Origin of the sequence: Aliirhizobium wenxiniae (assembly GCF_019511445.1) — a bacterium.
Classification (GTDB): Bacteria; Pseudomonadota; Alphaproteobacteria; order Rhizobiales; family Rhizobiaceae; genus Neorhizobium; species Neorhizobium wenxiniae_A.
This window is the reverse complement of the sequence record NZ_JAEUAN010000016.1, coordinates 56,440-111,300: the sequence shown is the minus strand read 5'-3', so window position 1 is coordinate 111,300 and position 54,861 is coordinate 56,440. Positions and strand designations below refer to the sequence as shown.

Genomic DNA, 54,861 nt, shown 5'->3' with positions numbered 1-54,861 from the left:
GCGGCCCAGCAGCCGGCCCCGGTCGTCGCCAAGGTCGAACCCGCTGTTGCTGCACCGTCCAAGCCGGCCTCAGCAGAAAACGCATCGCTCAGCGAAGTTGAAAAGAAGGCGGACGTCGCTTCTGTTGCGCCGCAGTCTACCGGCATCGAGAAGTACCGCTGGCCGGTCAACGGTGCGGTCATTGCCGGCTACGGTGCCAACGTCAACGGCAGCCGCAATGATGGTATCGACATCTCGGTTCCGGAAGGCACGCCGATTAAGGCCGCTGAAAACGGCGTCGTCATCTATGCCGGCAACGGTCTGAAGCAGCTCGGCAACACCGTGCTGGTGCGCCATGACGACGGCAAGGTTACAGTTTACGGCCACGCAAGCGCGATCAACGTCACCCGCGGCCAGAAGGTCACTCGCGGTCAGACGCTTGCCTCTTCCGGCATGAGCGGCGACGCGCAGCGTCCGCAGGTTCACTTCGAAGTGCGCAAGGACGCAACGCCGGTCAACCCGAATACCTACCTTGAATAATTGTATTGCGTTTCAAGGGGACAACGAAAAAGCCCGGCATTGCCGGGCTTTTTTGCGTCTGATGATTATTCGATTTCAGTCGCGGTTCAGCGGCTTGCGCAATCGTCCGGCCAGATCCTGAATATATTGCCAGGCGACGCGGCCGGAACGGCCACCGCGCGTCGTTGCCCATTCAAGCGCCTCGGCATGCAAGGTCTCGTGTTCGAGGCCCAAGTCGAAATGGATAGCATAACCATCGATCATCGCCAGATAATCATCCTGGCTGCATTTGTGGAAGCCGAGCCACAGGCCGAATCGGTCGGAGAGCGAAACCTTTTCTTCCACCGCCTCGGAAGGATTGATGGCGGTCGACTGCTCGTTTTCCATCATGTTGCGGGGGAGCAGGTGGCGGCGGTTGGACGTGGCATAGAAAAGGACATTGTCCGGTCGACCTTCGATGCCGCCGTCGAGCGCAGCCTTGAGAGACTTGTAAGCGGTGTCGTCATGATCGAAAGACAGGTCGTCGCAGAAAAGAAGGACACGCTGTTTCGATAATTTGAGGATGTCCATCAGGGCGGGCAGTGAGGCAATGTCCTCGCGATTCACCTCGACGAGCTTGAGCGGATTACCGGTCACGGAGCGCACATCCTCATGGACAGCCTTGACCAGCGACGATTTGCCCATGCCGCGCGCACCCCACAAAAGCACATTGTTCGCCGGATAGCCTTCGGCGAAGCGAAGCGTGTTTTCGTGCAGGATGTCGCGGACGTGATCGACGCCGCGGATCAGCGTCAGCGCGATGCGGTTGGGCCGTGGCACCGGCTGGAGCTTCAGGTTTGATGGCACCCAGACGAAGCAATCCGCGCTATTCCAGTCGTTGACGGCAGGTGGCGGTCCCGCGAGGCGTTCGACCGCATCGGCAAGGCGCCGGATCTCGGCAAGGACCTGTGCGTTGATATCGTCGCTCATGGTGCTTTCCCTCTTTTTCGTCATTGTTTTGCGCCGGTAACACGCTCGTCATTGCATAGAAAGGCGTTGAGCCGTGGATTCGGTACGGCGAAGTGCCGCTTTCTGTTGCATTCCGGTCCATCGCAACTATATTCCGGCGGCTTAAACGGGGGCGGGGAGTCTCCGGTAGTTTTAGGAGTTCTCGATGTTCATTACCGAAGCATTCGCCCAGGCGAGTGGCGCAGCAGCCCCCTCGGGTACCGATTCCATCCTGCAGATGGTCATGCTGTTCGCACCCCTGATGGTGGTGTGGTATTTCTTCCTCATCCGTCCGCAGCGCGCCCAGGCCAAGAAGCGCAAGGAAACGCTCGACAGCATTCGTCGTGGCGACCAGGTCGTTCTCGGCGGCGGCATCACGGGCAAGGTGAGCAAGGTCATCGACGATAACGAACTTGAAGTCGAAATCGCCGAAGGCGTGAAGATCCGCGCTCAGCGCGCCTACATCGCTGAAGTCAAGGTCAAGGGCGAGCCGGTCAAGACCGAAGCTGCTCCGACCAAGTAAGCGAAGTATCGAACCGGTTTTCTTTAAAGACCGGTGATCTATTGCCCGGATGCATTCCGCCATGAGGCGGAACGGCGTCCGGGCACATTTGTTCTTGAGGAGGGCAAGCGCCATGGCACGAGGGATCGAAATCCGCGAAGCCCATTTTCCGGGCCGTGCGCCGATCGACGCCTATGGCAATGGCGGCTTTCGTTTTGCCGACATGTCGCATCGCGGCTCCATCCTCTGCCTGCCCTCGGGCATTCATGGCTGGAACATGCAGGATGGCGATCTTCTTACCGTTGCTTCTCTGGAACGCGTATTGTCGGACGCATCCGGTATCGAGTTTCTGCTGGTCGGGACTGGCGTTGAAATGAGGCCTATACCCGCTGAAGTGAAAGCCGCGCTGAGGGCCAATGGGATTTCTTCCGATCCGATGAGTACTGGTGCGGCGGTGCGCACCTTCAACATCATGCTTTCCGAATCCCGCGCCGTCGCGGCTGCTCTGATTGCGGTCTGACATGTCCGGCGCATCTCCCGACAACGCTGCGCTTTGCCTCGCCATGCTGCGCGATACCGATCGCGACCGCTATCTGGCATGCCTTCTTTCGCCGGAAGACAAGCGGGGCGCGCTTGCAACTCTTTATGCCTTCAATGCAGAGCTTGCCCGCATCCGCGATGTGGTGCGCGAGCCGTTACCGGGCGAGATCCGCCTGCAATGGTGGCGGGATCTCTTGGAAGGTGGTGCCGAAGGAGACGCTGGCGGCAACCCGCTGGCGGCCGGTCTGTTGGACACCGTCGAGCGTTACCGGTTGCCGCGTCAAACGCTGGTTGCCATGACCGAGGCACGTATCTTCGATCTCTACGACGATGCGTTGCCGGACAGAAATGCGCTCGAGGGTTATTCGGGCGAAACGGCATCTGCTTTGATCCAGTTGGCAAGCCTCGTTCTTGCGCCGGAATTGGCAAGCCAATCTACGGACGCTGCCGGGCATGCGGGCGTGGCGCAATCGATAGCCGGCTTGCTGATGCTGCTCCCGATCCATAACCATCGGCGGCAGATTTATGTGCCGCTCGATATTCTTTCGGCGACCGGCCTCGATCGTGACAGCTTTCTTGCTGGCGAAGACAAGGCGCGCATTTCGGCCGCGATCGACGCCTTCGCCGGTCTCGGGCTAGAACATCTGGAAAAGGCGCGCCGCGCCGGTTCCATCCCGGCCCCGCTCTTTCCCGCCTTCCTGCCTGCCTCGCTCTCGGAGCCGGTTTTGAAGTGCGCAAGAAAACTCGGCGCGGATGCGTTTGCCGGTGGGCTGCAACAGCCGCAATGGCGTCGCCAGATCCGGATGATGAAAGCTGTTCTACTCAGACGCTTGTGATGCGGCATAATATTCGCGCAAGCCTCGCAGGCTAGGGACTATGCAACCCGAAGACCTGCCCCCAAAAACCTTCTGTGCCGAGGAGACGTGGTTTGAGTGCCCTTATCATCTGGATCGCCATCGTCGCGCTGATTCTCGTTCTCGTTTATTACATAAGGGGCATCGCCCGCAGGAACGACGAGCAGGGGCGTTTCGATCTCGGCACCGCAATTCTCGAATTCGGTCGCGCATTTCCCGAAGAAGCAATTCGCAGTCTTCACGCCACGAAAGATGGCGACGTCTTCGTTCGCTTGCACAACGATAAGACAGGCTTCATGCGCAATCGGCGCAACCATTACGCCTGCCATCTCATCCAGCCGGGCCGTGTGAGGATTGTTCCTCTGCCGGATGCCAAGGGCTTTTCTGCGGAATTCCTCGACGCGCCGACCCTGAATGCTGAATTTGTATTCGTGAACGAGCGGGAAGCTGCCGAAGTTTCGCTCTGGTTGCTCGACAATTATGTCAGCGTTTCAGGCAGAGGCGGCGATGCCGGCGAAGATATTGCCGGTGAAAAGGCAAGCGGCCAGGAACTGGCCGCCGCCGATGGTGATGCGTCTACGCCAGACCGAGCCAATTAGCACAATCTTTCAGCGCTCGCGCTGAAAGGAGCTGGCGTTTCATGATCGTCTTGTCCTTGCCGCGGAAACGCTTCACGCCCTCAGGTTTGACGATCGAGCCGGGTTCAAGCTCCGGAAACAGACCGAAATTGATATTCATCGGCTGAAAGGACCGCTTGCCGGGTTCCTCGTCGTGAATGAGATGGCCGCCGGTAATGTGGCCGAGAAGAGAACCGAAGGCTGTCGTCGCAGGCGGCGGCGTAAGCGGCTCTCCCTTGCGCTCGGCGGCGGCAAACCGTCCGGCAAGCAGGCCGATGGCGGCGCTTTCGACATAACCTTCGCAACCGGTTATCTGGCCGGCAAAGCGCAGGCCCGGACGGCTCTTCAAGGTCAAGGACCGGTCGAGCAGGATCGGCGACTGGATATAGGTGTTGCGGTGCAGGCCGCCGAGCCGGGCGAATTCGGCATTCTGCAGGCCGGGAATCATGCGAAAAATCTCCGCCTGCGCACCGTATTTCAGCTTCGTCTGGAAGCCGACCATGTTGTAGAGCGTGCCGAGTGCATTGTCCTGACGAAGCTGTACGACGGCATAGGCCTTGACGGTCGGATTGTGAGAATTGGTGAGACCCATCGGTTTCATCGGGCCGTGGCGCAATGTTTCGCGGCCGCGCTCCGCCATCACTTCGATCGGCAGGCAGCCGTCGAAATAAGGGGTGCCTTCCCATTCCTTGAAGCCGACCGTATCGCCGGCAATCAGCGCGTCGACAAAAGCCTCGTATTGGTCCTTGTCGAGCGGGCAGTTGATATAATCCTTGCCCGTGCCGCCGGGGCCGACCTTGTCGTATCGCGACTGGTACCAGCAGGTATCCATGTCGATCGAATCGCGATGCACGATCGGCGCGATCGCGTCGAAGAAGGCGAGCTGGTCTTCACCGGTTTCTGCCTGGATCGAAGCTGCAAGCGAAGGCGAGGTGAGGGGGCCGGTGGCAACCACCGCAAGATCCCACTCCGCAGGTGGTATCCCCTGGACTTCCTCGCGCACGACGGTGATCAGCGGATGGCTAGAAATTGCAGCGGTCACCGCATCGGAAAAACCGTCGCGATCCACGGCGAGCGCGCCGCCTGCCGGAACCTGATGCTTGTCGGCAGATGCCATGATCAGCGAATTGGCAAGCCTCATCTCCGCATGGATGACGCCGACGGCATTTGCCGTAGCATCGTCGGAGCGGAAGGAGTTGGAGCACACCAGTTCGGCAAGACCGTCTGTTTTATGTGCATCGGTACCGCGCACGCCGCGCATTTCGTGCAGGATGACCGGAATTCCGGCCTCGGCGATCTGCCAGGCGGCTTCGGACCCTGCAAGCCCGCCGCCGATTACATGAATGGGAGAAAAGGATGTCTTTGTCATGGGGCGCGTCATTATCACGACGCGGCTTCGACAGGAATCAAAAAGGCGGCTCAATCGAATTCAATTTGAAGTTCGATAAATATCAGAATCAAAAAGGCACCTGAGAAGGTGCCTTTGATCATCCTTGGGCATTTCGGCCGCTAGGCTTTCTCATTCAGCGGTTGGAAGACCGCGATCCGTTGGGATTAACGGAAGGAACGAGAAGCAACGTTACGGATGTCGTAACGGGTCAGACCGATGTCGGAAAGAGCCTGGTTCGACAGATTGCCGAGCTCGTTCATCGTGCGGCGGTAGCTGATCCAGTTCTTGGCGATGCGGATCGGGTTCATGGTGGTTTCCTCAAGTCGTCTTTTTCCCGGCGCTCGTTATCGGCTCCGGCGATGTGCTTCTTATACGCCCGAATAATAAAGATGTGCAGTGCAAATTATGTGCAACTGCCATGCATTTGTGCGGTGAATTGTCGCTTATCTGGGCAATGCGCGAAAAATGAGCTGAGAAGCGGCGTTGAGGATAAGAATAGAGCACAAACGAAAAGCGCCTCCCGAGGGAGGCGCCTTCAATCGACTGGAGAGTCGAGATTTTATTAGAAGCCGACGGCGGTCCGGGCTACGCGACGGATGTCGGCGCGGCCGATGCCGAGGTCACCAAGTTCACGGTCGGTCATGCGGCCGAGTTCCGAAACGGTTTCGCGGTACTTGCGCCAGTCGCTGAATTTCTTTGCGATGCTCATTGTGGGGGTCCTTTGCCCTGTGGGCGTCATCTCCGCCCTCTTCATCTGCTAATCGTTTTAAATCCTGATCTGCACAAAAAACAGCGCCCGTTTCGTATGTCACCTATGCGTCCAGTGCATTTCAAGATGTCGGCGCGTGTCGCCGTATTGGGCAAGTTGTCGAGATGAAGCTGGAAACGAACAACGCCCACCGGGGGAGGAGGTCCGGTGGGCGTCATATGAATGACCGACGAATGGGAGGAGGAGTTTCGTCGGTCTGTACGGGTCTCGCTTGGGAGGAGGAGTGCGCGACCCGAATATCTTGCGGAAAGTCCGCTTTGTTCGTTGACTTGAACCTACAGAAAGTCAGGGAATTTGTGCACTGCAAACCTTGAATGGATGGCATGCTTCATTTGCATGGCTGTGTTTGACACCTGAAGGTGCTCTTCGAGCCTCGAGTGTTCGATGCATATAAAGAGAGAAATGGCTCGTTGATCTGCCGGTGGGCAGTCTTCTTTGGTGACTGTCATTTTTCCTTTGCGTGCTGGAAAACGGATGATATAGAGACGCGCGCTCTGGAAGGCCTCCGGCGACGAGGTATTTCGACGCGGTTTGGGGCGCGGGTATGGTGAAATTGGTAGACACGCCAGATTTAGGTTCTGGTGCCGAAAGGCGTGGGAGTTCAAGTCTCTCTACCCGCACCAAGCACCGCCAAGGTGTGGTCTTGAGCCAAAGAATGGGCGAACGACCGGCGCCTTTAATGCCGCGTCTGGTCTCTTTGAAGTTCCGGCGATGTGCTGACTGTTGAACGGCTGGAGATGCCGGATAGTTTGGCACCGCCGCCACGATATGAAGGTTTGAAAATGCAGGTTACCGAAACGCTCGCTGAAGGGCTGAAGCGCGAAATTAAAGTTGTCATCCCGAAGCAGGAGATGGAAGCACAGCTGAACGTGCGCCTCGCCGACGCGAAGGATAAGGTCCGCATCAACGGCTTCCGTCCGGGCAAGGTGCCGCTCGCGCACTTGAAGAAGACCTACGGCAAGTCGATCATGGCCGATCTCGTCAACGAGATCATCCGTGACCGTCCTTCGGCGATTCTCTCCGAGCGCGGCGAGAAGTCGGCCACCCAGCCGTCGATCTCGATGACCGAAGATCAGGATGAAGCAGAAAAGATCCTGTCTGCGCAGGCAGATCTCGAGTTCACGCTCACCTACGAAGTCATTCCGCCGATCGAGCTGAAGTCGACCGACAAGATCACGGTGACCCGTGAAGTCGTCGAAATCGCCGAAGAGGAAGTCAAAGAGCAGATCGTCAAGATCGCTGAAAGCGCTCGTACCTTCGAAACCAAGAAGGGCAAGGCCGCCAATGGCGACCGCGTCACCATGAACTACCTCGGCAAGGTCGACGGCGTAGCCTTCGATGGCGGCGCTGCCGAAGATGCCGAACTGGTTCTTGGTTCCGGCCAGTTCATTCCGGGCTTCGAAGACCAGCTCGTTGGCGTCAAGGCCGGCGACGAAAAGGTCATCACGGTCACCTTCCCGGAACAGTATCCGGCTGCAAACCTCGCAGGCAAGGAAGCCACCTTCGACATCACCGTCAAGGACGTTGCTGCTCCGGGCGAAGTTGAAATCAACGAGGAACTCGCTTCCAAGCTGGGCATCGAATCGGTCGATCGCCTGAAGGAAATCGTTCGCGGCCAGATCGAAAGCCAGTACGGCAACCTGACCCGTCAGAAGGTCAAGCGTCAGATCCTCGACCAGCTCGATGAAATGTACCAGTTCGACACCCCGCAGGGTCTCGTTGACGCCGAGTTCGACAACATCTGGCGCCAGATCAACACCGATCTCGCCCAGTCGGGCAAGACCTTCGAAGACGAAGACACGACCGAGGAAGAAGCGCGCGCCGAGTACCGCAAGCTTGCCGAGCGTCGCGTTCGTCTGGGCCTCGTTCTCTCCGAAATCGGTGAGAAGGCTGGCGTTGAAGTCACCGAAGAGGAAATGCAGCGCGCGCTTTACGCACAGCTGCAGCAGTTCCCGGGCCAGCAGAAGGAAATCCTCGATTTCTTCCGCAACACGCCTGGCGCTTCCAACTCGCTGCGCGCCCCGATCTTCGAAGAGAAGGTCATCGACAAGCTGCTTACCGAAGTGAAGGTCACCGACAAGACCGTCACCAAGGAAGAGCTGATGGCTGACGACGAAGCCGAAGGCGAAGAAAAGCCGGCCAAGAAGAAGGCTGCACCGAAGAAGGCCAAGGCCGAAGCTGAGGAAGGCGAAGAAGCCGCTCCAAAGAAGAAGGCTGCTCCGAAGAAGAAGGCCGCTGAAGACAGCGCCGAATAATATCTTCGGATAAGCGAATTGCGAGAGGCCGGGTCGGAAACGACTCGGCCTTTGGTGTTACGTGTCAGCTTGAAACGGCTCGGCCGCCCAGATTAATGTGACTTTATATTACATGGTCAGGGGGCTGGTTATGGAGTTGGTGCATAATGAACGGACGAAATATCTTGCAGCAGCGCTGGATCGGGCATCGACTGCGTGTCTGGCCGTTGGAGCGATTGCGCAGCTGACCTCGCCGATATCTCCACAGTTCGGCTTGGATGTCGCCATAGCTGTGTCTGCTTGGATTTTTGGTGCGCTCGTATTACATTTAGGTGGTCGTATCATTCTGGGAGGCTTGCGGTCGTGATGTCTTCTGCATTTTTCTTCTGGTATATTCTACCTCTGCTCATAGGTGCCCTCGGCCTTGCGGTCGCGTGCTATTCCCGTTACGTGGAAAAGAAGACACGGCCGAACCGGCATCCGGGTGAGTAGGTCGGTTTTTCGCCAAAACCCCGCGACATTCACACCATCTCGTGACATAAGGCAGGCCGAATTCTTCCAGGAACACCGGCAGCCATGATCCGTATCGAAAATATCAGCAAGTCGAACAGCAATCGCATTCTCTACATCGAGGCTTCGGCTGCGCTCAATCGCGGCGAGAAGATCGGCCTTGTCGGTCCCAACGGCGCCGGCAAGACAACGCTGTTTCGCATGATCACCGGCAGCGAAGTGCCCGACGAGGGCCAGGTCTCAGTCGAAAAGCACGTCACCATCGGCTATTTCAACCAGGATGTCGGTGAGATGTCGGGCGTTAGCGCCGTGACCGAAGTCATGGATGGTGCAGGGCCGGTCAGCACGGTCGCAGCCGAACTGCGCGAACTTGAAGCCGCTATGGTCGATCCCGATCGCATGGACGAGATGGACGCGATCATAGAGCGTTACGGTGAGGTCCAGGCGCGTTACGAGGAACTCGACGGCTATGGGCTCGAAAGCCGGGCCCGCGAGGTGCTCGCCGGTCTATCCTTCAGCCAGGAGATGATGGACGGCGATGTCGGCAAGCTTTCGGGCGGCTGGAAGATGCGCGTCGCTCTTGCCCGTATTCTTCTGATGCGGCCGGACGTGATGCTGCTCGACGAACCGTCCAACCATCTCGATCTCGAAAGCCTGATCTGGCTGGAGCAGTTCCTGAAAGGCTACGACGGCGCGCTGCTGATGACCTCGCACGACCGCGAGTTCATGAACCGCATCGTCAACAAGATCATCGAGATCGATGCCGGCTCGCTCAATACCTATGCCGGCGATTACGGCTTCTATGAAGGACAGCGGGCCCAGAACGAAAAGCAGCAACAGGCCCAGTTCGAGCGTCAGCAGGCGATGCTCGCCAAGGAAATCAAGTTCATCGAGCGCTTCAAGGCGCGCGCGTCGCATGCCGCCCAGGTTCAGAGCCGTGTGAAGAAGCTCGACAAGATCGAGCGCGTCGAGCCGCCGAAGCGCCGCCAGTCGGTCGCCTTCGAGTTCCAGGCGCCACCGCGCTCGGGTGAGGATGTGGCCAACCTCAAGGGCATCCACAAGGCTTACGGCACCAAGACGATCTACGACGGACTGGATTTCTCCATCCGCCGCAAGGAACGCTGGTGCATCATGGGCATCAATGGCGCCGGCAAGTCGACGCTCCTGAAGCTGATCGCCGGTTCGGCCGAACCCGATCAGGGATCGGTCGCGATCGGCGCCAGCGTCAAGATGGGCTATTTCGCCCAGCATGCCATGGACGTGCTTGATGGCGAGCAGACCGTGTTCGAATGGCTCGAATCGGAATTCCCAAGGGCCGGGCAGGGCGCATTGCGCACGCTCGCCGGCTGCTTCGGTTTCTCCGGCGATGATGTCGAGAAGAAATGCCGAGTTCTTTCGGGTGGAGAAAAGGCGCGGCTGGTCATGGCGGCCATGCTGTTCGATCCACCGAATTTCCTCGTTCTTGACGAGCCGACCAACCACCTCGATCTCGATACCAAGGAAATGCTGATCAAGGCGCTTTCGGAATATGAAGGCACGATGCTTTTCGTCAGCCACGACCGCCATTTCCTGTCCGAACTCTCCAACCGCGTGCTGGAAGTTTCTGCCGATGGCATCCATCGTTATGACGGTGGATATCGCGAATATGTCGAACGCACTGGTTATGAGGCTCCTGGTTTGGTCGCTTGAACTGGCCAATCAGTTGGTCATTTCAGCCAGCGCGCGGTGCAACGGAGCGTCCGAGATCTGTATCAGCCCGGTGAACGGCGAATCCATGTCGAGAACCAGATAGATCGATATGGCGATCAGTAGTGATGACGCGTTGAACATGATCAGCACCACCGCGTTTTTCGGCGCCCGGTAACCGAAACTGGCAAAGATCAGTGTCAGCCAGGCGACCAGCATGCCGATGACAGGCGCAGGTATGACACCGGCCTGCTGCTCAACGATCATCCAGCGCTTCTCCACGATGCTGCGATATTGTTGCCTGAGATCCTCCAGCAGCCTTGCTTGCGCAGGCTCGGCGGCCTGCAGGGCGTTCAGATCATTGCCAACCTGTGTCAGGCGTTGCTCAGCATCGTTGCGACGGTGTTGCAAGGCATCATCGGCTCGACTGGGATCTGCGATTGCATGTTCGACATAGGTGACGAGAGAACTGCGCACGCCGACGGTCTCATCCCCATAGAACTCGAGTGAGCGATCGAAGAGAATGAGTTGTGTGGCGTAGACATGGACATTGCTGTCGAGTGTTTCGAACGTGTTCTTCGATGAATTGATCATCAGGCCGAAAACGAGCGATGTCATCACCACGAAGATGTTGGCGACAAGCCTGACCACGGCATTCGTTTCATCGTCTCGATGAGATGCCCTGAGTCTCGGATAAAAATGCACGCAGGTGTAGGAGGCACCGCTCAGAAGTGCAAAAACGACAAGCGCTATCGGTAATTCGCTGGGCATAGGCGTTGTCCTCCAGGCGCCTGCGCATTCTTTTCAAGTCATAATTACGCAGCCTGTCCTGAACGCCAATCCTCGAAGTTCGGATTATAGTTCCCTCTTTCGCCTTGATCCCTCTCCCATGCTCTCTAGCTTGGCTTCAGGAGGCTTTGGCAAGGAACAAGGCGATGTCGAAATATGGATTTTCAGACCCTGCATTTTCGGGCCTTGGCCCGGTTGTCGATTTTGAGCGTCATTCTTTCATCCTGCACGATCCCGCCGGATACGTCGCGGGTCGTGGGAGAAAACTCCACCGTAACGGCTGCGCGCAAGGAACTGGTAGGTCTCGACGAAGATGATGTGCGCATGTGTGCCGGATTTCCGAGCGCCAGCAGTGCCACCGCCGATGGTGGTTCGATCTGGGCCTATCGGCGCGACATGCCGCGGGGAAGCTGGAACGTCGTCAATCCGTCCTTCACCCTTTTCGGCGCGATACCCGCGGTCAATACATCGACAAGCGGTTCATCGGGTGGCAATTGCAGCACGCAATTCCGGTTTGCCGAGAACAGGTTAAAGCAGGTGGAGTTCGCCGGCGACAACAATACGTCAACCGATCTCAACGGTCTCTGTGTCAGCATGATCGACAACTGCCTGATCTATGCCCGCACGAAGAAGGCGAACTAGCCTTGCCGCTTGCACCGGACGAAAAAAGCCGCGCAATGCGCGGCTTTTCAAGGAATTGCGGTATGCCTCAGCGGCAGACGCGGATCGATTCCATATGCCAGCCGCCATCATAGGCATTGCGAACCTGCTGATCCTCGAACCAGCAACGCGGAGGCGGTGGTGGTGGCTCGACGTAACGCGGACCACCGCTATTGGCCAAAGCGCCGCCGATCAGGCCGCCGACGATGCCGGCCGCAAGGCCGCCGGCAATGACTTTGCCGGTGTTGTCGTGATGGCGGCGATGATGACGATCGCGATCGCGGTCACGATCCCACCGAGGCGGTGGCGGCCCGCGATGGTCCCAGCGTGGTGGAGGCCCGTCGCGCCATTGCGCCATGGCCGTTCCGGCAGGAGCCATTGCCGCGCTGGTGAGGATGGCGAGCGACAATGCGGAAAGAATGATCTTCTTCATGGATGTATTTCCCTGCACACCGGTCATCTCCGGTGCTTCGAGCCCGGACCATGCGCTTTCCTACATTAACGGATCTTGAATGAACCAGCTGTGTCTTGCTGCTCGTTGAAAACCTTGATCGACGGACGGGTAAGCAGGGCCTGCCTTCCGAAGGTACGGGCCGCTGTTCGCATCAGGCCTTCTGCGCCGCCTGCATGTCGCCTGCCGCCTTGTCGTCCTTTTCGCAAGCGCGCTGATAAGCGTCGCGAAGGGCAAGGCGTCCGAAATATTGCTCGAAGGCGGGGCGTTTCTCGATAGACCCGAATTGCAACCCCCAACCGATCTGCGAACCGACATAGACATCCGCCGCGCTGAATTTTTCGCCGGCTATGTAGGAATTGCTGCGAAGGGCAAATTCCAGCGCATCCATCACGTCGGCAAAACTGCCGTAACCGATCATCCGTTCGCGGCCGGCCGGGACTTCAAAGCCGAGCGCCCTGTTGCTTACCGCTGCTTCTAGCGGCCCGGCGGCAAAGAACATCCACCGATAATAATCGGCACGGTCTGCGGGTGAGGGCGCCAGGCCCTTCTCGGGAAAGGCGTCGGCGAGATAGGCACAGATGGCGGCGCATTCCGTCACCGTCTTCTTGCCGTGAACGATTGTCGGCACCTTGCCCATTGGATTGACTGACTTGTAGCCTTCGTCCTTCATGCTTGTGCCGAATTGCAGGATTTCTGTCCGGTAGGGAACGCCCACTTCCTCCAACATCCAGCGAGCGATGCGACCGCGTGACATTGGATTGGTATAGAATAGGATTTCATCTGCCATCCGTTATCCTCCTGTTGCCACTCCTTGTTTTGGAGCGCGCGGCGACACAATCAAGATCCGAAAACCAGTGTGATAGACGATTGGAAGCAGGGACGTGCTACAGCGGCTTGCGATACTGGATGAAACCCGGCGCAACCGCGACGCGGTCATACAGACGCCGTGCGGCATCGTTCTTTTCCTGCGTCAGCCAGTAAAGACGCCCGGCATTCTTGTCTCGGGCAAGCAGCGCCACCTTTTCGATCAGCGCTTCGCCCACCCCGCGACCGCGCTGGCTGTCGTCGACATAAAGGTCCTGCAGATAGCAGGTCGTATCCGGCAGCCATGTCGAGCGGTGGAAGAGCGCATGTACGATCCCGACAAGCTTTCCCTCGTCGAAAGCGCCGAGCACATGCATGGGCTCATCAGGATCGTGAAACCGCGACCAGGTGATGTCGTATTGCTCTTTCGGCAGTTCCGACTCGTAAAAGCGGATATAGGCCTCGAACAACGGCTGCCACGCCTCGCGGTCGGATGGCGCCAGAGGACGGATTTCGACGGGACGATTGGCAGACATGCAAAGCCTCCGGCGCAAAAGAAAACGGCGGGGAAAGCCCCGCCGTTCAAATCTACTCTGAAGATTATGACTTACGCCATGGCCTTCTTGAGGTTTTCGTCGATCTTGTCGAGGAAGGCGGTGGTCGAGAGCCACGGCTGATCCGGACCGATCAGCAGGGCCAGGTCCTTGGTCATGAAGCCGGCTTCGACCGTGTCGATGCAGACCTTCTCGAGCGTATCGGCGAACTTCGTCAGTTCGGCATTGTCGTCCAGCTTGGCGCGGTGTGCGAGACCACGGGTCCAGGCGAAGATCGATGCGATCGAGTTCGTCGAGGTTTCCTGGCCCTTCTGGTGCTGGCGGTAATGACGGGTAACCGTGCCGTGTGCGGCTTCGGCTTCGACCGTCTTGCCATCCGGCGTCATCAGAACCGAGGTCATCAGGCCGAGCGAACCAAAACCCTGGGCAACGATGTCCGACTGAACGTCGCCGTCGTAGTTCTTGCAGGCCCAGACGTAACCGCCGGACCACTTCAGCGCGGAAGCGACCATGTCGTCGATCAGGCGGTGTTCGTACCAGATCTTGGCTTCATCGTACTGAGCCTTGAATTCGGCGTCGAAGATTTCCTGGAACAGATCCTTGAAGCGGCCGTCATAGGCCTTAAGGATGGTGTTCTTGGTCGACAGGTAGCAGGGAACGCCGCGCTGCAGGGCGTAATTGAACGAAGCGCGGGCGAAATCGCGGATCGAATCGTCGAGGTTGTACATCGCCATGGCGACGCCCGAGGACGGGGCGTCGAACACGTCATGCTCAATCGTCTGGCCGTCGTCGCCGACGAACTTGATCGACAGCTTGCCCTTGCCCGGGAACTTGAAGTCTGTTGCGCGATACTGGTCGCCGAAAGCGTGACGGCCGACGATGATCGGCTTGGTCCAGCCCGGAACCAGGCGCGGCACGTTCTGCATGATGATCGGCTCGCGGAAGATGACGCCGCCGAGGATGTTGCGGATCGTGCCGTTCGGGCTCTTCCACATCTTCTTCAGCTTGAATTCTTCAACGCGGGCTTCGTCCGGCGTGATGGTGGCGCACTTGATGCCGACGCCGTGCTTCTTGATGGCGTTGGCGGCATCGATCGTCACCTGGTCGTCGGTGGCATCGCGGTTCTCGACCGAGAGATCGTAATATTCGATGTCGAGATCGAGATAGGGCAGGATCAGCTTGTCCTTGATCAGCTGCCAGATGATGCGGGTCATCTCGTCGCCGTCGAGATCGACGACTGGGTTGGCTACCTTGATCTTCTGCATGGACTTCCTCTTGTCGTGAATGGGCCGGAGCGGCCCCGAATGGATCAACGGGTTGCGCTATAACATCGCAGGGCAGGTGTGCAAAGCCGTGAGACGGGGATTGGCGGCTTTTCTGTGAGATTTCAACGCAGGCACCGCCCGGCTTTGAAAAACAGCAAGAATGGTCATTGCTAAATAAAGGCCGAGGGGTAATGTCCGCGCAAATCGCTTCGAATACGGATCACCGCCATGCGAACTCTGCCGCTCGCTCTTGCTTTTTCGCTTTTTTCCACCGTCTCGTTCGCTGCTGACCCCGCAGATCCGGTCAAGGAAGTGATGAAGATCACCGAGGACAACTGGAACAGCAACGACAGCGACTGGAAGTTCATCTTCGATCCAGAGCCGCTGGCACGCATGTTCAGCAAGCGCTTCCAGGCGGCTTACGCCGATGCTGCCAAGCACCCGGCTTATGAAACGGAAAACAATCAGCCGGGCGACCCCTTCGGATATGACGTCGTCACCGCCTCGCAGGATGGCTGCCCTCTGCAGGATATCGTCATTGCGCCCGGCGTGGCTGCGAATGGCAAGACAAGTTTCAAGGTCACCTTCAAGCAGTGGACCTGCATCGATGATGCCGACCTGAAGGACACCGTCTCGGAAGTGAATTTCGACGTGATCGATGAGGGCGGCAAGCCGGTGATCGACGATATCCATCGGGTGGCCGATGGCGAAAGCGACAGCGTCATCGAGGAAATGCAATCGATCGCCAAGGGCGAATGATGCCGGGCGTGCCCGGCCTTTGCAATGGTACTATCGATGTCTAGGGCGCGGCGGGTGGCCATGACGTTTGTTGATCGTCTGCTGGCCCATGATCCTGCTTTGTCACGGGTGAAGATGGGAGCGCGCGTAACGCTCACCATTCTGGCTTCTATCCTCACTCTCATCGCTATCCATCTGACCGTGGCTCCGCTGCCGTCGATTTCCTACGCGCTGGCGATCGTGCTTTCGATCGAAGGCGGCGTTGCCGTAAAGGACAAGACGTCTGCCGAGCAGCTGAGAACACGCCTGCTGGGGTGCGCGGCGAGCCTCTTTTGCATCACGCTCGCGGCAGGGCTAGAGCCCTATCGTCTTGTCGCCGACCTGACCTTCCTGTGCGTCATCCTTGCGGCGAGCCTTGCCCGCGTATTCGGTCAGCGCGGCTTTGCCGTCGGCATGTTTGCGTTCATTTCCTATTTCATCGGCGCCTATTTGCGGCCGACATTTTCTGAACTGCCGCTGGCCGCATTGGGGCCGCTTTTCGCCGTCGCCTACGGGCACCTGATCCGCAAATATCTGCTTGTCGATGACTGGCGCTGCGATCTGACCAAAACCCTTCGGGCGATAGAGCATCGCGTATCGGATATTCTGCTGCGACTTTCCACACTTGCTGCAAGTGGAGCCTTGACGGAGAGAGATCGCATCGAGCTGCGCCAGATGGAAGAGCAGTTGAAGGACGTGGTGCTGATGGCGGAAGGCCTGCTGCCGCGCAATGCCGATGGCTCCCTGCCGAGTGACAGCAGTCCCGTCATGGCCGTTTCAATCGCCATCTTCGATCTTCACCTCGCCGCTGAAAGCGTGATCGTTCAGTCCCTTGCAGCCTTGCCGCCTGCCGCTCTGGTGACTGCCGTGCTGCATGATGATGCCGTCACGGCAAAGCGGATAGCGGAAGAGCCTTCTAGTGAGGCCGGTGACGAGCGAACAAGGCAGAGCGTCCACGCGCTCCTATGGCTGCAGCGGGCTTCTTCCGCCCTGCGTGAGAGCGCCAACGACCGGGCATTCCAGCAGTTGATGGCCTTTGGCGACGTGCCGCGAGCAGGGCCGCCGGTCAAGCCGGATTTCTCTTGGAAGAACCCGCTTGTGCGCGCGGCCATCCAGATCACCATCGCCTCATGCATCGCCATGGTCTTCGGGCTGCTTTTGTCCCGCGATCGTTGGTTCTGGGCCGTGCTGACGGCATTTCTCGTGTTCAACAACACCCGCTCGCGCGGCGATGCGGCATTGCGGGCGATCCAGCGATCGGTCGGCACGCTGGTCGGCGTTGCCATCGGTCTTGCCTTGGCGACACTTCTTTCCGGCCATACGGCAGCAACCGTCGGTCTTGCGGCCATCTGCGTGTTTCTGGCGTTCTATTACCTGCAGGTCTCCTACGCGCTCCTGAGTTTCTTCGTCACCATCGTTCTCTGCCTCGTCTATGGCCTGATCGGCCAGCTCACATATGAGGTTCTTTTGCTGCGGCTGGAGGAAACGGTGATCGGCTCGATCGCAGGCATGTTCGTCGCCTTCGTCATCTTCCCGTCCTCCACCCGGTCCACCGTCGAACTGGCGCTTGCTCGATGGTACGACGCGCTCGGGCAATTGCTGGAGGCGGTCGACAAGGGGGAAAGCCGCTATCGGCTGATCGAATTGTCAAACCGCCTCGATGAGGCTTACCGTGACTTGACCGTGGCCGCGCGTCCGCTGGGCAGCGCATGGTCGCTGGTCACCCGGCCGGGGCCGATCCGTCAGACATTGGCGATTTTCCTCGCCGCCTCATATTGGGCCCGGATCCTGGCGCGGGATTTTGCAAATGCGGAAAACCGTGATGACCCGGAAATGCACCATGCGGTCGATCGTGCCAGGCAGGTGCTGGAGAAGGCTGCAGCGAGAAAGGCGGATTGTTTTTCCATCAAGACACCGCGTTATGCAGCTGCAAGCGGCAGCCTGCCGGCACCGGGGCAGGGCGTTGCACACGGTGCGGATATGGTCGCCAATTTGCTCAATCGCCTTTATCCACCGGCCACAGACAAGCAGAAGAGCCAATAATCGGCTTGCCGTTGCTGGCCGAGGGGGCTATTGCCCGGCGTCAAGAACAAGCGGAAACGAATATGTCGGGCACCAATAGCGAACGTGAACTCATTGCCGAAGGGCCGGCGATCATTCTGGTCGAGCCGCAACTCGGCGAAAATATCGGCATGGTCGCCCGCGCCATGGCCAATTTCGGCCTCGCCGAACTGCGCCTCGTCAACCCGCGTGACGGCTGGCCGAGCGAGAAGGCGCGCTCTGCAGCCTCCAAGGCCGATCACGTCATCGACGGAACGAAGGTCTATGAGACGCTGGAAGAGGCGATCAGCGATCTCAACTTCGTCTATGCCACGACGGCGCGCGAGCGTTACGGCTTCAAGCCTGTCCGCTCCCCGGTCTTTGCCGCCGCCACCTTGCGGGAAAAATTCAAGGCGGGTGAGAAAACCGGCATCCTCTTCGGCCGCGAGCGCTGGGGCCTCAACAACGAGGAAGTGGCGCTGGCAGACGAAATCGTCACCTTCCCGGTAAACCCCGCCTTCGCCTCGCTCAATATCGCCCAGGCCGTGCTCTTGATGTCCTATGACTGGATGAAGTCGGGCATCGACGACCTTGAGGAAACCCGCTTCCAGCCGATCGAGCAGAACCCTTCGACGAAGGAACAGGTGCTCGGCATGTTCGAGCATATCGAAGAGGCTCTGGATGCCCGCGGCTATTTCCATCCGCCGGAAAAAAAGCCCAAAATGATCGACAACCTTCGGGCCGTCCTGTCGCGTCGGGCCTTTTCCGAACAGGAAATCAGCGTATTTCGCGGAGTGATCAATTCGCTTGATCGGTTCCCGCGGCAGTGGCCGAAAAAGACGGTGCCGAGACAGAAGAAGGCCTCAGAGGCAGGGGAGACAGAGGGGAATGACAGCGGCGAATGAGCTGAAGCCCATACTGGTGTTCGATTCGGGCATCGGCGGGCTGACGGTGCTGCGTGAAGCGCGCGTGCTGATGCCCGAGCGCGGCTTCGTCTATGTCGCCGACGATGCGGCCTTTCCCTATGGCAGTTGGGAGGAGGGCGCCTTGCAGGAGCGCATCCTTTCCCTGTTCGAAAAGCTGTTGGATGATCATCAGCCGGAAATCTGCGTCATAGCCTGCAATACGGCTTTCACGCTGGCTGGTGCCGCACTGCGCGAGAAATTCCCGCACATGACCTTCGTCGGCACCGTGCCGGCAATCAAGCCTGCGGCCGAGCGCACCCGCTCCGGCCTCGTTTCCGTCCTGGCGACACCCGGCACCGTCAAGCGCGCCTATACGCGCGATCTCATCCAGTCCTTCGCCACCCAGTGTCATGTCCGCCTCGTCGGATCCGAAAACCTTGCCCGCATGGCAGAAAGCTATATCCGCGGCGAGGCGATAGCTGATGGCGATGTGCTGGCCGAGATCGCCCCCTGTTTTGTCGAGAAGGATGGCGACAAGACCGACATCGTCGTACTCGCCTGCACCCATTACCCTTTCATGGCCAATCTCTTCCGCCGTCTCGCGCCCTGGCCGGTCGACTGGCTGGACCCGGCCGAGGCAATCGCAAGGCAGGCGCGCCGCAAGGCGCCGCTCATCGAAGGCGCGGAACATCCCGAAGGTTTCGACTTTGCCGTCTTCACCTCGGGTAATCCGGATTTTGCCACCCGCCGCCTGATGCAGGGCTTTGGCCTGCGCACCGGCTGAGGCGTCGCCAGAGTGCCGACTGTTGCCCTCATGCAACAAAAACACCTTTGAGTGCAATTTTCGATTGTGGGTGCTTGCGCGTTTGGCAAGACCGTGCAATCTTCCAGCATCCGCAACTCAAACAAGGGAGAGCATCGATGAATACATTTTCTGCTAACATGCGCCTCTCTGGCGGATTGGTCCGAACCATGCGGGTGAATTACCCGCGCAATCTGCTCGGACTGGCTTTCCGCGGCTAATAATGCCCGGAATCCGCCTTTTGGCATCTTTCTCGATCTAAACTCGATTTGACGTGACCGGTCTATCCGTCTGACGGCTCTTGCCGCCTGCACTTCCGCGCGCGTCTTTCCAAACCACGAAAGGACCCGCTCGCACACGCGAGACGGGGCGGAAAAGCTATGCGTGAAATGCACGTAATGGTTGCTGATGTTCTGTCGGCAGAAATGGACGCTCTTCATCAACGCCACGGTCCCTGGCGTCTGATCAAGGCACTTGTCGCGACCCTCGTGAGGCGCTCCTCGCCGTTTGCGGCGAACCGCTCGTCCGATCTCGACAATTACATGCTTCGGGATATCGGCTTGCCGGAGAACGTTCCCGAGGTCGATTTCGTCCTGCAGTCCCGCTTCGTTCACTGGAGGAATTACCTGTGAGTAACGGTCTGACCCTCCGCAAACTGGCCCTGGTGGACATGGAGGCCGCGTCGAATGTGTTTCGCACCGCATTCGACGCGCGACTTCCATGGCTCGCAGGCCTTCACAAGCCGGAGGAGGATCGGACTTTCTGGTCGGGGTACCTGTTCTCGAACTGCGCCATATGGGGGGCCGTGCTGCAGGGTGAACTGATCGGCGTCATTGCTTTTCGCGAAGGCTGGATCGATCAGCTCCATATCCTGCCCCAAATGCAGGGGCGGGGCATCGGCTCGCGCCTTGTCGATATTGCCAAGGCCAGTCATGCTCGCCTTGATCTCTGGACCTTTCAGAAGAATGCCGGTGCCCGGCGGTTTTATGAAAATCAGGGGTTTGAGGTCGTCCGCGAAACCGACGGCGCGGACAATGAGGAACATGAGCTCGACATCCTTTACAGCTGGCGCCGATGCGCTTGAGGCACACTTGTCACGCGGATCTTTCCGTGACTTGATCTCATCATTCATCCGAGGAAACGTCCATGTCGCTCGAACACTGGCTTGCATTCGTTGCCGCATCCGCCGTGCTGCTGGCAATTCCGGGGCCGACCATCCTTCTCGTCATTTCCTATGCGCTGAGCCACGGCCGCAAGGTGGCAAGCGCGACGGTGGCCGGCGTGGCGCTCGGCGATTTTACCGCCATGACCGCCTCCATGCTTGGGCTTGGTGCGCTGCTCGCAACATCCGCCATGCTTTTTACCGCGTTGAAATGGGTCGGTGCCGCCTATCTCATCTATCTCGGCGTCAAGCTGTGGCGCTCGCCGGTTTCCGGACAGGCAGAAGTCGTCGAGGACGACGACGATGCGCCAGCAGTCCGCCCGTTCCGCGTCTTCCTCCACACCTATGCCGTGACGGCATTGAACCCGAAAAGCATTGTCTTCTTCGTCGCCTTCCTGCCGCAGTTTCTCGATCTGACCCGGCCGCTCTTTTTCCAGATGGCGGTGTTCGAAGTGACCTTCCTCATTCTGGCAACCATCAATGCCGCGCTTTACGGCCTTTTGGCATCGATGGCGCGCAACACGATCCGCAAGCCCAAGGTCCAGCGCATCGTCAATCGCACCGGCGGCTCGCTGATGATCGGTGCGGGGCTGCTTTCGCTCGGCTTCAAGCGGGCTGCCGCCTGATCGCAAATGTCTGATCTCAATGTCTGTTGATTTTTATCTCTTTCCCGAAGAAACGAATCTCGATCTCTGTTAAGGGGAGGGTTCGGCACACTGCCTCACCGCAGTCAGGCAGCCGACAAAACACAAATTTACGGCATACGAGGACAGCATAGTGCAAGTCGGCATCGATATGGGAACTGTGACCGGCGGTGCGCCGGCCAAGCTCGATATCGAGGAGCTTCTGGCGACGCGTCTGCTGGTTCAGGGTAATTCCGGTTCCGGAAAGTCGCATCTTCTGCGCCGCCTGCTGGAACAGTCCGCCCCCTGGGTGCAGCAGGTCGTCATCGATCCGGAAGGCGATTTCGTTACGCTGTCGGACAAATACGGCCATGTGGTCGTCGATGGCGAACGCACCGAAGCCGAACTTGCCGGCATCGCCAACCGCATCCGCAAGAATCGCGTCTCCTGCGTCCTGACGCTGGAAGGTCTCGATCTCGAAGAGCAGATGCGCGCCGCAGCCGCCTTTTTGAACGGCATGTTCGATGCCGATCGCGATTACTGGTACCCGGTTCTGGTCGTCGTTGACGAAGCACAGATGTTTGCGCCATCTGTCGGCGGCGATGTCTCCGAAGACGCCCGAAAAATGTCGCTCGGTGCGATGACCAACCTGATGTGCCGCGGCCGTAAACGCGGTCTCGCCGGCGTCATTGCCACGCAGCGCCTTGCAAAGCTTGCCAAGAACGTTGCCGCGGAAGCCTCCAACTTCCTGATGGGCCGCACATTTCTCGATATCGACATGGCGCGCGCAGCCGACCTGCTCGGCATGGACCGCCGACAGGCGGAAATGTTCCGCGACCTGAAGCGCGGCAATTTCGTAGCACTCGGCCCGGCATTGTCCCGCCGTCCGCTGCCGATCGTCATCGGCAATGTGGAAACCTCGGCGCGCTCGTCCAGCCCCAAGCTGATGCCGCTGCCGGATGCGCCGCAGGATGTCGAAGACTTGATCTTTACGCCGGATCCGGAAGAATTCGCCCGGCCGATCACCGCCGTGCGTCGCCCGACGCCGGCACCGCGCCCGACCACCGATATTCTGGCCGAACTCTCGCGTTCGACGCCTGCAGCAAGCCAGCCTGCGGCAAACGAGCCCCGCGTGGCCATGCCGGAACTGACCGAAGAAGAGCGCGAAGAGCGGCTGACGGCGGTCATGTCGGAAATACTCGACGATCCGCAGTCAGCCTACCGCACCGACAGCGTCCTCTATCAGGATTTTCTCGTGCGCGCCCGCATGCGCCGTCTGCCGGGGCCGCCGATCTCGCTCAGCGATTTCCGTCGCCGCACCGCGATCGCCCGTTCCGGCGTAGATGCCACCATGGCGGCAAGCGAGGCCTGGGCAACCGTGCTCTCGCTGTCGAACGGCGTGTCCGATGATCTGCAGGGCGTGTTCCTGATGATGGCGAAGGCGGCGCTCGGCACCGAGCCTTGCCCGTCTGACGCCCGCATCGCCCGTGCCTACGGCACCCATTCCGCCCGCCGCGCCCGCCGCCTTCTCGGTTATTTCGAGGAACAGGGCCTGATCGTCGTGCATGCCGATTTCGCCGGCAAGCGAATCGTCGCCTTCCCGGACCTGCAGGCCGAAACTGCACCAGGTAGCGCCGAAGCGCCGGATGAGGGCGATCTCAAGATCGCTGCGGAATAAGGGGCTTAGGGCCATTCCGCTGTTGACAATTCCATGACAGACCCCTAAAGACCGCCGCAGCACCGGGTGGCAACGCCCGGTGTTTTATTGACATGTCCCGTGGCACTCTCCGATCGCTTTCGTGAGAAGCCTGTCAGAACTTCCAAACGAGGTTCAGAGGAGGGCGTGTTTCCTTCATCCGGTTTGGCAACAAACCGGTGCAACCATTCGAAAGGAAATGCGATGAGCAAGCGCGAATCGTCCAAGTACAAAATTGACCGCCGTATGGGCGAAAACATCTGGGGCCGTCCGAAGTCCCCGGTTAACCGCCGCGAATACGGCCCGGGCCAGCACGGCCAGCGCCGCAAGGGCAAGCTCTCCGACTTCGGTGTTCAGCTCCGCGCCAAGCAGAAGCTGAAGGGCTACTACGGCGATATCCGCGAGAAGCAGTTCCGCGCGATCTACGAAGAAGCCAACCGCCGCAAGGGCGACACCGGTGAAAACCTGATCGGTCTGCTCGAGTCGCGTCTGGACGCCATCGTCTACCGCGCCAAGTTCGTTCCGACGGTCTTCGCTGCCCGTCAGTTCGTCAACCACGGCCACGTCACGGTCAACGGCGTCCGCGTCAACATCGGTTCCTACCGTTGCAAGGCCGGCGACGTCATCGAAGTTCGCCAGAAGTCCAAGCAGCTCGTCACGGTTCTCGAAGCCGTTTCGCTCGCTGAACGCGACGTTCCGGACTACATCGAAGTCGACCACAACAAGATGGTTGCCACCTACGCTCGCGTACCGGCTCTCTCGGATGTACCGTACCCGGTCATCATGGAACCGTCGCTGGTCGTCGAATTCTACTCGCGTTAATCGCGACGAAAATTTGCGAAAATGGCCCCGTTCGGGGCCATTTTTGTATCTGCCGACTGCAAGAAAATACCGACACAAAAAAAGAGCCGCCCTGAACGAGCGGCTTTTTTGTTGGCCATCAAAGCTCGTTATTTCGAAGACGCCTTCTTCTTTTCCACCGTAACGGTTGGCTCCACCGTTGTCGGCGTGGCCGTATCCGTCAGCTGGACGGTTTTTGCCGGCGTTTCTTCCACCCGCTTTTCTCCCATCCGGTTCCAGGCATCGAGGCCGGCGATCTTGTAGGCCTCGGCAAGCGTCGGATAGTTGAAGGTGTTTTCGACGAAATATTCGACCGTGCCTTTGAGGTTGAGCACGGCCTGGCCGATATGGACCAGTTCGGTCGCGCCTTCACCGACGATATGGACGCCGAGCAGACGCCGCGTCTTCAGCGAGAAGATCAGCTTCAGCAAGCCACTGTCGAGGCCCATGATGTGGCCGCGCGAGGTCTCGCGGAACCGCGCGACGCCGCATTCATAAGGGATTCCGCGCTCCCGCATCTCCTCTTCGGTGAGGCCGCAGGTGGAGATCTCCGGCACGGCATAGATGCCGTAAGGGAAATATTTCTGCGGTTCCTTGGCCATCGCACCGACCGCGACGCGGGCAGCGATTCGTCCCTGTTCCATAGATGTGGAGGCAAGGCTCGGGAAACCGACGACGTCACCGGCAGCATAGATGCCCGGAACGGAGGTCTCGAAGGTTTCCGGATTGACACGCAGCCGCCCCCGGCTGTCTGCCTCAAGCCCCGCCGCAGAAAGGTTCAGCGTATCAGTCGCACCGACGCGTCCGGCGGCGTAAAGCACCATGTCGGCAATGATCTTGCGGCCGGTATCGACCGTGACCGCGATCTTGCCATCCGGCTGCTTCTCCACCGTCTCTGCCTTCTGGCCGAGCAGAAGTTTCATGTTGCGGTCGCGCAGCTGGTAGGTGAAGTCCTCGATGATTTCCTTGTCGATGAAATCGAGAAGCGTCGGCTTCGGATCGATCACGGTCACCGCAGCGTCGAGTGCGGAAAAGATCGTCGCATATTCGATGCCGATGACGCCTGCGCCGATGACGACGATGGAGCGGGGAATGTTGTGAATCTCCAGCAGTTCGTCGCTGTCGAGAACCGTCTTGTTATCGAAAGGAATGGAGTCCGGACGATAGGGGCGGGTGCCGACAGCAAGCAGAATGCTCTTGCCCGTGACGTGAACGGTATCGTCGTCGTCCTTGACGATCTGCATCGTATCCTTCGAAACAAAGCTCGCCTTGCCGCGAATATGCTGAACCCGGTTGCGGGCGAACTGATGTTCCAAAACATCGACTTCGTGGTCGAGCGTGATCAGCAGGCGGCGGCGCAGGTCTTCCGCGCTGATTTCCTGCTTGACCCGGTACGAGCGGCCGTAAAAGCCGCGCTCACGCCAGCCGGAAAGATTGAGCGCCGTCTCGCGCAGCGTTTTCGACGGGATCGTGCCGGTATGGACCGATACGCCGCCGACGCGTCGACCCTGCTCGACGACGAGCACCTTCTTGTCGAGCTTTGCCGCCTGGATGGCCGCGCGCCGTCCGGCTGGTCCGCTGCCAACCACGATGAGGTCGTACTGGTGCATGAAATTCTCCGTTTAGAACTCGCTGGTCCCGCCAGCCAAAACAACCAGATCCGATCTACACGACTATTCTAAAATTCTGATTGCATGCGGCAATGTTTCGAAAATGACAAAAGACAAGTGTGTGGGCAAGGCCCAAGCCTGTCCAAAAATACGACTATTGTGCGGTGCGATGATGGCGGTCTTTGAACGTCAGTCAGCGGTTATCGGCTGTTTCTTGCCGTGTCGAGCAACTGTCTTACACGCTCGGCGTCCGCTTCGGTCATCGGCGTAAACACCACAAGGCCGAGATCCGGCCGGCCATCCACCGTGAAGGACGAATATTCCATCATCAGGTCGCCGGCGATCTCGTGGCGGAAATGTTTCGTTCCGGCTCCGTAATTCTGGATGTCGTAATCCTGCCAGATCGCACTGAACTCTGGGCTTGCCTGGCTGAGTTCGTCGACCATTGCCTGCAGGGCTTGCGGGCGCGCCGCCTTGATCGCTTCGGCACGGAAAGATGCGACCGCCGAACGCGCGTCCCGTTCCCAGTTGACCATATGTCCGCGAACCCGTGCGTTGCAGAAGATCAGCTTCAGGATATTGCGCTCCTCCGGCGGCAGGAGAGCGTAATCGGTCATGACCACGCTTGCCGCCGCATTCCAGCCGACGACGTCCCAGAGTGCCGTACGCAACACGGCCGGGCTGAATGTCATTGCATCGAGAACCCGCTGCAATTGAGCGGATATGGGCTCGAACGACTGGTGACGAATTTCCGGAGGCCGATGCTGTGCCAGCAGGAAAAGATGTTCGCGCTCGGCGCTGGTGAGCGCCAGCGCCCGGGCGAGCCGGTCCAGTACATCGCTCGAAGGCGAGCCGCCGCGGCCCTGTTCCAGCCACGTATACCATGTTGCACTTACATTGGCGCGTTGGGCGACCTCTTCGCGCCGCAGGCCCGGCGTGCGGCGGCGTGTTGCTTCGATGCCGAATTCCGTCGGATTGAGCTTCGCCCGCCGATCCTTCAGATAGCTTCCAAGCGGATTGTCATCCCGCGCTTTGTCGATCTCCTCTGGCATGTCGTCAGCCTGTTAGTCTCGATACCGGTATAAGATCACGGCTTTTATCGCCCGCACCCGGATCATATTCGACATCCGTCAACATGCGAGCATGAGGTTTCATATGCGTGTCTTCGTTACAGGTGCAACGGGTTTTGTCGGCACCGCCGTCATGAAGGAACTCATTTCCGCCGGTCATCAAGTTCTGGGCCTGTCTCGCTCCGATGCCGGCAGCGCATCGCTGCTGGCCGCAGGAGCCGCGGTTCATCGCGGCTCGCTGGATGATCTCGCCAGCCTTCAGGCCGGTGCGGCTGCCGCGGATGCGGTAATCCATACCGGTTTCAACCACGACTTTTCCAGGTTCAAGGAGAACTGTGAGGCTGACAGACGCATCATCGCAGCCCTTGGTGACGCGCTCGCCGGATCCGATCGTCCTTTTTTGGTGACATCCGGCACGGGGCTGCTTCAGCTGGGGCGGGCGGCTACGGAAGACGACCTGCCAAATCTCGGCTCGTCCGTCATTCCCCGTGTTGCGACCGAAGAGGCCGTTGCGGCAATCGTCGAGCGCGGCATAAAAGCGTCCCTGATCCGTCTGCCGCCCTCGGTTCATGGAACCGGCGACCATGGTTTTGTCCCGATGCTGATCGCCAAGGCGCGTGAGACGGGCGTCTCCGCCTATGTCGGCAATGGCGAAAACCGCTGGCCGGCGGTCCATCGGTTCGATGCCGCAAAGGTCTATCGCCTAACGCTGGAGCGAGGAGCGCTTGACCCGCGCTACCATGCAGTGGCGGAAGAAGGTGTCCCGTTCAGGCAGATTGCCGAGTTGATCGGCCGCCGTCTCGGCGTGCCGGTCGTCTCCAAAAACCACGAAGAGGCTGCGGCTCATTTCGGCTGGTTCGCCCATTTCGCCGGCATGGACAGCCCGGCATCGAGCGAAAAAACGAAGGAATGGCTGAACTGGAAACCAACCCAACCCGGCCTGCTGGAAGATCTCGACCAGGACGCCTATTTCGCCGGCTGAAAGCAGGCGAGGGGTCAGATCAGCCTCAACCCCTTGAGGCTGGCATGACCGTCCTTGCCGATAATGATGTGGTCGTGGACGGTGATGCCGAGCGGCTTTGCCGTATCGACGATCGTCTTGGTCATGTCGATATCGGCGCGTGACGGGGTCGGGTCTCCGCTCGGGTGATTGTGCACGAGAATGATGGCGGTGGCGGAAAGCTCAAGCGCCCGCCGCACCACTTCGCGCGGATAGACCGGGGTGTGATCGACCGTTCCCTTGCCCTGAATTTCATCGGGGATCAGCGCATTGCGCTTGTCGAGAAACAGGATGCGGAATTGTTCGCGGGACTCGTAGGCCATCACCGCATGGCAATAATCGATCACCGAAGACCAGGAGGAAAGCACCTGCTTTTCGCGAAGTTCGCTGCGCAAAATCCGCTGGCCGACTGTTGCGACCAGTTTCAGGTCGAGCGCCACGCTTTCCCCGATCCCCTTGACCTCCTGCAGCAGGCTCACTGGTGCGCCGAACACGCCGGCAAGCGAGCCGAAACGGGCGAGCAGCGCTTTCGCGAGCGGCTTGGTGTCCCGGCGCGGGATCGAGCGAAACAGCAGGAGTTCAAGGAGTTCATAATCGGCCAGCGATGTGTCGCCATGGTCGCGGTATTTGTCGCGCAACCTCTCACGGTGCCCGAGATAATGCTCTGCTGCTCCGGGTAATTGCTCCGCCTTGAGCGGCGCCCGTTTCCCGACATGTTCGGCGAAATGGCCGCGCTCATCGGCGAACAGGTCGTCACGCCCCGTCTCCTCGGCTGGTTCATGCGAATCTTGCGAGGAAAAGGGGCGCTTGTTCATCGGTCAGCCTTCGAGCGGCGGAAGTCCGGGGCGGTCGAAACCGCCGGGTGAAAGGGTAAATATTTCGCAGCCCGTGGCGGTAACGCCGATCGCGTGCTCGTATTGCGCCGAAAGCGACCGGTCGCGGGTCACCGCAGTCCAGCCGTCGGCAAGAACCTTCACATGCGGCTTGCCGAGATTGATCATCGGCTCGATCGTGAAGATCATGCCTTCCTTCAACTCCGGCCCTTCGTCGGAGCGGCCGTAATGCAGGATGTTCGGCGAATCGTGGAACAGCTGCCCGACGCCATGGCCGCAGAAATCGCGCACGACGGAGCAGCGCTCGGCTTCCGCATAGGTCTGGATCGCTTCGCCGATCGCGCCGGTGCGCACGCCCGGCTTGACGACGGCAATGCCGCGCATCAGGCACTCGTAAGTCACTTCCAGCAGCCGCTCGGCCGCGCGTTTTATCTGCCCGACGGGATACATGCGACTGGAATCACCATGCCATCCGTCGAGAATGTAGGTGACGTCGATATTGACGATATCGCCTTCGCGCAGCGGCTTGTCGTCCGGCATGCCGTGGCAGACTACGTGGTTGATCGAGGTGCAGACCGAATATTTGTAACCGCGATAGTTCAGCGTCGCGGGAAGCGCGCCGTGATCCATTCCGAATTCGAAGACGAACCGGTCGATCGCGCTGGTCGTGATGCCGGGCTTGACGATCGACGCGAGTTCGTCAAGGCAGCGCGCAGTCAGAAGGCAAGCCTTGCGCATGCCGGCGAAGTCGTCGGTCGTGTTGTAAAGACGGATTGCACCCGTATTCTTTGGGGGGGCGGAAACCGCCTCGATATAATTGACCATCATATTTCTCTCATCGTTCCCCCGTTCATAATGCAGCACGCCCGCCTTAGTCCATGGCGAACAACGCCTGCGACTGCATTCCTTCTGGCAGAGGCTTCATTTCGATCAGACCCAGCGGTTCTATCCCCTCGGGCGAAACCGCGCATCTGAGAGCGTAGGCCTCGACACCACGGCTTTGCGCCCGGACGAATGCCGCAGCATAAAACGGATCGAGGTCGGAGCAGATCGAGAAGCTCTGGCAATCCGATCGCTGGATCAGATAAATCATCACTGCCCGGTGACCGGCATCCGCCATGTCGCCGAGTTCTTCCAGATGTTTGGCACCGCGCTTGGTCACCGTATCGGGAAATTCGGCCAGTCCCGCCTGGCGGCTGAAATGGACGTTCTTCACCTCCACATAGGCATCCGGCAGGCCGTTGCCCTTCAGCAGGAAGTCGATCCGCGAATTGCGACCGTATTTCTGCTCTCTCAAGATTGTCGGATAGCCTGAGAGGCTGGGGATCAGGCCGGCGCGGATTGCTTCCTCGGTCAGCTTGTTCGGCATGCCGGTATTGACGCCGACGATCTCGCCCTCGGCCTCGATCATCTCGAAGACATGCCGGTACTTGCGTGTCGGGCTGTCATGTTCGGAAAGCCAAATCCGCGATCCGGGTGTCGTCAGCCCACGCATCGAGCCGGTATTGGGGCAGGAGCCGGTAATCGGCGTGCCGTCGTCCAGAATGGCGTCGAAGAGAAAGCGCTTGTAGCGCTGCACCAGCGTGGCAGGGATAAGAGGGGGATGAAATCGCATGAGGAATCCGTCAGGCGCGTGCCAGAACATAGGTTCCGGGGGCCTCTCCAAGCGGTGACAATGTGCCGTCGCCGGGGATTCTGGCCGGCACGCGTTCCGCATCAAGCGCCTCCACCCATGCCTGCCAATGCGGCCACCAGGAACCCGCAGTTTCCGTCGCCTTTTTCAACCAACCGTCCAGCGTCTCGGCCGTGGCGCCACCAGACCAATACCGGTACTTCGTCCGGCTCGGCGGGTTGACGACGCCGGCAATATGGCCGGAGCCGGAGAGAACGAATTCGACCGGACCGCCGAACAGGCCATTGCCGCGAAAGACCGAGCGGGCAGGGGCGATGTGATCCTCGCGGGTGGCGAGATTGTAGATCGGGATGGTGATGTCGTGGAGATCTATCGAGCCGCCACCGAGCTTCATCTGACCGGCAGAGAGCGCGTTGTCGAGATAGCAGCTGCGCAGGTAATAGGCGTGGTTGGCGGCTGCCACCCGCGTCGAATCGGAATTCCAGTAGAGAAGATCGAAGGGCATCGGTTCCTTGCCCTTCAGGTAGTTATTGACGACGTAGGGCCAGATCAGTTCCGACGAGCGGAGAAGGTTGAAGGCCGCCGCCATCTGCGATGCCGCCATATAGCCGCTCGCCTTCATCTGCGCCTCAATGACGGCAAGCTGTTCCTCATCGACGAACACCTTCAATTCGCCTGCCTCGGCGAAATCCACCTGCGCGGTCAAAAGCGTGGCGGAGGCGATGCGCGTATCGTTTTGCTGCGCATGCCATGCAAGTGCCGCTGCAAGCAGAGTGCCGCCGACGCAATAACCGATGACGTTGGACTGTTTCTCTCCGGTCGCCTGTTCGGCCGTGTCGAGCGCGAAATCGATGCCTTCGCGAATATAGGATTCCCAGTCCTTTGCCGCATGCTCACGGTCGGGATTGACCCAGGAGATTACGAACACCGTATGCCCCTGATCGACGCACCACTTGATGAAGCTCTTTTCCGGCGTCAGGTCGAGAATGTAGAACTTGTTGATCCAGGGCGGCACGATGACCAGCGGGCGCTTGAACACGGTCTCGGTCGATGGCGCATACTGGATGATCTCGCAAAGCGCGTTGCGGGCGATCACCTTGCCGGGCGTGATAGCAAGATTGTTGCCGACGAAAAATCGGCTGGCATCCGTCTGGCGCAGTCGCAAATGCCCGCCACCGGCAATCACGTCCTCGGTCAGCATCCGCATGCCGGTGACGAGGTTCATGCCCTGGCTTTCCACCGTCGCACGCCAGACCTCCGGATTGGTCATCGCGAAATTGCTGGGTGAAAAGGCGGCGGTGAATTGCCTGACATAGAATCGGGCCTTGTATTTCGTAACTTCATCCAGCCCGTCCGCCTCGCTTACCAGCCTTTCTGCCCAGGTGGCGCTTGCAAGATAGATCTGCCGCAGGAAGGAGAAGAACGGGTTGCGATACCAATCCTCGTCGGCAAAGCGCCGGTCCTTGTTGGCCGCCATTTCGGCCTCGGCGCTGTTTGCGTCTGTCCCGGCCGCCTGCTGGATACTGCGCATCCAGATCTCGAAATAGGTCGATAGAAGCAGTGTCTGCGCTTCGAGCATCCGCTTCTGGTCAGAAGTCCAGTATTCGGTAAGCGCCGACATGGTCTTGATGAAATCGCCGATCGGCCCGGCAAAAAGATCGTCCGAAGTCTCGCCGCGTTCACGCGGCCCAAGCCATTCGGAGGCGGCGCGACCCAGATTCTCGAATGCCCGCGCAGCATTCATCATCAGGGACTGAGGGTCCTTGATCGCATAGGCTTCGAAGAAACGCGCATCGAAGCCCGGAAATTCCTGTCCGGAATGCCCGTGATCGTCGGACTTTTGCGCCAATCGCAGCCTCCCGTGCATGACCGTTGTTTTCATTTGTACATCGCGCCCGAAACCGAATACAAGTGCCGGAAAGAACGACGATGGCGGATCACCGCCGGTGTCAGGGTCGGACAGGGTCCGGTGACGGTATTGACGGAGATGGGGCAGGCCATGGGAATTCTAAAGCGCGGGATGGGATGCTTGTCTGTCGCGGCACCTCTGGCTCTACTGCCGCTGCTGGCCTCCTGCAACAGCCAGAGCTTTGCGCTTGACGACGGCATCCCCAACACCGCACCGCCGGCCGTGATTTCCCAGTCAAAGGCCGAACGTGCGCCGGGGCCGCTGGTCAAGAAGGATACCGGCACCTACCCGACCTTCGATCGCACGCTTCTTGCGGCCAACGAGCAGATCGAGGACGAGGATTACAACAAGACCGAGCCCCGCATGGCAGCGCTTGCACGCGCCCGCCGCAGCGGTTCGATCAGCGAGGCTGAATACAAAAAACGCGTCGCCGAATATCGGAAACTGGCCACTGAGCACGGCACCGACGCGCTCAACACGATCTCGAAGTAACAAGTCGCCTCTCTTAGCACTTGCGTTTCGTCCGGTTTGGCCGCAAAGCAGGCAGATGCGACACATTGATGTCGCGCAATTGCTGCTCCGTGCGCCAATGGGAAGAGAGATGGAAGAGTTTCATAAAGTCCGCAGACTGCCGCCTTACGTTTTCGAACAGGTCAACCGTTTGAAGGCCAGCGCGCGAGCGGGTGGCGCGGACATTATCGATCTCGGCATGGGCAATCCCGACCTCCCGACGCCCAAGGCGATCGTCGATAAGCTGTGCGAAGTGGTTCAGGACCCGCGCACTCACCGTTATTCGTCCTCCAAGGGCATTCCTGGCCTGCGTCGCGCGCAGGCTGCCTATTACGCCCGCCGATTTGGCGTGAAGCTCAATCCCGATACGCAGGTCGTCGCGACCCTCGGATCGAAGGAAGGCTTTGCCAACATGGCGCAGGCGATCACCGCGCCTGGCGATGTCATCCTTTGCCCGAACCCGACCTATCCGATCCACGCCTTCGGCTTCCTGATGGCAGGCGGCGTCATCCGCTCCATGTCGGTAGAGCCGGACGACAGCTTCTTCCCGCCGCTCGAGCGCGCGGTAAAGCACTCGATCCCCAAGCCGCTGGCGCTGATCATCAACTACCCGTCGAACCCGACTGCCTATGTGGCAAGCCTTGATTTCTATAAGGATGTCATCGCATTCGCCAAGAAACACGACATTATCGTGTTGTCTGACCTTGCCTATTCCGAGATCTATTTCGCCGACAACAACCCGCCGCCGTCGGTCCTGCAGGTGCCGGGTGCCATGGATGTCTGCGTCGAGTTCACCTCGATGTCGAAAACCTTCTCCATGCCGGGCTGGCGCATGGGCTTTGCCGTCGGCAACGAGCGCCTGATCGCCGCCTTGACCCGTGTAAAGTCCTATCTGGATTACGGCGCGTTCACGCCGATCCAGGTTGCTGCGACCCACGCGCTGAACGGCGATGGATCGGATATCGCGGAAGTCCGCAATGTCTACAAGCGCCGTCGCGATGTCATGGTTGACAGCTTCGGCAAGGCCGGTTTCGAAGTGCCGCCGCCGGCTGCCACCATGTTTGCCTGGGCAAAAATCCCGGAAAAGTTCCGTCACCTCGGCTCGCTTGAATTCTCCAAGCTGCTCGTCGAAAAGGCTGACGTCGCTGTCGCTCCGGGTATCGGTTTCGGCGAAATGGGCGACGATTACGTCCGCCTCGCACTCGTCGAGAACGAGCACCGGATCCGTCAGGCGGCCCGTAATATCAAGAAGTTTTTCTCGACCGTCGACGAGACGATGCACAACGTCATTTCGTTGAACACGCATCGCTAAGTCGGTCATCGACCGTCATAATCCTCAGGCGGCCCGTTCGTGGCCGCTTTTTCAAACATCGGGAATGCGAAATGGCAGACGCCCTCAAAGTCGGCATCGCGGGTCTTGGAACCGTGGGTGCTTCACTGGTCAAGATCATCCAGACACGCGCCAATGAACTGGCCGTCACCTGCGGACGAGCGATCGAGATCACTGCCATTACCGCCCGCGACCGCAACCGCGACCGGGGTTTCGACATGTCCGGCATGGCGTGGTTCGAGACACCCGAAAAGCTTGCAGCCGAAGCCGATATCGACGTCTTCGTCGAACTGATGGGGGGCGCCACGGGCGCTGCTGCCGATTCCGTCAAGATCGCGCTGGAGCGTGGTCTTCATGTGGTGACGGCCAACAAGGCCTTGCTGGCAGCCTCGGGCGTCGAGCTTGCGACGATCGCTGAAGAGAAGGGCGCACTCCTTAACTTCGAAGCCGCCGTTGCCGGTGGCATTCCGGTCATCAAGGCGCTGCGCGAAAGCCTGACGGGCAATACCGTCTCGCGCGTCTACGGCATCATGAACGGCACCTGCAACTACATCCTCACCAAGATGGAGAAGGAAGGCCTTTCGTTTGAGGAATGCCTGAAGGAGGCCCAGCGTCTCGGTTATGCCGAAGCCGATCCGGCCTTCGATATCGAGGGCAACGACACGGCCCACAAGCTGGCGATCCTGACGACGCTTGCTTTCGGTACCAATATTGCCGCCGACGAAATCTATCTCGAAGGCATCACCAATATCTCGATCGACGACATCCTGGCCGCCGCCGATCTCGGTTACCGCATCAAGCTGCTCGGCGTTGCCCAGCGCACCGAAAGCGGCATCGAACAGCGCGTTCACCCGACCATGGTGCCGCATGACAGCGTGATTGCGCAGGTCGATGGCGTCACCAATGCGGTCGCGATCGAATCCGATATTCTCGGCGAGCTGCTGATGGTCGGCCCCGGTGCCGGCGGCAATGCGACGGCTTCTGCCGTGCTCGGTGATATCGCCGACATTGCCAAGAGCCAGCCCGGTGCACAGCGCGTGCCAGTACTCGGTACGCCTGCGGTGGCGCTTGCGCCCTACCAGAAAGCCCGGATGCGCAGCCATGAAGGCGGTTACTTCATCCGCCTGACGGTTGCCGACCGCACCGGCGTTTTTGCCAGCGTCGCGGCGCGAATGGCGGAAAACAATATTTCGCTGGAATCGATCGTCCAGCGGCCAAAGCCTGCGCAGACGGACAGTTCCAAGACGATCATCCTCGTCACCCACGCAACGACGGAAGCGTCGATCCGCAAGGCGGTGGAGGGAATCAAGCAGGAGACCTATCTCGTCGGCGAGCCGCAAGTGATCCGTATCGAGCGACCGCGGGCGTCTTAAGCTCCCGCCTTATTTCAGCACTGCGTGAAAAATGATCCCGGATGACAGTCTGATGACTGGCCGCCGGGAGCAAATCGCTTTACACTCCTCTCATTCACCATCGCAGGAGGAGGCGTTTGCGTGATGTCCATTGATCTGAGTGAGAAGATTTACAGCCAGCCGAAGTTGCGGCGTGGCAAGCATGAGAGTGTCCCGTATCTGAAGCTTGTCTATTCGTTCAACGACGAATTGGTTGGTGAGGATGACGGCGAACCCGAAAGCGCCGGTTCCTTTGTGGTTGCCATCCTCGCCGTCGCAGCGGCGTCGATGTTTGCAGCGGTATGGTTGTTGATCCACAGCTGGCTCTGACATCTTTCCGCTTGAAAGCATTTCCGCTTCGGCACGTCGTCGGTTATGGATAGCCGATGACGACGAAGACATTTACCTCGCTGACGCCCCCGGAACCCGCAGATCCCGTTCAGCGGGCATTCCTTGGTGTGGAGCGCTCAGTGTCCGGCCAGCGCTGGATGTCGCGTCTCGATCAGGCGGCGCAGAACCGTGCACTGGCAATCGCCCAGATTCACGGAATTCCCGAGATCATTGCCCGTGTTCTGGCCGGTCGCGGTGTGTCGCTGGATGATGCGCCGGCATTTCTCGATCCGACTATCCGTTCGCTGATGCCGGATCCGTTGACGTTGACGGATTGCGACAAGGCAGCTTCCCGTATCCTCAAGGCGATCCGCGGGCGCGAACGCGTTGCCATCTTCGGCGACTATGATGTCGATGGCGCCTCGTCCTCGGCGCTTCTCTATCGTTTCCTGAAGCATTTCGATATTGAAGCCGAAATCTACATTCCTGACCGCATATTCGAAGGCTACGGCCCGAATGTCACGGCCATGGAACAGTTGATCGAGCGCGGTGCGAGCCTGATCGTCACCGTCGATTGCGGTTCCACCAGTCACGAATCGCTGGCGGCCGCAGCGGCCAAGGGATGCGACGTGGTTGTGATCGACCACCATCAGGTGGGAACCGAACTTCCGAAGGCGGTCGCTCTCGTCAATCCCAACCGCGAGGATGATTTGTCAGGGCAGGGGCATCTCTGCGCCGCCGGTGTCGTCTTCCTCGTGCTTGTCGCCACTGCGCGCCTGTTGCGTGAGGCCGGTGACCGGCGTACGGCAGATCTCGATCTTCTGTCCTGGATTGATATCGTCGCGCTTGCCACCGTCTGCGATGTCGTGCCGCTCAAGGGGCTTAACCGGGCCTATGTGGTCAAGGGCCTGATCGCCGCCCGCCACATGACCAATCTCGGCCTTGCTGCACTCTTTAAAAAGGCGGGCCTCTCCGGTCCCGTGACGCCGTATCATTTCGGCTTTCTCATCGGTCCACGCATCAATGCCGGCGGGCGCATAAGCGATGCGGCGCTCGGCAGCCGCCTGCTGACCCTCGAAGACAGCGTGCAGGCCGAAGAGATCGCCGCCCGCCTCGATGAGCTCAATCGTGAGCGGCAGGCGATGGAAGCAGCGATGCTTGCGCAAGCGGAGGCCGAAGTGCTGGCCGAATACGGAGACGGTGAGGGCGCCAATGTTCTCGTCACCGCGCATGATGGCTGGCATCCCGGCATTGTCGGATTGCTTGCCGCCCGGCTGAAGGAAAAGTTCAAGCGCCCGGCTTTTGCCATCGCCTTCGATCCATCCGGAAAAGGCACCGGCTCCGGCCGCTCCATCAACGGCTTCGACATGGGCCATATGGTGCGCGCGGCCGTAGAGAGCGGACTGCTTGTCAAGGGCGGTGGCCACGCGATGGCTGCGGGCCTGACGGTCGAGAGAGCCAAGCTCGGGGCGCTCCGAACATTCTTCGAGGAAAGTGCCGCTTCACGCGTGCCGTCTCTCGTATCGAGCCATTCTTTGAAGATTGATGGTGCCCTGTCGGCATCCGGCGCAACGCTCGATCTCTTCGATCAGTTGGAAAAGGCGGGGCCTTACGGCTCCGGCCATCCGCAGCCGATCTTCGCCATCCCCGCCCATCGTCTGAGGGATGCACGCCTGGTGGGAACCGCTCATATCAAGATCACGCTGGAAGCCATGGACGGCTCACGCCTTGACGGCATTGCCTTCCGTGCCGCGGAAACGCCGCTCGGCGACCTTCTGATGAAGTCGCGCGGCCTGCAGATCCACGCTGCCGGAAGCCTCAGTGCCGATTACTGGCAGGGCAGCCGGAAAATACAGTTGCGCCTGCTCGATGCCGTGCTCGCCAAGTGAATGACCGGCCAAGTGATGTGCTGATCCTTTTAAAGAAAGAAGTGGCACGCCCTAGGGGAGTCGAACCCCTCTTTTCAGAATGAAAATCTGACGTCCTAACCGATAGACGAAGGGCGCGTGCTGTGAGCGCTCTCATAGGGGGGAAGGTCGAAAACCGCAAGCGAAAAATGCGTGTCTCGGCAATCTTATCTGTGAAAAAGATCAAGCATGTGCCAAGCCGAATTGGCTTGTTGAACAATGACTTGAAAGAAAGGGAGTGGCACGCCCTAGGGGAGTCGAACCCCTCTTTTCAGAATGAAAATCTGACGTCCTAACCGATAGACGAAGGGCGCGTGCTGTGGCGCCCTTATAGGGGCGTCATTTAAAGACCGCAAGCGCAAAAATGCACTTTTCAAAGGTCAAATTAAGAAAAATTCAAACAGGCGAAAAGCCCGGATTGGATAATTCGAACAATGACTTGGAAGAAGGGGGGTGGCACGCCCTAGGGGAGTCGAACCCCTCTTTTCAGAATGAAAATCTGACGTCCTAACCGATAGACGAAGGGCGCGTGCAGTGAGCGCCCTTATAGAGAGGGGATTTATTTCCCGCAAGCTGCAAAACGAAGTTTTTTGCAAAAAAATGACAAGCTTGCCATGTCTGTGGAAAATAAATGAAAGCTGATTGGAATCAGCAGCTTATCATGTTGCCATTGGCGTCGTTGCCGCAGGCGACGGGTGTGCCTGTGCTGAAAACACTGCGCGTCATGGCGTTGACGCCGCCTGCCGGTTGAGGAGGTGGCGCGGCGTAGGCGGGTTCGAGCGCAGGCGAGGGAGCTGTCGCAGCCATTTGGGCGGCAGGTGCCTGGGCGTGTCCGGAGAAAATGCTTGTGTTGCCGGCGCGAACCCCGGTCGGTTCCGTCACTGCGCCCGCGATTGAAGCCTGCATGGGCGAATATGTCTGTGTCAGCGCATTGTGGGTTGGTGTGCCGGCGGCGATCGTCCGCATGCCGGTAGCCGTCATTCCCTTCGGCGCAATCCTGCGGCCATGTGCGGTCGCCACCATCGGATCGATATAGGCGCTTTGGGCGCCCGATGTCGTTGTTCCACCTCTGGCCAGCATGTCGATGGCCGCCTCGGCGGTCTCTGCCTCACCGGTGCCATCCACCTCGGCCACCTTTTTTGTCGTGGCGCAACTGCCAAGCAAGGTGATCAAAAGTCCGGCCAGCGCGACCTGGCGGATCACTGTGCCCGCGGCCGAACGGCTAAAACGGATGGAGGATATGGTGGTCAACGCTCTGGCCTTTCCGGCTGATGAGAAGGGTGGAAGCCGCGAATCGCGTAATCCCAATCATCACCACAAAGCTTGCGCGGACCCTGAGCGACAAACATGAGCGACAAAGGCGACGCAAGCTGCGCCGCCTTTGCAAACTATTACCAGCTGCCGATATTCGGCATCGAAGCCCAGGGCTCTGCGACCGGAAGATTGCCGCCCTTCTGAAGGATTTCGAAGGAAATGCCGTCAGGAGAACGGACAAAGGCCATGCGACCTTCGCGCGGTGGCCGGTTGATCGTCACGCCGTTCTTCTGCAGATGCTCGCAATAGTCATAGATATTATCGACCTCGTAAGCGAGATGGCCGAAATTGCGCCCGCCCGTATAATCCTCGGTGTCCCAATTATAGGTCAGCTCCAGGCAGGGCGCCTGGGTCGCCGTCGCCTGGTCGATGTCGTCGCTTGCAGCGAGGAAAACCAGGGTGAAGCGCCCCTTTTCGTTTTCGATGCGGCGGACCTCTTTCAGGCCCAGCAGAGTTGTATAGAAATGAAGGGAGGCGTCCAGGTCTTTGACCCGGACCATTGTGTGGAGATAACGCATTTGGATCCCTCGATTTTAGCGGTTTCGCCACTTATCGATATGGAACAGGCGTCAGCTTGGAGCAAGCCACCGCGAATAGAAAGGACGTGAATAAGAAGAACACGAGACTTGCGCTGGACGGTTGGCGCAATGTTAATCTATCCTCTAAGAATCAGTTAACCGTCGTGTGTGGCGCGTAACCGAGGGGCCGACAGGTATGGCAGACAGAATGTCATCTAAGGGCATTGCCAGTTTCGAAGAACTTGCGGGTGAACCGGTCGATCTTATCGAGATCACCGGCGTCGTGAAATGGTTCGATGTCGCCAAGGGATTCGGCTTTATCGTGCCGGATAACGGCATGCAGGATGTGCTCTTGCACGTGACCTGCCTGCGCCGCGACGGATACCAGACCATTCTCGAAGGCACGCGCATCGTCGCGATGATCCAGCGGCGTGACCGCGGTTATCAGGTCTTCCGTATTCTTTCCATGGACCAGTCGACGGCTGTCCACCCGTCCCAGATGCCGCCGGTGCGCACTCATGTGCAGGTCACGCCGACGAGCGGTCTGGAACGCGCGTTGGTCAAGTGGTTCAACCGCACCAAGGGATTTGGCTTCCTGACGCGCGGCGAGGGGACCGAAGACATCTTCGTTCACATGGAAACGCTGCGCCGCTTCGGTCTGACCGAGCTGAGGCCGGGACAGGTTGTTCTCGTGCGCTTCGGGCCCGGCGAAAAGGGCCTGATGGCAGCGGAAATTCATCCGGATAACGTCGCGCCTGCAAGCCGGTCGCACTGATGCTGTCGCGGGCACGCTCAAACTTCGGTAATGTCGTGAAAGGCGCCTTGATGGCGCTTTTCTTCGTTTTTGCCGCAACTACGACTTCCGCGCAGGGCCCTCTGCGGGTCCAGGCCCAGCAGGCCGTCGTCTTTCCGAAATCCGAATTGACGATCCGCACAGCGGGCGGGAAAGTCCATCCATTCACGGTCGAACTCGCCATCAACGATGCGCAGCGCGAACATGGCCTGATGTTCCGCAAGCAGATGGATAAAGACCACGGCATGCTGTTCGATTTCGGAGCAGAGCGCCAGGTCTCCATGTGGATGGAAAATACCGTTCTCGCGCTCGATATGGTCTTCATCCGCACCGATGGAACGATTTCCCACATCCGCGAAAACGCCGTCCCATTTTCCCGCGACATCATCGATTCGCGCGGCCCGGTGAAATACGTGCTGGAACTCAATGCCGGCCGCACCAAGGCACTGGGCATTAAACCAGGCGACAAGGTCATCGGAAACCCGCTGCATAACGGCGGCTGAGTGCTGACGCCGTTAGACCGTCTGAAATTCCAAAAAATCGGGAAAAGGGCGCGCCTATAGGGCGTTACTGCCGATTCGTCATGAGACGAATGCAGATTTACGCCTAAGTGCTTCAAAAATAGTGATGATTGGGAAAAACAATGGTCGGAGTGGAGAGATTCGAACTCCCGACCCTCTGGTCCCAAACCAGATGCGCTACCAGACTGCGCTACACTCCGTGCCAAGGTGCAGGCGAGATACACGGTTCCGGCGCATGCCGCAACAGCAAAAATGGACATTCGACAAGACAGCGTATTTAAACCTGGAGGTCTCAGGGGAGGCTGCCGGTTTTTGAGCCGCAATCCACAGGGCCTCGTTCCCCAGCCGATGAATGCGCCTTTGGTCAGGCGGATTTCTGCGCGGTTTATTGTCGGGAAAAATAGAAGTGACAGAATTCGCCGCACCAGTCCCGGTCCGCCGCCTCGGTCCGGTGGGTGGTGAGGCGAATTCTGTTAGATAAAGCTAATATAAAATTCGATCAAATCCAACCCTGCCTTGTGCCAAAATATCTTCGATGAAAAATCTTGATGGCATTCATGGCCCTTGGTTGGTGGTCTTTGGAGTGTCAGTCATCTAAGAAGGATCGTCGTTTCATCAGTGGATGCCCCCATGCCCACCTTGCTTTCCGTCAATCTCAACGCCGTCGCCATGCTGCGCAATCGTCGTGATCTTCCTTGGCCGAGTGTGGAAGGTCTGGGGCGGATCGCCCTTCAGGCGGGCGCGTCGGGCCTGACCGTCCATCCCCGGCCCGACCAGCGACATATCCGCTTTGCCGACCTGCCGGTGATCCGCGCTCTGATCGATGACGAATTCCCCAAGGCGGAATTCAACATCGAGGGGTATCCGAGCGAGGATTTTCTGGCGCTTTGCGAGCGAATCGAACCGGAGCAGGTGACGCTCGTGCCGGATGATCCGTCGCAGGCGACGTCGGATCACGGTTTCGACTTCCGCAGTCACAGTGAGATGCTGAAACCGATCGTCGCGCGGCTGAAAAAGGGCGGCATGCGCGTCTCGCTGTTTGCCGATGGCGACGGCGACCTTGAGGCCGTCGAACTGGCAAAGGCAACGGGTGCCGATCGTATCGAACTTTATACCGGCCCCTATGGTGGCTGCTTTGACGATCTGGAGAAGGGCGAAGCGATCCTCGCCGATCTCGGCAAGACTGCGGATGCCGCCATGGCGCTCGGCCTTGGCGTCAATGCCGGCCATGACCTGACGGTCGCCAACCTGCCGGCGCTGGTGAAGCGCATTCCCAAACTGGCGGAAGTCTCTATCGGTCATGGCCTGACGGCCGACGCGCTGGAATACGGCATGGCGGAAACCGTCCGCCGCTTCCGTCGCGCCTGCGGACAGGCCGTCTGAAACATCCCTCCTGTAGAACCACTCTGAATTGGATCGGTGATATGCGCCCAGCGCATTTGTTCTTGAGATTTATCAACCTAAGTCACTGTTAGCGCGGCTCCACCCGTCGTGGTCGGGGCCTGCGTTCATTGAAGCTGCCAGAAGAAAGGGCGCTCACAGTGACCAAGCATAGGATTGTCGTCGTCGGCGGTGGTTTTGGAGGTATTCAGACGGTTCATGGGCTTGAAGGCAGTTCCGCCGACATAACCCTGATCGACCGGCGCAATCACCACCTGTTCCAACCGCTTCTTTATCAGGTGGCGACGACATTGCTCGCAACCTCCGAAATCGCCTGGCCAATCCGGCGGCTTTATCGTGACCGCAAGGATGTCACCACCATTCTCGATGAGGTCACCGGTGTCGATAAGGTGGCGAGATTGGTCAAACTCCAGTCCGGCCGCGAGATCCCGTATGATACGCTGGTTCTCGCGACTGGCGCGCGCCACGCCTATTTCGGCCGCGATGAATGGGAAAAACTGGCTCCCGGTTTGAAGACGCTTGAGGACGCAACCACGCTGCGCCGCCGTATTCTGCTTGCTTTCGAGCGTGCCGAACTGTCGGAAAAGACCGCGGATCGCGATGCGCTCCTCACCTTTGCCATCATCGGTGCAGGACCGACTGGCGTGGAATTGGCCGGCACGATCGCCGAACTCGCCCAGAAGGTTCTCCCGCCGGAATTCCGCAGCATCGATACGACGGCCACAAAAGTGTTGCTGATCGAGGCTGGCCCGCGCGTTCTTGCGGCTTTTTCCGAGGATTTGTCGGCCTATGCAACATCCGCCCTGGAAAAGCTTGGCGTCGAGGTGCGCACCGGCCAGCCGGTAACGGCAATCACCGAGGATGGCGTCACGATTGGCGAAACCTTCGTACCCTGCAGAACCGTCATCTGGGCGGCCGGCGTGCAGGCGTCACCCGCCGCGCAATGGATCGATGCCGAGGCCGACCGGGCAGGGCGCACGATCGTCGGTCCTGATCTTTCCGCGATCCATGATCCGGACATCTTCGTCATCGGCGATACCGCTTCGGTGAAACAGGAGGATGGCAAGCCGGTTCCCGGTATCGCGCCAGCCGCCAAGCAGCAGGGCGCTTACGTGGCGAAGGTCATCAAGGCGCGCCTGGCAAACAAGCCGGCGCCTGCTCCCTTCAGATATTTCCACCAGGGCAGCCTCGCGACGATCGGCAAACGCGCCGCCGTCATTGATTTCGGCAGGATCAAGCTGAAGGGCGGCCTTGCCTGGTGGATATGGGGCCTCGCCCATATCTACTTTCTGATCGGCACGCGATCCCGGCTCGCGGTCGCCTGGAGCTGGTTGTGGATCTATCTGTCGGGCCAGCACAGCGCCCGACTGATCACCCAGAAGGAAACCTTGAAGGACGAGGCGTGATCCGGAGGAAGTCCCAGCAACAGGGGGGCGTCCGGAAATGCTTGGAAACACGCATATGGAGAGGATGCGCCCTATCTTCCGTCATGCTCGGGCTCGTCCCGAGCATCTGCTACCGTCTCTCCGACTGCGAGGTGGACAGATCCTCGGCACAAGGCCGAGGATGACGTCGGATGGTGGAGATTCCAGTAAGCCTATCAAACCACCACGCCGGTGCGCGCCGTGTTGAGTGTCAGCTTGCGCTCGGCGCGCTCCTGCTGCGGCGAGCGGTTATAGACTTCACGGTAGCATTTGGAAAAATGCGACGCCGAGACGAAACCGCAGGCGACAGCCACTTCGACCACCGGCATGGAGGATTGCACCAAAAGATGCCGGGCGCGGTCCAGCCGGATCTCGAGATAATAGCGCGCCGGCGATCGACCCATTTCCTGGCGGAACAGCCGCTCGATCTGGCGGCGCGACAGGCCCGCATCGTCGGCGATTTCGATCAGCGATAGCGGCTCCGCAAGGTTGTTTTCCATCAGTTCGATGATCGAAAGCACCTTGGAATTCTGTACCCCGAGGCGGGCTCTGAGCGGCAGGCGCTGCCGGTCATGCGGATTGCGCACCCGGTCGGTCAATTGCTGCTCGCAGACCCGATTGACGAGGTTGTCGCCAAAATCCTGGCCGATAAGGTTGAGCATCATGTCCAGCGATGCGGTGCCGCCGGCGCAGGTATAGAGATTGCCATCGACTTCATAGAGATCGGCATAGACTTCTGCCTGCGGAAAAGCTTCGGAAAAACCGGGAAGGTTTTCCCAATGGATCGCACAGCGCTTGCCGTTGAGCAGGCCTGCCTGCGCCAGAACATGTGCGCCGGTGCACAGGCTGCCCACCGCAATGCCGCGGTTATAGGTCTCACGCAGCCAGGCATTGACCGATTTGTTGCTGAATTCCTCGACATAGATGCCGGAGCAGACAAGCACCATGTTCGGCCGGTTTTCACCGCTTAAATGGCGTCTTTCATCGGCCAGCGACGAATTGACCTCTATGCCGATCCCGCTCGACGAATATACCTTTTCGCCATCGGCGGAACAGAGCCGCCAGCTATAGGCGGAATAACCGAGCATGCGGTTGGCAATCCGCAGCGTTTCGATCGCCGCTGAAAACGGCAGCATGGTGAAGTGCGGGACGAGAAAGAAGACGATCGTCCGCTTCTTTACCTGTGGCTTGCTGGTAAGATCCATTGTCGTAGTTCCCCTTGCCGCCGCTTGATGCGGTCTTGCATTGCTTCAAAAGCGACACTCGCATGGATGCTAGTCCTGGGAAGAGCTTTTGACGACAGGGAAATGGCATTTTTGCGACATGCAGGCGTCGCACTGGTGACAGGTTCTCGGTTTTTACGCTGTTTTGGCCGGTTGTCGGAATGCGACATGGCCCGCAGCGCAAGCTGGCGGACCATGCCTAGACTTCAAATTTCGATAGTGCCGGAACGATCCGGACTGGAAAACGGGGCATGCCCGCCCTGACAGTCACTTGCTGATCGTCGTCGGCCAGCCGATATCCTTGCGGATTTCCTGGGGAAGTCCTTCCAGCATGCGCTCCGTCTTGCGGCGGTTCCAGGCAGCAACCGCACGCTCGAACAGGGACGTGATCTGCTTGTGACCGACATTGCGGGGGGCGGGCGAGGCGCCCACACGGCGTTGGTCGAGATAGGTGATCGTTGTCATTTCATCTTCTCCTTGGGTTTTGGTCAAATTTTCGGCGGCGTTCTTTTGGGAGGAGAAAGAAGGCCAATCCATCAATCGATCACATGGCCGTCGTGCGTCTTATGAAATTCTGTTTTCTAACGACGCCTGCTTTCGATGTTTTGCAGTATCGTTCTGGTTTGACTTTCAATCAAACGAAATGATATGGTCTTTAAGTTCAGAAAATTTGATGGGTGCATCGATGACCGTACCGTTCAGAACGCCGCTGCCATTGCTTGATAATGATGTCCTGCGCACTTTCGTCGCCATTGCCGAGACCGGCAATTTTTCGACGGCTGCCGATGTCGTACTGCGAACACCCTCGGCCGTCTCGATGCAGATCAAAAAGCTGGAAGAGCAGTTGAAATCGACGCTTTTTCTGCGTGATGCGCGCTCAGTCACGCTCACCCAGAATGGTGAGATACTTCTCTCTTATGCGAGGCGGATGCTGGCGCTGTCGAACGAGGCTGTTTCGCGCTTTGTCATGCCGGAACTGTCCGGCGTCGTGCGCCTCGGCGCACCGGACGATATCTCTGAAAGGTTGCTGCCTAAGATCCTCAAGGATTTCGGCGAGCATTTTCCCGGCATCATGGTGGATGTGACCGTCGATCAGAGCACGCTGTTGCGCAAGCGTATGGAGGAGCAGCGGCTTGATCTGGCGCTCATCAATTGCGCCACTCGCCCGTTTCCGACTGGCGGCGAGATCATCCACACGGAAAAGCTCGTCTGGGCCGGGGCAAAATGCGGCAATGCCTATCTGCGCGATCCGATTCCCATCTCCGTATGGGAAGAGGGCTGCGTTTGGCGCAATGATGCGATCGCCCAGTTGGACAAGCAGAAACGGCCTTATCGCATAGCCTATGCCAGCGCTCACACGATGGCGCAGCGTGCCGCTGTCGTTTCCGATCTGGCGATCGCGCCTTTTCCGCTGTCCTACATCACGGAGGACATGCAGATCCTTGGTCCCAAGGAGGGAATGCCGGATCTCATCACCTTCGATATCCGGCTTTTGACCGTGCCGAACCTCTCCATTCCTGCAAAAGCGGTTGCCGAGAGCATCAAGGATGCTTTCGGTTCTCTGGAATCGGTCGCTGCCTGAATTCTATAAAAACAGAGAATTATAGGGCGTCGTTCATGTGTCGCGTGAACGGCGCCTTCTGCGTCCGCCTTCGCCGCCGGCATCCGCCAAAACCTTCCGTTCCGGCAATGAGACGACCATGCCGAGGTTCGGGAAGGCGTCGATCTTGTTCGGCAGCGCCATCGCGGCCACGAAGTGATCTTGGAATTTCGGCTCAAGCGCGGTCTCTATCTTCTCGATCTCTCTGACGGTTCTTTCTACTTCGCGGCGGTAATCGCGATTGAGCAGGCACATGCGTGCGCCGGTGCCCGCAGCATTGCCGACCGCCCTGACCTGATTAAGATCGCAGTCGGGGATAAGCCCCAGCACCATCGCATATTTCGGATCGATGAACGTGCCGAATGCGCCTGCAAGCCCGATCCGGTCGAGATGGCTGACGCCCTGTTTGTCCATCAGCAGTTTGATACCGGCATAAAGCGCCGCCTTGGCAAGCTGGATGGCGCGCACATCATTCTGCGTCACGGTGATCCGCGGTGATCCGTCATGCAGGAGATAGGAGAAGGTCCGTCCATTTTCGAGAATACGCGGACTGCGGGCAGTGAGCCCGCCATCGACGACACCATCTTCCGAAACGATCCCCGAAAGATACATCTCGGCGATCACCTCGATGATCGCCGAACCGCAAATGCCGGTTACGCCGACTTGTGCCGCGGCCTCGGCAAATCCGGACTCGTCCGACCATGGTTCGACGCCGATCACCCTGAAACGCGGCTCGAGCGTGACCGGATCGATCCGCACCCGCTCGATCGCACCCGGAGCCGCCCGCTGGCCTGACGAGATCTCCGCGCCCTCGAAGGCCGGACCGGTGGGGGAAGATGCGGCAACGACACGAGCCCGATTACCAAGCACGATTTCCGCATTGGTGCCGATATCGACCAGCAGCATCATCTCGTCCTGCCGGTGCGGCCCCTCAGAGAGCGTAGCGGCAGCCGCATCCGCGCCCACATGCCCGGCAATGCAGGGCAGGAGATAGGTCCGCGTACCGGCATTCATCGGCAGACCGATCTCCGATGATTTCACCTCGACTGCACCCGAGACCGCCAACGCAAACGGCGCGCCACCCAGTTCCGTCGGATCGATCCCGAGAAAAAGATGGTGCATGATCGGATTGCCGACAAACACGCTGTTGAGAATATCCTCGCGCGACACGTCGCCATCGGCGCAAACCCTGTCGATCAGCCCGTTCAATGCTTGGCGCACAGCATCCGTCATCGCCGCGCGCCCGTCCGGGTTCATCATCACATAGGAGACGCGGCTCATCAGGTCTTCACCGAAGCGGATCTGCGGGTTGGACGTGCCGGCCGATGCGACCGTCCGGCCGGACAGAAGCGACGACAAATGCATGGCGATCGTGGTCGAGCCGATATCGCAGGCGATCCCGTAGGCCTCGTTTTTCAGGCCAGGATAAAGCGAGATCAGGCGAGGGCGCTCGTCCTCCCGGTCCTTGTGGATCGCCGCCGTCACTTTCCATTCGCCCTTGCGCAGGATCTGCTGGATCTGTGGGATAAGATGGAAATCCACCTCCACATCATCGAAATGCCAGTCGGCGGAAAGTGCCGCCTTCAACCGGTCAAGATCGCCGAGCGGCTTTTCCATGTCGGGTTCCTCGACCTCGACATAACACATCCGCACCGCCGGATTTCGGTCGAACACCCGCTCATCGACTGCCTTGCGCACCACCTGCGCATTGATCACCGTATCCTGAGGCACGTCGATGACGAGGTCGCCGAGGATCTGGGCGGAACAGGAAAGCCTGCGCCCCTGTGGCAGTCCGCGCACCCGGTCGTAACGCTCCTCCTTCGGTCCCACCTCGGAAAGGTGATCGACCGACGAGACAATGCCATGCTTGGCGAAATGGCCTTGCTGCACCGAGATCTGGCAGCGCCCGCATGTCGCCCGCCCGCCGCACACGCTCTCCACATAGACCCCGAGCTGGCGCGCGGCATCGAGCACGGGTGTTCCGGCCGCAAACCGGCCACGCTTGCCCGATGGCATGAACAGGACGAGAGGATCTCTATGGGATGCGTCAGCCATGCTTGTTCGCTTACTCCGTCCTCGCCGCTAAACCTGCCCTTGCCGCCCTTCCACCACGCCGTCCGCCACCGGCAGATGGGGCAGGGGTGGCCGCCGCCGCACCACCTTCCGCAGGCTTGTAATCGCGGTAGGTCATGATCCAGTTGCCGCAATTCTGGTCGGTGCCGTTCAAGACGTTTGCCGCGCGCACCGCCTCCATTTCCTGCGGCCGACAGGGGTTCATGATCGCCGATGTCATGCCGGCGCCTATCACCATCGGAATGAAGCCGGCATTGATGCCATGGCGATGTGGCAGGCCGAAGGAAATGTTGGAAAGCCCGCAGGTCGTGTTGACCTTCAGTTCCTCGCGCAGGCGCCTGAGCAGCGCAAACACCTGCAGGCCTGCGGAGCCGAGCGCTCCGATCGGCATCACCAGCGGATCGACAACGATATCATGGCTCTTGATCCCATAATCCGCAGCCCGCTCGACGATCTTTTTGGCCACCGCAAAGCGCACATCCGGATCCATTGAAATCCCGGTCTCGTCATTCGAGATCGCCACCACCGGCACGTCGTATTTTTTGCAGAGCGGCAGGATCGCTTCGAGCTTTTCCTCTTCGCCGGTAACCGAGTTGATCAGCGGCCGCCCCTTGGCGACCTTCAGCGCCGCTTCGATCGCCGCCGTCACCGAACTGTCGATCGAGATCGGCACATCCACCAGTCCCTGGACGATTTCCAGCGTTTGCACCAGAAGACCCGGCTCCGTTTCGTTGGGATTGACGGAGGTGACGCCGGCATTGACGTCGAGCATCGTCGCTCCGGCCGCCACCTGTTCCAGCGCGTCCTTGATGACCGTGTCGAAATTGCCCTCGATCATCTCGGCGGCCAGCTTCTTGCGCCCGGTCGGGTTGATCCGCTCTCCGATGACGCAGAAAGGCTGGTCGAAGCCGATCACGATTTCCCGGGTTGCGGATGCGACTATGGTGCGTGTCATTGCGATCTCCGGCTAAGGGGGAAGTGATGGAACGGTCGATAGTCGTTTATGCGCTTTCCCGGCCGCCGGCTTTCACCAGCGCCACGAGCCTGTCCTTGTCATAAGCGGCTTCAAGTTCTGTCGCCGCCGCATCGGCCTCTGCTTCGAGATCGTCGGACACCGGCACAGGATCCGCCTTGCGCCATTCGGCGAGATAATCGTCCGTCTCGGCAGCACCGGTGCGCATGGCGCACATGTCGATCGCCTCGGTGAAGCGCAGGGAAAGCTCGCGCTTGGCGGTCTGCCGTCCCTTTTTGATGATCACCTGGGCCGGGATATCCCGCCAGAAGACGACGATGCGATCCGCCATGAATTCCTCCGATTACTGCTTGAACATGCACCGGCCTTGCGGTTCGCTCTGTGCTTCGCACGACGTCGCAGATGACAAAAAGCGACGCCAGACGCTTTCATATGGCTGGCGGGAAACAGCTCACGCCAAGCGCATCGCCGAAGTAAGGTCGCCATAGCCGGTAAATCGGTATTCGTATTCCAGCCCGAGATAGTCCGCCGCCTCGCGCGCCTTGCGCTGCAACGCCTCGTCCTCTTCCTGCGCGAGATAGATCAGCTTCCGATAATTGCCGAAATACATAGGCTTCAGTTCTGGATGACGATCGAGGCCAAGCGGCTCGATGACGAAGGCGCGAAACTGGCGTGCGAGAAAATCCGTCAGGAAAAAGGACAGGAGATCATCGTCCGCTTTGTCATTGAAGGCTTCATTGCCGGTAAAGAATGAATAGCAATGCGGCCCTTCTATCCGGGCAATACCTTCACGCTCGCACAGCCGGTCGATCTCTCCTCCGGTGCCGCAATCGGCATAGGCGAAAAAGATCCGCTCGAACCCGTTTTGCCGAGCCTCGGCGACGGCCGTTTCGAGGCCTGGAACGATCTTTTGCGGATAGGCGTGCCAGATCGCGGGCAGGCAGTTGAGGTCGATATGGTCGAGCCCCTGTTGCCGGGAAACGGCCAGAATTTCCCGTGCGATCGCTCCGCACGCGATCACGTGAACTTTTTCGCGACTTGAACGTTCCATAGCCGGAAAATCACTTTCCGGCACATTTTGATCCTTACCCATCGGAGTATTCCATCATGACGGCCAAGACAGTCACCGTTGTCGCTGCTTTCTTCGCAATTACGGCTTCCCTCACATCCTGCGGCAATACGATCCGTGGCATGGGGCAGGATGCGGCCAATACCGTCAACGCTACCCAGGATGCCGGTCGCCGGGTCGATAACGCGGCGGCCCGCTAAGCGATCAGAGACAGAACGCCGCCGTGCCGCAACCGGCGCGGTGGCCGACTGTCACGCGCCTGCGGCCATCCGGTTGTGACGGCGGCTGATGAAATCCTTCGCGGTTTCGACAGCGATCGCCGCGTCCCGGCAATAGGCGTCGGCACCGACAGCCTTGCCGAATTCCTCGTTCAGCGGCGCTCCGCCGACAAGCACGACATAATCGTCGCGAATGCCCTTTTCCTTCATCGTGTCGATCACGACCTTCATATAGGGCATGGTCGTCGTCAGAAGCGCCGACATGCCGAGGATGTCCGGTTTTTCGCGCTCGATCGCATCGAGATAGTTCTCGACCGGATTGTTGATGCCGAGATCGACGACGTCGAAGCCCGCGCCCTCCATCATCATGCCGACGAGGTTCTTGCCGATGTCGTGGATATCGCCCTTCACCGTGCCGATCACCACCTTGCCGAGTTTCGGTGCGCCGGTTTCGGCCAGAAGCGGCCGCAGGATCGCCATGCCGGCCTTCATCGCATTGGCGGAGAGTAGCACTTCCGGGACGAAGAGAATGCCGTCGCGAAAATCGATTCCGACGATCCGCATGCCCTCGACCAGAGCCTGGGTCAGGACGTCATAGGGCGTCCAGCCGCGCTCCAGCAGGATATTGGTTGCTTCCTCGATCTCTTCTCTGAGACCGTCATAGAGATCGTCATGCATCTGCTGAACGAGTTCTTCGTCGGAAAGCTCCGATAGAATGATGTCGTCGTCGGACATGAATTCTCTTCCCTGGTTGGGGGCGATGTTCCGGATCGCCCAGATCGTAACGATACCCGCAACTATGTCTAACCGTATTTTGTTTCGCGTTTTCTTTCGTAAGCGACGTCGCACGTCGGAAAGCGACACTCGACGGCGCATGATAGAATGTCTGTCTCGCACAAGCGCGTGACGCAGAAAGGCAGGAGCGTCGCTCTGCGGGGGCCTAGCATGACCGGTCAGAAGAGCAGGTGAGATCAAGGTGAGGAAGATCATGGACGACATCAGCCAGCAGACGGACGTGGGCGGAGGTTCCGGACGGCGCGGTCGTGGCGAACGGGGCGCAGCCGGCAGGCGCGCGGCCCGCACCGGCGGCGGCCCCGGCGCGTCCCTGCCTTATATCACCCGCAGGATCGGCGCTTACGAAGTCCTCGACGAAGAGGGGCTTCAACTGATCGAGCGCAATGCCGACACGATCCTCGAAGAGATCGGCATCGAGTTCCGTGACGACGAGGAAGCGCTGGAACTCTGGGCCAAGGCCGGTGCCGATGTGCGCGGCAGCCGCGTGCATTTTCCGAAAGGCCTTTGCCGCGAACTTCTGAAGACCGCGCCGAGCGAATTCACCTGGCATGCGCGCAATCCGGAGCGCAACGTCCATGTCGGTGGCAAGGCGACGATCTTTGCGCCTGTCTACGGTCCACCCTTCGTCCGCGATCTTGATGGTGTCCGGCGCTATGCGACGATCGAGGATTTTCGCAATTTCGTCAAACTCTCCTATCTGGCGCCGTCTATGCACTCGTCGGGCGGCACGGTCTGCGAGCCGGTCGATGTGCCGGTCAACAAGCGCCATCTCGATATGGTCTACAGCCATATCAAATATTCCGACAAACCCTTCATGGGTTCGGTCACCGCGCCCGAACGGGCCGAAGACACGATCGCTATGGCCAAGCTCGTCTTCGGCGATGATTTCGTCGAAAACAACTGCGTTACGCTCAACCTCATCAATGCCAATTCGCCGATGGTCTTGGACGGCACCATGCTCGGCGCGCTGAAGGTCTATGCGCGTCACAATCAGGCGTCTGTCGTCTCGCCCTTCATCCTCTCCGGTGCCATGAGCCCGGTCACGGTTGCAGGAACGCTGACGCAGATCCTGGCCGAGGTTCTGGCCGGTGCCGCAACCACGCAACTCATCCGCCCCGGCTCGCCCGTTCTGTTCGGTACTTTCGCCGCCTCGATCTCCATGCAGTCAGGCGCTCCGACCTTCGGTACGCCGGAGCCATCGCTCGTCTCCTATGGCGCAGCCCAGCTTGCCCGCCGCCTCGGCCTGCCGTTCCGTACCGGCGGCTCGCTTTGCGCGTCCAAGGTGCCCGATGCTCAGGCAGCCCACGAATCGGCAAATACACTCAACATGACGCTTCTCGCCGGCACCAATTTCGTCCTCCACGCCGCGGGCTGGCTAGAAGGCGGTCTCGTCTCGTCCTACGAGAAATTCATGATCGACCAGGATCAGCTCGGCATGATGCAGAAGATGGCGGAAGGCGTCGATCTGTCTGCCGAAGGACAGGCACTCGATGCGATCCGCGAAGTCGGGCCGGGCAGTCACTATCTCGGCTGCTCGCACACTCAGGCGCATTTCCAGACGGCCTTTTATCGCTCGCCACTTGCCGACAATAATTCCTTCGAGCAATGGGAAATCGAAGGCTCCAAGCGCATCGAGGACCGTGCCAATGCGCTATGCCGCACCTGGCTCGACAATTACGAGGCTCCGCCGCTCGATCCGGCGATCGACGAGGCGCTTCTTGCCTTCATCAAGGATCGCAAGGATTCGATGCCCGACGCCTTCACTTGAAGAGAGCCCGAGGCCGCCAGGGAGCAAGGCGGTGCGAGGCAGGTTGCCGACTTCATTCAAGGCAGCGTCTGGCGACCGCATTACGAATACAAGGGGCCGCGTTGAACCGATGAGCGGCCCTTCACCCATCTGTCGCAAGATCGAGGCCGCCCTGAAGCCGAGCGGCATCTTTATACGCGGTGTGGTGGATTTCTCTTTGGGCGAGGGGCCTTTGCTCACCGATGGCAGCCATGCCGCATCGGTCGTGCTGCTCGGTAATGCCGGCGGTTCCATCTGGCCGGCTTTCTCCCGGTGGAAGGCCCGCTATGATGGCCCCGATCCGCTTGACACCTGGTCGAAAGAGATCATCGGTCCTTTGGCGCAGTCACTCGGCGGCACCGCCTATTTCCCCTCCGATCAACCCTGGCAGCCGTTCCAGCAATGGGCGATGCGTGCTGAAGGGCTGAAACCGTCTCCGCTCGGCATCCTGATCCATCCCGAATACGGTCTCTGGCATGGTTATCGCGGTGCAATCGGTTTTGCAGTGAAGGCTGGAGAGAATGTAGTCACTGATATGGGACATGCTTGCGATTGCTGTAATACAAAGCCCTGTCTGACCACCTGTCCCGTTTCTGCGATCGCTCCCAATCCTGCGGATTTCGCCGTTTCTGCCTGCCGCAGCCATCTCGCAACTCCTTCGGGACAGCGCGGCTGCATGATCTCCGGCTGCGCCGCGCGCAATGCCTGTCCGGTCGGCGTGCAGTATCGCTATCCGGTGGAACAACTGAAATTCCACATGGCTGCGCTCGGCTGAGGCGCGTCAAAATCGACATCAGGTCTCAGAGACGTTGCGTCTGATGACAGTCGCGCTACATTCATATTGCCTGACATAAACCACCTGGGAGGAGTGACTGTATGAAACGCATGTGGCCCGATGAGTTTGACTATGTTCTGGATGGTGCCGAGGAGGTCATGCTGGAGGCTCCGGCCACGGTCAACGAGGATGGGGTGGAACTCGACGCGATCCACCGGCCGGCCTTGAAGGTTCGCCTGTCGCAGCAGGATTTCGAACGGATCTGGCCGCTCGCAGAGGCCCGCTACCGCTTGGATGGACGTTTCGCCGGCAAGGCAATCACTCTGATTACCAACAATCCGCATTATCACGCCTGGCATCCGGCCGATGGCGGGTCTGTTGAGGATGTCTCCGACAGCGGTGTGGCCTACACAACGAAATATGTCGTTGCTCACTTTCTGTTCGACGATGTGCGCGAAGCTGCCGTCGCGGCGTGACCCGGCCTGACCGGTCGCAAAAGCGATAAACACCGCCACTAAAGGCCGGCTCCACATGACGGGGCCGGCCTTTGCCGTTGCAGGTACGGCGGCTCTCGGATTTTTTTCGCCATCACCCCAAGGATTTTCTTTCGCCCAACGTCTAAGCTCCAAATGACAGGTAAGCGGACGGGACGAGCTTGAACGCCGAAATCCTCCAGAAAGCGTGCGAAGGTGACCGGGATGCATTCTCGGCACTGATCGAGGCGCATTACGATTTCATCCATTCGGTCGCCTGGCGCTGGTCGGGTGTTGCAAGCGATGCCGAGGATATAGCCCAGGATGTCTGCATTCGCCTGGCGCGGGCGGTTCGCGGCTTCAAGGGGAAATCCTCGTTCCGCACATGGCTCTACACGCTGACGCTGAATGCGGTACGGGACCA

General features: G+C 59.3%; 57 protein-coding genes and 5 tRNA genes (2 of these 62 cut by a window edge). 34 read left to right on the top strand and 28 right to left on the bottom strand.

All coding sequences use genetic code 11. The features are described from left to right. Window positions 1–519: the 3' portion of a peptidoglycan DD-metalloendopeptidase family protein gene (locus tag JNB91_RS19540; protein ID WP_220327150.1), read on the top strand. It extends 1,026 nt beyond the left edge of the window; the window shows 519 of its 1,545 coding nt (coding positions 1,027–1,545); its start codon lies off the left edge, out of view; its stop codon occupies window positions 517–519. A gap of 75 nt (window positions 520–594) precedes the next feature. On the opposite strand, the gene JNB91_RS19535 is transcribed toward JNB91_RS19540, so the two are convergent. Further along, entirely contained in the window at window positions 595–1,467 is an 873-nt protein-coding gene (locus JNB91_RS19535) for an ATP-binding protein (RefSeq protein ID WP_220327149.1), read from the bottom strand. Between the two features lie 184 nt (window positions 1,468–1,651). Here JNB91_RS19535 and yajC point away from each other — a divergent pair, with 184 nt between their 5' ends. The 4 genes from yajC to JNB91_RS19515 all read left to right on the top strand — a co-directional run bounded on the left by yajC (window position 1,652) and on the right by JNB91_RS19515 (window position 3,980). Then, on the top strand, window positions 1,652–2,008 hold the full coding sequence (yajC, locus tag JNB91_RS19530; RefSeq protein WP_112507713.1) for a preprotein translocase subunit YajC: 357 nt from the start codon (window positions 1,652–1,654) through the stop codon (window positions 2,006–2,008). 112 nt (window positions 2,009–2,120) lie between these two features. Beyond that, on the top strand, window positions 2,121–2,507 hold the full coding sequence (locus tag JNB91_RS19525; protein ID WP_220327148.1) for an Mth938-like domain-containing protein: 387 nt from the start codon (window positions 2,121–2,123) through the stop codon (window positions 2,505–2,507). A gap of 1 nt (window position 2,508) precedes the next feature. Beyond that, a complete protein-coding gene (locus JNB91_RS19520; protein ID WP_220327147.1) occupies window positions 2,509–3,363 on the top strand; it encodes a phytoene/squalene synthase family protein in 855 nt (284 codons plus the stop codon). A 92-nt stretch (window positions 3,364–3,455) separates the two neighbouring features. Then, window positions 3,456–3,980, top strand: coding sequence for a hypothetical protein (locus tag JNB91_RS19515; RefSeq protein ID WP_223218282.1), 525 nt, complete (start codon window positions 3,456–3,458; stop codon window positions 3,978–3,980). Here the strand turns inward: JNB91_RS19515 and trmFO are convergent. From trmFO to JNB91_RS19500, 3 genes are all read right to left on the bottom strand, one after another. Further along, complete coding sequence (gene trmFO / locus JNB91_RS19510) at window positions 3,958–5,367, bottom strand: methylenetetrahydrofolate--tRNA-(uracil(54)-C(5))-methyltransferase (FADH(2)-oxidizing) TrmFO (protein ID WP_220327146.1); 1,410 nt, start codon at window positions 5,365–5,367, stop codon at window positions 3,958–3,960. The two genes, JNB91_RS19515 and trmFO, sit on opposite strands and share 23 nt — an antisense overlap. A gap of 185 nt (window positions 5,368–5,552) precedes the next feature. Further along, on the bottom strand, window positions 5,553–5,696 hold the full coding sequence (locus JNB91_RS19505) for a DUF1127 domain-containing protein (protein ID WP_112454807.1): 144 nt from the start codon (window positions 5,694–5,696) through the stop codon (window positions 5,553–5,555). A 254-nt stretch (window positions 5,697–5,950) separates the two neighbouring features. Then, complete coding sequence (locus tag JNB91_RS19500) at window positions 5,951–6,097, bottom strand: DUF1127 domain-containing protein (protein WP_112507721.1); 147 nt, start codon at window positions 6,095–6,097, stop codon at window positions 5,951–5,953. A 598-nt stretch (window positions 6,098–6,695) separates the two neighbouring features. Between JNB91_RS19500 and JNB91_RS19495 the strand changes: the two genes are divergently transcribed. The 3 genes from JNB91_RS19495 to JNB91_RS19485 all read left to right on the top strand — a co-directional run bounded on the left by JNB91_RS19495 (window position 6,696) and on the right by JNB91_RS19485 (window position 10,590). Then, a tRNA-Leu gene (locus JNB91_RS19495) sits at window positions 6,696–6,780 on the top strand. Window positions 6,781–6,939: 159 nt separating this feature from the next. Further along, a complete protein-coding gene (tig, locus tag JNB91_RS19490; protein WP_220327145.1) occupies window positions 6,940–8,412 on the top strand; it encodes a trigger factor in 1,473 nt (490 codons plus the stop codon). Between the two features lie 555 nt (window positions 8,413–8,967). Beyond that, window positions 8,968–10,590, top strand: a complete 1,623-nt coding sequence (locus tag JNB91_RS19485) for an ABC-F family ATP-binding cassette domain-containing protein (RefSeq protein ID WP_220327144.1) — start codon at window positions 8,968–8,970, stop codon at window positions 10,588–10,590. A gap of 9 nt (window positions 10,591–10,599) precedes the next feature. Here JNB91_RS19485 and JNB91_RS19480 read toward each other — a convergent pair whose 3' ends face one another. Further along, a complete protein-coding gene (locus JNB91_RS19480) occupies window positions 10,600–11,358 on the bottom strand; it encodes a bestrophin-like domain (RefSeq protein WP_220327143.1) in 759 nt (252 codons plus the stop codon). Between the two features lie 174 nt (window positions 11,359–11,532). On the opposite strand from JNB91_RS19480, the gene JNB91_RS19475 reads away from it, so the two are divergent. After that, a complete protein-coding gene (locus JNB91_RS19475) occupies window positions 11,533–12,018 on the top strand; it encodes a hypothetical protein (RefSeq protein ID WP_220327142.1) in 486 nt (161 codons plus the stop codon). 67 nt (window positions 12,019–12,085) lie between these two features. On the opposite strand, the gene JNB91_RS19470 is transcribed toward JNB91_RS19475, so the two are convergent. The 4 genes from JNB91_RS19470 to JNB91_RS19455 all read right to left on the bottom strand — a co-directional run bounded on the left by JNB91_RS19470 (window position 12,086) and on the right by JNB91_RS19455 (window position 15,113). After that, window positions 12,086–12,469 carry a hypothetical protein gene (locus JNB91_RS19470; RefSeq protein ID WP_220327141.1) on the bottom strand — a complete coding sequence of 128 codons (384 nt, stop codon included), beginning with the start codon at window positions 12,467–12,469 and terminating at the stop codon, window positions 12,086–12,088. A 172-nt stretch (window positions 12,470–12,641) separates the two neighbouring features. Continuing rightward, window positions 12,642–13,277, bottom strand: a complete 636-nt coding sequence (locus JNB91_RS19465; RefSeq protein WP_220327140.1) for a glutathione S-transferase family protein — start codon at window positions 13,275–13,277, stop codon at window positions 12,642–12,644. A gap of 97 nt (window positions 13,278–13,374) precedes the next feature. Continuing rightward, on the bottom strand, window positions 13,375–13,830 hold the full coding sequence (locus tag JNB91_RS19460; RefSeq protein WP_220327139.1) for a GNAT family N-acetyltransferase: 456 nt from the start codon (window positions 13,828–13,830) through the stop codon (window positions 13,375–13,377). Between the two features lie 71 nt (window positions 13,831–13,901). Continuing rightward, complete coding sequence (locus tag JNB91_RS19455) at window positions 13,902–15,113, bottom strand: NADP-dependent isocitrate dehydrogenase (protein WP_148146426.1); 1,212 nt, start codon at window positions 15,111–15,113, stop codon at window positions 13,902–13,904. Between the two features lie 228 nt (window positions 15,114–15,341). On the opposite strand from JNB91_RS19455, the gene JNB91_RS19450 reads away from it, so the two are divergent. The 9 genes from JNB91_RS19450 (at window position 15,342) to rpsD (ending at window position 23,940) form a co-directional block, all read left to right on the top strand. After that, a complete protein-coding gene (locus JNB91_RS19450) occupies window positions 15,342–15,872 on the top strand; it encodes a hypothetical protein (RefSeq protein WP_220327138.1) in 531 nt (176 codons plus the stop codon). A 60-nt stretch (window positions 15,873–15,932) separates the two neighbouring features. After that, window positions 15,933–17,933 (top strand): FUSC family protein, encoded by a 2,001-nt coding sequence (locus JNB91_RS19445; protein ID WP_220327137.1) that lies wholly within the window; start codon window positions 15,933–15,935, stop codon window positions 17,931–17,933. Window positions 17,934–17,995: 62 nt separating this feature from the next. Then, window positions 17,996–18,835, top strand: coding sequence for an RNA methyltransferase (locus JNB91_RS19440; protein ID WP_220327136.1), 840 nt, complete (start codon window positions 17,996–17,998; stop codon window positions 18,833–18,835). After that, complete coding sequence (gene murI, locus JNB91_RS19435; protein ID WP_220327135.1) at window positions 18,819–19,619, top strand: glutamate racemase; 801 nt, start codon at window positions 18,819–18,821, stop codon at window positions 19,617–19,619. The genes JNB91_RS19440 and murI overlap by 17 nt, the downstream gene beginning before the upstream one ends. 398 nt (window positions 19,620–20,017) lie before the next feature. Then, window positions 20,018–20,269, top strand: coding sequence for a hypothetical protein (locus JNB91_RS19430; protein WP_220327134.1), 252 nt, complete (start codon window positions 20,018–20,020; stop codon window positions 20,267–20,269). Then, window positions 20,266–20,721, top strand: coding sequence for a GNAT family N-acetyltransferase (locus JNB91_RS19425; RefSeq protein WP_220327133.1), 456 nt, complete (start codon window positions 20,266–20,268; stop codon window positions 20,719–20,721). The genes JNB91_RS19430 and JNB91_RS19425 overlap by 4 nt, the downstream gene beginning before the upstream one ends. A 62-nt stretch (window positions 20,722–20,783) precedes the next feature. Continuing rightward, complete coding sequence (locus tag JNB91_RS19420; RefSeq protein WP_220327132.1) at window positions 20,784–21,425, top strand: LysE family translocator; 642 nt, start codon at window positions 20,784–20,786, stop codon at window positions 21,423–21,425. Between the two features lie 151 nt (window positions 21,426–21,576). After that, a complete protein-coding gene (locus JNB91_RS19415; protein ID WP_220327131.1) occupies window positions 21,577–23,100 on the top strand; it encodes a helicase HerA domain-containing protein in 1,524 nt (507 codons plus the stop codon). Window positions 23,101–23,322: 222 nt separating this feature from the next. Then, on the top strand, window positions 23,323–23,940 hold the full coding sequence (gene rpsD, locus JNB91_RS19410; RefSeq protein ID WP_119939884.1) for a 30S ribosomal protein S4: 618 nt from the start codon (window positions 23,323–23,325) through the stop codon (window positions 23,938–23,940). 128 nt (window positions 23,941–24,068) lie between these two features. Here rpsD and sthA read toward each other — a convergent pair whose 3' ends face one another. Together sthA and JNB91_RS19400 are read right to left on the bottom strand one after the other, a co-directional pair. Beyond that, window positions 24,069–25,568, bottom strand: a complete 1,500-nt coding sequence (sthA, locus tag JNB91_RS19405; protein ID WP_223218281.1) for a Si-specific NAD(P)(+) transhydrogenase — start codon at window positions 25,566–25,568, stop codon at window positions 24,069–24,071. Between the two features lie 200 nt (window positions 25,569–25,768). Continuing rightward, on the bottom strand, window positions 25,769–26,620 hold the full coding sequence (locus JNB91_RS19400; protein WP_220327130.1) for a helix-turn-helix transcriptional regulator: 852 nt from the start codon (window positions 26,618–26,620) through the stop codon (window positions 25,769–25,771). A gap of 103 nt (window positions 26,621–26,723) precedes the next feature. On the opposite strand from JNB91_RS19400, the gene JNB91_RS19395 reads away from it, so the two are divergent. Further along, on the top strand, window positions 26,724–27,620 hold the full coding sequence (locus tag JNB91_RS19395) for an SDR family oxidoreductase (protein WP_220327202.1): 897 nt from the start codon (window positions 26,724–26,726) through the stop codon (window positions 27,618–27,620). Window positions 27,621–27,634: 14 nt separating this feature from the next. On the opposite strand, the gene radC is transcribed toward JNB91_RS19395, so the two are convergent. Genes radC through JNB91_RS19375 form a run of 4 tightly spaced genes read right to left on the bottom strand, consistent with a single transcriptional unit; the run spans window position 27,635 to window position 31,971 of the window. Further along, window positions 27,635–28,453, bottom strand: coding sequence for a RadC family protein (gene radC / locus JNB91_RS19390; RefSeq protein ID WP_220327129.1), 819 nt, complete (start codon window positions 28,451–28,453; stop codon window positions 27,635–27,637). Window positions 28,454–28,456: 3 nt separating this feature from the next. Beyond that, window positions 28,457–29,296 (bottom strand): type I methionyl aminopeptidase, encoded by an 840-nt coding sequence (map, locus tag JNB91_RS19385; protein ID WP_220327201.1) that lies wholly within the window; start codon window positions 29,294–29,296, stop codon window positions 28,457–28,459. 46 nt (window positions 29,297–29,342) lie between these two features. Further along, complete coding sequence (gene sfsA / locus JNB91_RS19380; protein ID WP_220327128.1) at window positions 29,343–30,086, bottom strand: DNA/RNA nuclease SfsA; 744 nt, start codon at window positions 30,084–30,086, stop codon at window positions 29,343–29,345. A 10-nt stretch (window positions 30,087–30,096) separates the two neighbouring features. Further along, window positions 30,097–31,971, bottom strand: a complete 1,875-nt coding sequence (locus JNB91_RS19375) for a PHA/PHB synthase family protein (protein ID WP_220327127.1) — start codon at window positions 31,969–31,971, stop codon at window positions 30,097–30,099. On the opposite strand from JNB91_RS19375, the gene JNB91_RS19370 reads away from it, so the two are divergent. From JNB91_RS19370 to recJ, 5 genes are all read left to right on the top strand, one after another. Further along, window positions 31,924–32,505 carry a hypothetical protein gene (locus tag JNB91_RS19370; protein ID WP_220327207.1) on the top strand — a complete coding sequence of 194 codons (582 nt, stop codon included), beginning with the start codon at window positions 31,924–31,926 and terminating at the stop codon, window positions 32,503–32,505. The two genes, JNB91_RS19375 and JNB91_RS19370, sit on opposite strands and share 48 nt — an antisense overlap. Before the next feature lie 109 nt (window positions 32,506–32,614). Next, on the top strand, window positions 32,615–33,835 hold the full coding sequence (locus tag JNB91_RS19365) for an LL-diaminopimelate aminotransferase (protein WP_220327126.1): 1,221 nt from the start codon (window positions 32,615–32,617) through the stop codon (window positions 33,833–33,835). 71 nt (window positions 33,836–33,906) lie between these two features. After that, a complete protein-coding gene (locus JNB91_RS19360) occupies window positions 33,907–35,226 on the top strand; it encodes a homoserine dehydrogenase (RefSeq protein WP_220327125.1) in 1,320 nt (439 codons plus the stop codon). Window positions 35,227–35,349: 123 nt separating this feature from the next. After that, entirely contained in the window at window positions 35,350–35,574 is a 225-nt protein-coding gene (locus JNB91_RS19355; protein WP_220327124.1) for a hypothetical protein, read from the top strand. Between the two features lie 56 nt (window positions 35,575–35,630). Continuing rightward, entirely contained in the window at window positions 35,631–37,463 is a 1,833-nt protein-coding gene (gene recJ, locus JNB91_RS19350; RefSeq protein WP_220327123.1) for a single-stranded-DNA-specific exonuclease RecJ, read from the top strand. A gap of 42 nt (window positions 37,464–37,505) precedes the next feature. On the opposite strand, the gene JNB91_RS19345 is transcribed toward recJ, so the two are convergent. From JNB91_RS19345 to gloA, 5 genes are all read right to left on the bottom strand, one after another. Beyond that, a tRNA-Glu gene (locus JNB91_RS19345) sits at window positions 37,506–37,580 on the bottom strand. A gap of 140 nt (window positions 37,581–37,720) precedes the next feature. Continuing rightward, window positions 37,721–37,795 (bottom strand) — tRNA-Glu (locus JNB91_RS19340). Window positions 37,796–37,935: 140 nt separating this feature from the next. Further along, window positions 37,936–38,010, bottom strand: a tRNA-Glu gene (locus JNB91_RS19335). Between the two features lie 119 nt (window positions 38,011–38,129). After that, window positions 38,130–38,732, bottom strand: a complete 603-nt coding sequence (locus JNB91_RS19330; RefSeq protein WP_220327122.1) for a hypothetical protein — start codon at window positions 38,730–38,732, stop codon at window positions 38,130–38,132. A gap of 140 nt (window positions 38,733–38,872) precedes the next feature. Then, window positions 38,873–39,313, bottom strand: a complete 441-nt coding sequence (gene gloA, locus JNB91_RS19325) for a lactoylglutathione lyase (protein WP_220327121.1) — start codon at window positions 39,311–39,313, stop codon at window positions 38,873–38,875. 196 nt (window positions 39,314–39,509) lie between these two features. Here gloA and JNB91_RS19320 point away from each other — a divergent pair, with 196 nt between their 5' ends. Both JNB91_RS19320 and JNB91_RS19315 read left to right on the top strand, forming a co-directional pair. Beyond that, a complete protein-coding gene (locus JNB91_RS19320) occupies window positions 39,510–40,088 on the top strand; it encodes a cold-shock protein (protein ID WP_220327120.1) in 579 nt (192 codons plus the stop codon). After that, the gene (locus JNB91_RS19315) at window positions 40,088–40,609 is read left to right on the top strand and encodes a DUF192 domain-containing protein (protein ID WP_220327119.1); all 522 of its coding nucleotides are present in this window, start codon (window positions 40,088–40,090) and stop codon (window positions 40,607–40,609) included. The genes JNB91_RS19320 and JNB91_RS19315 overlap by 1 nt, the downstream gene beginning before the upstream one ends. A 141-nt stretch (window positions 40,610–40,750) precedes the next feature. Here JNB91_RS19315 and JNB91_RS19310 read toward each other — a convergent pair. Beyond that, window positions 40,751–40,827: transfer RNA gene (locus tag JNB91_RS19310), tRNA-Pro, on the bottom strand. 430 nt (window positions 40,828–41,257) lie between these two features. Between JNB91_RS19310 and JNB91_RS19305 the strand changes: the two genes are divergently transcribed. After that, a complete protein-coding gene (locus tag JNB91_RS19305) occupies window positions 41,258–42,010 on the top strand; it encodes a pyridoxine 5'-phosphate synthase (protein WP_220327118.1) in 753 nt (250 codons plus the stop codon). A 158-nt stretch (window positions 42,011–42,168) separates the two neighbouring features. Further along, entirely contained in the window at window positions 42,169–43,434 is a 1,266-nt protein-coding gene (locus JNB91_RS19300; protein ID WP_220327117.1) for an NAD(P)/FAD-dependent oxidoreductase, read from the top strand. A gap of 194 nt (window positions 43,435–43,628) precedes the next feature. Here JNB91_RS19300 and JNB91_RS19295 read toward each other — a convergent pair whose 3' ends face one another. Next, window positions 43,629–44,657 carry a GlxA family transcriptional regulator gene (locus tag JNB91_RS19295; protein ID WP_220327116.1) on the bottom strand — a complete coding sequence of 343 codons (1,029 nt, stop codon included), beginning with the start codon at window positions 44,655–44,657 and terminating at the stop codon, window positions 43,629–43,631. Window positions 44,658–44,942: 285 nt separating this feature from the next. Beyond that, complete coding sequence (locus JNB91_RS19290; protein ID WP_220327115.1) at window positions 44,943–45,140, bottom strand: hypothetical protein; 198 nt, start codon at window positions 45,138–45,140, stop codon at window positions 44,943–44,945. Window positions 45,141–45,318: 178 nt separating this feature from the next. On the opposite strand from JNB91_RS19290, the gene JNB91_RS19285 reads away from it, so the two are divergent. After that, window positions 45,319–46,257 (top strand): LysR family transcriptional regulator, encoded by a 939-nt coding sequence (locus JNB91_RS19285; RefSeq protein WP_220327114.1) that lies wholly within the window; start codon window positions 45,319–45,321, stop codon window positions 46,255–46,257. Between the two features lie 33 nt (window positions 46,258–46,290). On the opposite strand, the gene JNB91_RS19280 is transcribed toward JNB91_RS19285, so the two are convergent. From JNB91_RS19280 to JNB91_RS19265, 4 genes are all read right to left on the bottom strand, one after another. Further along, complete coding sequence (locus JNB91_RS19280; RefSeq protein WP_220327113.1) at window positions 46,291–48,330, bottom strand: ASKHA domain-containing protein; 2,040 nt, start codon at window positions 48,328–48,330, stop codon at window positions 46,291–46,293. Window positions 48,331–48,340: 10 nt separating this feature from the next. Then, a complete protein-coding gene (locus JNB91_RS19275) occupies window positions 48,341–49,303 on the bottom strand; it encodes a methyltetrahydrofolate cobalamin methyltransferase (protein ID WP_220327112.1) in 963 nt (320 codons plus the stop codon). Between the two features lie 46 nt (window positions 49,304–49,349). Further along, entirely contained in the window at window positions 49,350–49,652 is a 303-nt protein-coding gene (locus JNB91_RS19270; protein ID WP_220327111.1) for a virulence factor, read from the bottom strand. 120 nt (window positions 49,653–49,772) lie between these two features. Continuing rightward, window positions 49,773–50,414: a DUF1638 domain-containing protein gene (locus JNB91_RS19265; protein ID WP_220327110.1), complete on the bottom strand. Its 642-nt coding sequence runs from the start codon at window positions 50,412–50,414 to the stop codon at window positions 49,773–49,775. A gap of 14 nt (window positions 50,415–50,428) precedes the next feature. Between JNB91_RS19265 and JNB91_RS19260 the strand changes: the two genes are divergently transcribed. Beyond that, on the top strand, window positions 50,429–50,590 hold the full coding sequence (locus JNB91_RS19260; protein ID WP_220327109.1) for an entericidin domain-containing protein: 162 nt from the start codon (window positions 50,429–50,431) through the stop codon (window positions 50,588–50,590). A gap of 51 nt (window positions 50,591–50,641) precedes the next feature. Here the strand turns inward: JNB91_RS19260 and JNB91_RS19255 are convergent, their stop codons facing one another. Next, entirely contained in the window at window positions 50,642–51,343 is a 702-nt protein-coding gene (locus JNB91_RS19255) for a corrinoid protein (RefSeq protein WP_220327108.1), read from the bottom strand. A 253-nt stretch (window positions 51,344–51,596) separates the two neighbouring features. Between JNB91_RS19255 and JNB91_RS19250 the strand changes: the two genes are divergently transcribed. The 4 genes from JNB91_RS19250 to JNB91_RS19235 all read left to right on the top strand — a co-directional run. Further along, the gene (locus JNB91_RS19250) at window positions 51,597–53,171 is read left to right on the top strand and encodes a trimethylamine methyltransferase family protein (protein WP_220327107.1); all 1,575 of its coding nucleotides are present in this window, start codon (window positions 51,597–51,599) and stop codon (window positions 53,169–53,171) included. Window positions 53,172–53,280: 109 nt separating this feature from the next. Beyond that, a complete protein-coding gene (locus tag JNB91_RS19245) occupies window positions 53,281–53,964 on the top strand; it encodes a 4Fe-4S dicluster domain-containing protein (RefSeq protein ID WP_220327106.1) in 684 nt (227 codons plus the stop codon). 110 nt (window positions 53,965–54,074) lie between these two features. Continuing rightward, window positions 54,075–54,440 (top strand): hypothetical protein, encoded by a 366-nt coding sequence (locus JNB91_RS19240; RefSeq protein WP_220327200.1) that lies wholly within the window; start codon window positions 54,075–54,077, stop codon window positions 54,438–54,440. A gap of 179 nt (window positions 54,441–54,619) precedes the next feature. Next, window positions 54,620–54,861: the 5' portion of an RNA polymerase sigma factor gene (locus tag JNB91_RS19235; RefSeq protein ID WP_220327105.1), read on the top strand. It continues 286 nt past the right edge of the window; 242 of the gene's 528 nt are visible here — the first part of the coding sequence; its start codon is at window positions 54,620–54,622; the stop codon falls past the right edge of the window.

Coding starts and splice junctions, on each gene's coding strand:
- JNB91_RS19265 (WP_220327110.1), bottom strand. CDS start 50,414: ATGGGTAAGGATCAAAATGTGCCGGAAAGTGATTTTCCGGCTATGGAA.
- JNB91_RS19255 (WP_220327108.1), bottom strand. CDS start 51,343: ATGTCCGACGACGACATCATTCTATCGGAGCTTTCCGACGAAGAACTC.
- JNB91_RS19280 (WP_220327113.1), bottom strand. CDS start 48,330: ATGGCTGACGCATCCCATAGAGATCCTCTCGTCCTGTTCATGCCATCG.
- JNB91_RS19470 (WP_220327141.1), bottom strand. CDS start 12,469: ATGAAGAAGATCATTCTTTCCGCATTGTCGCTCGCCATCCTCACCAGC.
- JNB91_RS19270 (WP_220327111.1), bottom strand. CDS start 49,652: ATGGCGGATCGCATCGTCGTCTTCTGGCGGGATATCCCGGCCCAGGTG.
- radC (WP_220327129.1), bottom strand. CDS start 28,453: ATGAACAAGCGCCCCTTTTCCTCGCAAGATTCGCATGAACCAGCCGAG.
- JNB91_RS19525 (WP_220327148.1), top strand. CDS start 2,121: ATGGCACGAGGGATCGAAATCCGCGAAGCCCATTTTCCGGGCCGTGCG.
- JNB91_RS19240 (WP_220327200.1), top strand. CDS start 54,075: ATGTGGCCCGATGAGTTTGACTATGTTCTGGATGGTGCCGAGGAGGTC.
- JNB91_RS19370 (WP_220327207.1), top strand. CDS start 31,924: ATGCCCGTGATCGTCGGACTTTTGCGCCAATCGCAGCCTCCCGTGCAT.
- JNB91_RS19375 (WP_220327127.1), bottom strand. CDS start 31,971: ATGCACGGGAGGCTGCGATTGGCGCAAAAGTCCGACGATCACGGGCAT.
- JNB91_RS19400 (WP_220327130.1), bottom strand. CDS start 26,620: ATGCCAGAGGAGATCGACAAAGCGCGGGATGACAATCCGCTTGGAAGC.
- JNB91_RS19260 (WP_220327109.1), top strand. CDS start 50,429: ATGACGGCCAAGACAGTCACCGTTGTCGCTGCTTTCTTCGCAATTACG.
- sfsA (WP_220327128.1), bottom strand. CDS start 30,086: ATGCGATTTCATCCCCCTCTTATCCCTGCCACGCTGGTGCAGCGCTAC.
- JNB91_RS19475 (WP_220327142.1), top strand. CDS start 11,533: ATGGATTTTCAGACCCTGCATTTTCGGGCCTTGGCCCGGTTGTCGATT.
- JNB91_RS19295 (WP_220327116.1), bottom strand. CDS start 44,657: ATGGATCTTACCAGCAAGCCACAGGTAAAGAAGCGGACGATCGTCTTC.
- JNB91_RS19420 (WP_220327132.1), top strand. CDS start 20,784: ATGTCGCTCGAACACTGGCTTGCATTCGTTGCCGCATCCGCCGTGCTG.
- JNB91_RS19320 (WP_220327120.1), top strand. CDS start 39,510: ATGGCAGACAGAATGTCATCTAAGGGCATTGCCAGTTTCGAAGAACTT.
- JNB91_RS19290 (WP_220327115.1), bottom strand. CDS start 45,140: ATGACAACGATCACCTATCTCGACCAACGCCGTGTGGGCGCCTCGCCC.
- tig (WP_220327145.1), top strand. CDS start 6,940: ATGCAGGTTACCGAAACGCTCGCTGAAGGGCTGAAGCGCGAAATTAAA.
- JNB91_RS19485 (WP_220327144.1), top strand. CDS start 8,968: ATGATCCGTATCGAAAATATCAGCAAGTCGAACAGCAATCGCATTCTC.
- trmFO (WP_220327146.1), bottom strand. CDS start 5,367: ATGACAAAGACATCCTTTTCTCCCATTCATGTAATCGGCGGCGGGCTT.
- JNB91_RS19275 (WP_220327112.1), bottom strand. CDS start 49,303: ATGACACGCACCATAGTCGCATCCGCAACCCGGGAAATCGTGATCGGC.
- recJ (WP_220327123.1), top strand. CDS start 35,631: ATGACGACGAAGACATTTACCTCGCTGACGCCCCCGGAACCCGCAGAT.
- JNB91_RS19430 (WP_220327134.1), top strand. CDS start 20,018: ATGCGTGAAATGCACGTAATGGTTGCTGATGTTCTGTCGGCAGAAATG.
- JNB91_RS19285 (WP_220327114.1), top strand. CDS start 45,319: ATGATATGGTCTTTAAGTTCAGAAAATTTGATGGGTGCATCGATGACC.
- JNB91_RS19250 (WP_220327107.1), top strand. CDS start 51,597: ATGGACGACATCAGCCAGCAGACGGACGTGGGCGGAGGTTCCGGACGG.
- JNB91_RS19465 (WP_220327140.1), bottom strand. CDS start 13,277: ATGGCAGATGAAATCCTATTCTATACCAATCCAATGTCACGCGGTCGC.
- JNB91_RS19505 (WP_112454807.1), bottom strand. CDS start 5,696: ATGAACCCGATCCGCATCGCCAAGAACTGGATCAGCTACCGCCGCACG.
- map (WP_220327201.1), bottom strand. CDS start 29,296: ATGGTCAATTATATCGAGGCGGTTTCCGCCCCCCCAAAGAATACGGGT.
- JNB91_RS19460 (WP_220327139.1), bottom strand. CDS start 13,830: ATGTCTGCCAATCGTCCCGTCGAAATCCGTCCTCTGGCGCCATCCGAC.
- JNB91_RS19365 (WP_220327126.1), top strand. CDS start 32,615: ATGGAAGAGTTTCATAAAGTCCGCAGACTGCCGCCTTACGTTTTCGAA.
- JNB91_RS19355 (WP_220327124.1), top strand. CDS start 35,350: ATGTCCATTGATCTGAGTGAGAAGATTTACAGCCAGCCGAAGTTGCGG.
- gloA (WP_220327121.1), bottom strand. CDS start 39,313: ATGCGTTATCTCCACACAATGGTCCGGGTCAAAGACCTGGACGCCTCC.
- JNB91_RS19360 (WP_220327125.1), top strand. CDS start 33,907: ATGGCAGACGCCCTCAAAGTCGGCATCGCGGGTCTTGGAACCGTGGGT.
- JNB91_RS19305 (WP_220327118.1), top strand. CDS start 41,258: ATGCCCACCTTGCTTTCCGTCAATCTCAACGCCGTCGCCATGCTGCGC.
- JNB91_RS19535 (WP_220327149.1), bottom strand. CDS start 1,467: ATGAGCGACGATATCAACGCACAGGTCCTTGCCGAGATCCGGCGCCTT.
- JNB91_RS19500 (WP_112507721.1), bottom strand. CDS start 6,097: ATGAGCATCGCAAAGAAATTCAGCGACTGGCGCAAGTACCGCGAAACC.
- JNB91_RS19395 (WP_220327202.1), top strand. CDS start 26,724: ATGCGTGTCTTCGTTACAGGTGCAACGGGTTTTGTCGGCACCGCCGTC.
- sthA (WP_223218281.1), bottom strand. CDS start 25,568: ATGCACCAGTACGACCTCATCGTGGTTGGCAGCGGACCAGCCGGACGG.
- murI (WP_220327135.1), top strand. CDS start 18,819: ATGACAGCGGCGAATGAGCTGAAGCCCATACTGGTGTTCGATTCGGGC.
- JNB91_RS19480 (WP_220327143.1), bottom strand. CDS start 11,358: ATGCCCAGCGAATTACCGATAGCGCTTGTCGTTTTTGCACTTCTGAGC.
- JNB91_RS19455 (WP_148146426.1), bottom strand. CDS start 15,113: ATGCAGAAGATCAAGGTAGCCAACCCAGTCGTCGATCTCGACGGCGAC.
- yajC (WP_112507713.1), top strand. CDS start 1,652: ATGTTCATTACCGAAGCATTCGCCCAGGCGAGTGGCGCAGCAGCCCCC.
- JNB91_RS19450 (WP_220327138.1), top strand. CDS start 15,342: ATGCGAACTCTGCCGCTCGCTCTTGCTTTTTCGCTTTTTTCCACCGTC.
- JNB91_RS19315 (WP_220327119.1), top strand. CDS start 40,088: ATGCTGTCGCGGGCACGCTCAAACTTCGGTAATGTCGTGAAAGGCGCC.
- rpsD (WP_119939884.1), top strand. CDS start 23,323: ATGAGCAAGCGCGAATCGTCCAAGTACAAAATTGACCGCCGTATGGGC.
- JNB91_RS19440 (WP_220327136.1), top strand. CDS start 17,996: ATGTCGGGCACCAATAGCGAACGTGAACTCATTGCCGAAGGGCCGGCG.
- JNB91_RS19520 (WP_220327147.1), top strand. CDS start 2,509: ATGTCCGGCGCATCTCCCGACAACGCTGCGCTTTGCCTCGCCATGCTG.
- JNB91_RS19445 (WP_220327137.1), top strand. CDS start 15,933: ATGACGTTTGTTGATCGTCTGCTGGCCCATGATCCTGCTTTGTCACGG.
- JNB91_RS19245 (WP_220327106.1), top strand. CDS start 53,281: ATGAGCGGCCCTTCACCCATCTGTCGCAAGATCGAGGCCGCCCTGAAG.